The following is a 57493-nucleotide window of genomic DNA, read 5'->3' as shown; positions in this document are numbered from 1 at the left end:
CGTATCTTCCTTCACGAGCCACCAGCTGGGCATAAGATCCGGCGCTTCTTGCCAGAACTGCACCTTGGCCTGGAGCCAGTTCAATGTTGTGAACGATGGTACCCAACGGAATGTCTGAAAGAGGTAACGCGTTACCCACTTCAGGCGCCACGCCTGGTCCTGATACTACGGTTGCATCCACAGCCAAGCCTGCTGGTGCAATGATGTAAGCTTTCTCGCCGTCGGCATAGTACAGAAGCGCGATACGCGCAGTTCTGTTTGGATCGTACTCAATTGCTTTTACTGTTGCAGGAACTCCGAACTTGGTTCTCTTGAAGTCAATGATACGGAATCTCTTTTTGTGACCGCCACCAATGTAGCGCATGGTCATTCTACCTGCGTTGTTGCGTCCACCAGTGTTTTTCTTGGATGCCAACAAAGATTTCTCTGGCTCAGACTTCGTGATTTCAGTGAAGCCTGGCGCTACTCTAAATCTTTGACCTGGTGTTGTTGGTCTTAGTTTTTTTAATGCCATTCTTTTAGGTGCTTATATACCGCTATAGAAATCGATTACTTCTCCTGCTTTCAAAGTAACAATCGCCTTCTTAGAGGATGCTGTACGTCCGGAAACAACGCCAGACTTGGTGTTGCGGGACTTAACTTTTCCTTGGGTTCTCATGGTAGAGATTTTCTCTACCGTTACCCCGTAACGTGACTGGATCGCTTTTTTGATCTCAATCTTATTTGCTTTTCTATCAACTTCAAAAGCGTATTTACCAACCTCGTTCAAAGCGGTAAGCTTCTCAGTCAATAATGGTCTTTTCAGGATACTCATTATTTCTTCGCGTAAATTTCTTCAAAAACAGCAAGAGACTCTTCTAAACAAACTACCTTATCTGCGTTCAACAGATCGTACGTTGTCAACGCCGCTGGGGTAGCAACTTTCACCTTTGGCAGGTTTCTGCTTGACAGCACTACGTTCTTGTTTGCTTCTTTAGTAACGATCAGAGTTTTTCTCGTTCCAACATTCAAGCTTTGCAGGATAGCAGCGAAGCTCTTTGTTTTTGGAGTATCAATGGTGATGTTATCCACCAGCACCAGACGCTCATCTTTGGCAAGAGTTGAAAGGGCAGACAGTCTGGCCACTGCTTTCAATTTCTTATTCAGTTTGAAGCTATAGTTTCTTGGTCTTGGACCGAATACACGACCACCACCCACGAATACAGGCGCTTTCAAAGAACCTGCTCTGGCGCCACCGGTACCCTTCTGACGTTTGATCTTTTTGGTAGATCCGGCAACCTCATTGCGTTCTTTTGATTTGTGCGTTCCCTGACGTTGATTAGCTAAGTATTGCTTTACATCAAGGTACATTGCGTGCTCATTTGGCTCAACACCGAACACAGATTCCGGAAGGGCTACTTTCCTTCCAGTATCTTCTCCTTTACTATTGAAAACTGATAGCTCCATCTTATTTCTCAACTACGATAAATGAATTTTTAGCGCCTGGGATAGAACCGCTTACTACTAATACGTTTTGCTCAGGCAGGATGCGCAGCACGCGCAGGTTTTGAACTTTCACACGGGCACCACCCATTCTACCCGCCATGCGCATTCCTTTGAACACGCGTGAAGGCCAAGAGCAGGCACCAATAGAACCGGGGTGACGTGCTCTGTTGTGCTGACCGTGGGTCTGACCACCAACACCACCAAAGTTGTAACGCTTTACTACCCCTTGGAAACCTTTACCTTTTGAAGTGCCAACCACGTCAACGAATTCGCCTTCTTCAAACAGGCCTACATTCACTTCATCACCCAGTGAGAAAGATGCAGCATCTTCCAGCTTGAACTCTACTAATTTTTTCTTAGCAGTGGTGTTCGCTTTAGCAAAGTGACCCGCAAGCGCTTTGCTTACTCTTTTCACTTTCTTCTCTCCGTACCCAAGCTGGACAGCTGAATAGCCATCTGTTTCTTGCGTCTTAACCTGAGTTACTACGCATGGTCCTGCTTGAATCAAAGTACAGGCCACGCTCTTCCCTTCAGGAGTGAAGAGGCTTGTCATTCCGATCTTTTTACCGATAATTCCAGGCATTCTACTTTTTTATTTAAACAATTAATACTATAACCCACTAGGGTTCATTTCGGGAGTGCAAAGTTCTATATTTAATTTTTAATTTACAAGCCCTGCTAAATTATTTGTTTTCAGCTACTAAGGATTTGTTCTTTGCTACCTCCCCTTCCGTGAACCTGTGGCTACTACAATCTTCTCTCCCTTATGATTCCTTTGCTCCACTGTTTCTTGGCCGTTTTCTGAAGTATTTACCTAAAACAGAAAGCGCCATTTCTGTCCTTTGAATTGCAGTAGGTTTTGAGCGTTGCGTTTTAGAGCAACTTTCCTGAAAACAGCGCTGAAACGGGTTAGAGTGGAGACATAAAAAAAGGAGAGGTTTCCCTCTCCTTCTTTATGCTGGCAAGTTTATCAAACTTTGATTTCAACGTCAACGCCGCTAGGTAACTCTAGCTTCATCAAAGCGTCCACTGTTTTAGAGGAAGTAGAATAGATATCTACCAGTCTCTTATAGGTACAAAGCTGGAATTGCTCTCTTGCTTTCTTGTTCACGTGTGGTGAACGAAGTACAGTGAAGATATCTTTCTCAGTTGGCAAAGGAATGGGCCCACTCACGATCGCACCAGTTGCCTTTACCGCTTTCACGATTTTCTCTGATGATTTATCAACCAGATTGTGATCGTAAGATTTCAGTTTGATTCTGATCTTTTGATTCATTCTATTTCAACTATTTCGCTGTTCCTTTGATTTTTGCGATGATACCATCCGCCAAGTTTTGTGGTACTTGCTCGTAGTGCGAGAAAGTAAGAGAGGCAGTTGCTCTACCTGAGGTAATGGTACGTAAGTCTGTTACGTAACCAAACAGTTCAGAAAGTGGAACGTCAGCCTTCACAACCGTGGAAGTACCTTTTGTGTCCATTCCTTTCATGATCCCTCTTCTTCTGTTCAAGTCACCTGTTACCGGACCGGTGTACTCGTCTGGAGTTACCACGTCTACCGCCATGATTGGCTCAAGAAGTTTAGGAGCACACTGCTTACCTGCTTCTTTGAAACCTTGACGGGCAGCTAACTCAAATGACAGGGAGTCAGAGTCAACGTCGTGGAAGGAACCGTGGAACAGACGCACTTTCATGGAGTCTACCGGGAAGCCTGCCAGGATACCGTTCTTCATGGCTTCTTCAAAACCTTTCTGAACCGCCGGGATGAATTCTCTTGGAATCACACCACCCACAATCGCGTTCTCGAACTCTAGGCCTTGCTTGCCATCTTCGCGTGGTCCCATGGTGAACACGATGTCGGCGAACTTACCACGACCACCAGACTGCTTCTTGTACACTTCTCTGTGTTCAACAGTTTTGGTGATGGTTTCTTTGTAAGCCACCTGTGGAGCACCTTGGTTCAGCTCAACCTTGAACTCACGTTTCATCCGGTCGATGATGATCTCCAGGTGAAGCTCACCCATACCTCTCAAGATGGTCTGACCAGTTTCCTCGTCAGTGTTTACTTGCAGGGTTGGATCTTCTTCCACCAGTTTCGCGATCGCCATACCCATCTTATCTGAGTCAGCCTGAGTTTTAGGCTCAATGGCGTATCCGATTACTGGCTCTGGGAACTCCATTGATTCCAGCACGATTTTCGCGTTTTGGTCGCAAAGGGTGTCACCAGTTTTGATGTCTTTGAAACCTACTACCGCCGCAATGTCACCAGCTTCCAGTCTCTCGATCTGGTTCTGCTTGTTGGCATGCATCTGGAAGATACGGGAGATACGCTCTTTGTTGTTGGAACGTGTGTTGAACACATATGAACCAGACTCCAGAATACCTGAGTACGCACGTACGAAGCAAAGGCGACCTACATACGGGTCAGTTGCAATTTTGAAAGCCAGACCAGCGAACGGATCGTTAGCAGATGGCTTTCTGGCAACTTCTTCACCAGTGTCTGGGTTGGTACCTAAGATGCTTTCTTTGTCAACTGGAGACGGAAGCAATGCCATCACATAGTCAAGCATTGTCTGAACTCCTTTGTTCTTGAAGGAAGATCCGCACAGCATTGGCACGATCGCCATGTCAATGGTAGCGGCTCTCAGGGCAGCCAGGATTTCATCTTCAGTGATTGAGTTTGGATCTTCGAAGTATTTCTCCATCAAAGACTCATCGTACTCAGCTACTGCTTCCAGAAGTTTCTCTCTGTACTCCTCAGCTTCCTCCATCATATCATCCGGAATCGGAACTTCAGTAAAGGTCATCCCTTTGTCTGACTCATTCCAGATAATACCTCTGAAGTTCACCAGGTCAACTACTCCCTTGAAGTTATCTTCGGAACCAATTGGCAGCTGCAACGCTACGGCATTGCTGCCCAGCATTTCTTTTACCTGCTTACAAACGGCCAGGAAGTCAGCACCGGAACGGTCCATTTTATTCACGAAACCGATACGGGCTACTTTGTAGTTGTCTGCAAGTCTCCAGTTCGTCTCAGACTGAGGCTCAACCCCGTCTACCGCACTAAACAAGAACACCAGTCCATCTAATACACGCAGGGAGCGGTTCACCTCTACGGTGAAGTCTACGTGACCTGGGGTATCAATAATGTTGATGTGGTATGGCTGGTTTCTATAGTTCCAGTTTACAGTCACTGCAGCAGAGGTGATGGTGATACCACGCTCCTGCTCCTGCTCCATCCAGTCAGTGGTTGCACCCCCTTCGTGAACTTCGCCTAGTTTATGCGACTTACCTGTATAATAAAGAATACGCTCAGTAGTAGTGGTCTTACCAGCATCAATGTGTGCTGCAATACCAATATTTCTGGTATATTTTAAGTCTCTAGCCATTATTAAAATCTAAAGTGTGAGAATGCCTTGTTGGCTTCCGCCATTCTGTGAGTATCATCTTTCTTCTTCACAGCTGCGCCTTCTCCTTTGGCGGCGGCAATGATCTCGCCGGCCAATTTGTCCATCATTGTTTTCTCACCTCTCTTACGAGCGTAGGTGATCATCCATTTAATTCCAAGAGAAATCTTTCTATCCGGACGCACTTCAGTTGGCACCTGGAAAGTAGCCCCCCCTACGCGACGGCTTTTTACCTCTACACCTGGCATGATGTTGTTCAATGCTTTTTTCCAGGTCTCAAGACCGTTCTCTTTAGTTCTTTTCTCAACTAAATCGCATGCATCGTAAAAAATCTTGTATGCCAGACTCTTTTTACCGTCTACCATCAGGTAGTTTACGAAACGGGTAACCAGAGTTTCTTTGTATTTTGGATCAGGAAGAAGAATTCTCTTCTTTGGTTTCGCTTTTCTCATTGTCTTAACTCAATTATTTTTTCTTACCGCCTTTACCTGCAGCTGCTGCTGGTTGACCTGGCTTCGGACGCTTGGCACCGTATTTAGAACGGGACTGTAGACGGCCATTTACACCAGCCGTATCCAAAGCACCACGGATAATGTGGTATCTTACACCTGGCAAGTCTTTCACACGGCCACCTCTGATCAGCACGATAGAGTGCTCTTGCAGGTTGTGGCCTTCCCCAGGGATATAGGCATTGACTTCTTTACCGTTTGTCAAACGCACACGGGCCACTTTTCTCATTGCTGAGTTTGGCTTCTTAGGTGTGGTTGTGTAAACGCGGGTGCACACGCCACGTCTCTGCGGGCATGAGTCAAGAGCTGGAGATTTAGACTTTGATGTTAGCGCTTCTCTTCCCTTTCTTACTAATTGTTGTATAGTAGGCATTTACTAACTTTTTAAACTGATTTCTCTCTTCAAAAAATGGTTTGCAAAGGTATAAAATAACCATTGCAAATTCAAAGTTTTAATTCATTAATTATTAGAGGATTATGCTTCCCCGATTGTTCCGCCAAAATTCATGGGGAAACTTGGAGCTTCTGGTGTCTGCTTGATCACCCCAAAACTTTGCTCATACTTTAGGATGTTTTCCTCCAAAGCAGCCAAGAAACGCTTGGCATGCTCTGGAGTAATCACCACTCTTGATTTCACTTTGGCTTTGGGAATGCCCGGCATCAGGCGGATAAAATCAATCACGAACTCACTGTGGGAATGGGCAATCATGGCCAGGTTTGCGTACTCGCCCTCTGCTATTTCCTCCGTCAACTCAATGTTGATCTGTCCTTGTTGCTCTGGTGCCGCCATCTTATTTCTCTTGCAGTTCGCCTTGTCTTGTTTTTACTCCGGCTTGCTTGCTGGCAGTAAGAGCTTCGTACTCTTCCTTGGAGCCAACAATCAGTTTGGAGTACTCACGCAGACCGGTACCGGCCGGGATCAGGTGACCCACAATCACGTTCTCTTTCAAGCCCAGCAATTCATCAGCCTTTCCCTTGATGGCCGCCTCGCTCAGCACCTTGGTAGTTTCCTGGAAGGAAGCCGCCGAGATAAAGCTTTGCGTACCCAAAGAGGCTTGGGTGATCCCTTGCAGGGTTGGTCTGGATACCGCTGGCTGTGCATCACGCACGGTCACCAGGCGTAGGTCACGACGCTTCAAGCTAGAGTTCTCATCGCGCAGACGACGAGCCGTCACAATCATTCCTGGTTTCATGGTAGTTGAGTCACCTGCATCTTCCACTACTTTCATGTCAATGATCATGTCGTTCTCTTCCATGAACGTCACCTTATCCACAGTCTGGTTTTCCAGGAAGCTGGTATCACCCGGATCAATCACGTTCACTTTCTGCATCATCTGACGAACCACTACTTCAATGTGCTTGTCATTGATCTTCACACCCTGCAGACGGTATACTTCCTGAATCTCGTTCACAAGGTATTCCTGCACGGCACCCGGACCTTGGATGTTCAGGATGTCATTTGGTGTGATAGCACCGTCTGACAACGGAACACCGGCCCGCACGAAGTCATTGTCCTGCACCAGGATGTGCTTGGAAAGAGGTACCATGTACTTCTTCTTGATGCCATCCTTCGACTCGATGTAGATCTCACGGTTACCTCGTTTCACGCCACCATAGGTTACCACACCGTCAATCTCGCTCACCACAGCTGGGTTAGACGGGTTTCGTGCCTCAAAAAGCTCCGTAACGCGTGGCAGACCACCGGTGATGTCGCGGGTTTTACCAATCGCACGCGGGATCTTGGCAATGATCTGACCAGCCTTGATGCGCTGGTTGTCTTCTACTGTCAAGTGAGCGCCCACTGGAATGTTGTATCCTTTCGGCTCGCCATTGGCAGGGTTCACCACAATAGCAGGGTTCTTGGTCTTGTCCTTGGTCTCGATGATCACTTTTTCACGGTGACCAGTCTGCTCATCAGACTCCTCGCGGAAGGTAATGCCATCAATGATGGAGTCGTACGCGATGGTACCATCAAACTCAGACAAGATAACCGCGTTGTATGGATCCCAGTTACACAACTCATCGCCTTTGGCAACGGTTTGTCCTTCATCAATCAGCAGGAAGGAGCCGTAAGGCACGTGGTTGCTGATCAAGAGTTTTCCGGTGTTTGGCTCCACAATCTTCACCTCACCTGAACGACCCATTACTACTTTCACGGGTTCGCCTTCGGCGTTAGTGGTTTCAATGGTTCTCACATCTTCAAACTCGATCACGCCTGGGAACTTAGCCCGGATAGAGGCATCTACCGCAATGTTAGACGCCGTACCACCCACGTGGAAAGTACGAAGAGTCAGCTGTGTACCTGGCTCACCAATGGACTGCGCCGCGATAACTCCAACCGCCTCACCTTTCTGCACCATGCGGCCAGTAGACAAGTTACGGCCGTAGCACTTGGCACAGATTCCGCGCTTAGTTTCACAAGTTAATACCGAGCGGATCTCCACACTCTCAATGGCAGTGTTCTCAATGATTCTGGCTACCTCTTCGGTGATCTCACTTCCAGACTCCAGAATCAACTCGCCCGTGATCGGATCAATGATGTCATGCACGTTCACACGACCCAGGATACGCTCAGACAGAGACTCCACGATGTCCTCGTTGTCTTTCAAGGCGCTTACCTCAAGACCACGCAATGTACCACAGTCTTCTTCGTTCACGATCACGTCCTGAGAAACGTCTACCAGACGACGGGTCAGGTAACCCGCATCCGCCGTTTTCAAGGCCGTATCGGCAAGACCTTTACGGGCCCCGTGGGTAGAGATGAAGTACTCAATTACATCCAGACCTTCTTTGAAGTTGGAAAGAATTGGGTTCTCAATGATTTCCCCTACCGAACCTTGCAAGGACTTCTGCGGCTTGGCCATCAGACCCCGCATACCACCTAACTGACGGATCTGCTCACGGGAACCACGGGCTCCGGAGTGCATCATCATGAAGATGGAGTTAAAGCCTTGGTCGTCTTTCTCAAGACGGTTCATCAGGGTCTCTGTGATCTGGTTGTTGATACGCGTCCAGATATCAATTACCTGGTTGTAACGCTCGTTATCGGTGATCAGACCCATAGAGTAGTTCGCCCATACAGCGTCTACATCTTTCTTGGCCTGCTCTACCAGAATATCTTTCTCTTTCGGGATCACAATGTCACCCAAGCCCATAGACAGACCGCCTTTGTAAGCAGACTGGAAGCCCAGGGTCTTGATATCATCCAGGAACTGCGCAGTTCTCGCCATGCCGGTTACTTTGAACACGCGGGAGATAATCTGCTGCAATTTCTTTTTAGACAGAAGTTCGTCTACGTAGCCTACTTCTTCTGGAACGAACTGGTTGAACAGTACGCGACCGGCAACGGTTTCAATCAGCTTGGTTTCCAGCTCGCCTTTTTCGTTCAGCACCTTCACACGCACCTTGATAAAGGCGTGCTTAGACAAGCGGCCTTCGTTGATGGCGATGATTACTTCTTCGGCAGAGTAGAAAGACATGCCTTCACCGGCGATTTTCTCGGTCTCAGTAGAGCGCTTGCCTTTGGTTACATAATACAGACCCAACACCATGTCCTGAGAAGGTACCGCGATTGGGGCACCGTTGGCAGGGTTCAGGATGTTGTGTGAAGCCAACATGAGCATAGAGGCTTCCAGGATTGCGGCCGGTCCCAGGGGAACGTGTACCGCCATCTGGTCACCGTCAAAGTCGGCGTTGAATGCAGTGGTTACCAATGGGTGCAGCTGGATCGCTTTTCCTTCGATCAGTTTAGGCTGGAACGCCTGGATACCTAATCTATGGAGCGTAGGGGCACGGTTCAACAGAACCGGGTGTCCTTTCAGCACGTTTTCCAGAATATCCCATACAACCGGGTCTTTTCTATCCACGATTTTCTTCGCAGATTTTACCGTCTTCACAATACCGCGCTCAATAAGCTTACGGATGATGAACGGCTTGAAAAGCTCAGCCGCCATGTTCTTCGGCAGACCGCACTCGTGCAATTTCAATTCTGGTCCTACCACAATTACGGAACGACCAGAATAGTCTACACGCTTACCAAGCAAGTTCTGACGGAAACGTCCTTGCTTACCTTTCAGCATGTCAGAAAGTGACTTCAGCGCACGGTTACCTTCTGCACGAACAGCGTTCACTTTACGTGAGTTGTCAAACAGGGAGTCAACGGCTTCTTGAAGCATACGCTTCTCGTTCCGCAGGATTACCTCTGGCGCCTTGATCTCGATCAGACGCTTCAGACGGTTATTACGGATGATAACGCGACGGTATAAGTCGTTCAAGTCAGACGTAGCGAAACGGCCACCATCCAACGGAACCAACGGACGCAATTCTGGTGGAATCACCGGCACCATGCGGATGATCATCCACTCTGGCTTGTTCTCAATACGGGTAGCCGCATCACGGAACGCTTCCACCACACGCAGACGCTTCAACGCTTCTGCTTTCCGCTGCTGAGAAGTCTCATGGGCAGCAGAGTAACGCAGGTCATAAGAAAGATCGTCCAGGTTGATGCGCTCCAGCAGCATTTGCAGCGCTTCAGCACCCATTTTCGCGATGAACTTGTTTGGATCATGGTTGTCCAACATTTGGTTCTCGCGTGGTAGCTTGTCAATCATGTCCAGGTACTCGTCCTCGGTCAGGAAGTCCAGCATGTTTACGCCGTCTTCTCCCAAGATACCTGGCTGAATTACTACGTACCGCTCATAGTAGATGATCTGGTCAAGCTTCTTGGTTGGTAAGCCTAACAGATATCCGATTTTGTTTGGCAATGATTTGAAATACCAGATATGCGCTACCGGTACCACCAATTCAATGTGGCCCATGCGCTCACGGCGCACTTTTTTCTCAGTTACTTCAACCCCGCAACGGTCACAGATAATCCCTTTGTAACGGATTCTCTTGTATTTACCGCAGTGGCATTCCCAGTCCTTCACTGGCCCGAAGATCCGCTCGCAGAACAAACCGCCCATCTCTGGCTTGTAGGTTCTGTAGTTGATCGTTTCAGGTTTTGTTACCTCTCCGTTTGATCTCTCCAGGATTGATTCTGGAGAAGCCAAACTGATGGTAACTTTAGAGAAGTCTTGGATTAATTTTTTATTTCTTGCTAACGCCATTTTATGTGTTGCTAGATATGTAAAACTCCTTTTTACTATGCGGCGCTCCTAACGCGTAAAAGGGAGAATCTGGGCAGGCGCTTTTTGGCCCCTTTTCCCAAATTCTCCGCAAAAACAGCTTGTTAGTCCAGCGTAATCTCCAAGGCCAAGCCTCTGAGTTCGTGAATTAACACGTTGAATGACTCAGGGATGTTTGGTTTTGGCAACACGTCCCCTTTCACAATGGCTTCGTATGCTTTGGCACGGCCAATCACATCATCTGACTTCACGGTCAAGATTTCTTGCAGCACGTTAGCGGCACCGAAGGCCTCCAGCGCCCACACCTCCATCTCACCGAAACGCTGACCACCGAACTGGGCTTTACCACCCAATGGCTGCTGTGTGATGAGTGAGTATGGTCCGATAGAACGGGCGTGCATTTTGTCGTCAACCAAGTGACCCAGTTTCAGCATGTAGATTACCCCTACAGTTACCGGCTGATCGAAACGATCTCCGCTCAGACCGTCGTACAGGTAAGAACGACCGAAACGTGGCAAGCCAGCCTCTGACAGTTCTGCCGATACTTGCTCCTCGGTGGCACCGTCAAAGATTGGAGTCGCATACGTGCGTCCCAACTTCAGACCTGCCCAACCCAGAACTGTCTCGTAGATCTGCCCGATGTTCATCCTGGATGGTACCCCAAGTGGGTTCAACACGATGTCCATTGGAGTTCCGTCTTCCAGGAACGGCATGTCTTCCTCACGCACGATACGGGCAACCACCCCTTTGTTACCGTGACGACCCGCCATCTTATCACCCACTTTCAGCTTGCGCTTCTTCGCGATGTATACTTTGGCCAGCTGCACGATACCGGCTGGTAACTCGTCCCCTACCTCCAACGTGAAACGGTCACGCTTGAAGCGGGCAGAGATCATGTTGCGGCGCTTGGTGTAGTTTTTCACCAGCTCCAGCAACATTTTATTGGTCTGCTCATCAGCGGTCCAGCCTTCCAGGATAAGGTCCTTGAACAGGTTCACTTCTTCTGGAACAGCGTAGTTGCTCTCGTCTTTGTAAGGGTTCTTGTCTGGGAAGAGCGCATCAGTAATGTTCTTCTTGCCAAACTTGGCGCCTTTGGTCAGGATTTCATCCCCGAAACGGTGACGAACGCCCTGGCTGGTTTTGCCATCCAGCAAAGCCACCAGCTTCTCAATCATCACGTTCTTCACGGCTTTGAGTTCGCTGTTGTATTTTGCTTTCAGGTCTTCCACCTCTTTCTTCGCTTTGGCACGAAGGTTCTTGTCCTTCTTAGGACGAGAGAACAGTTTGGTGTCAATGACCACCCCGTTCAAGGATGGCGGCGCCTTAAGGGAGGCATCCTTCACATCACCGGCTTTGTCCCCGAAGATGGCGCGGAGAAGTTTCTCCTCTGGGGTTGGATCGGTCTCTCCTTTCGGAGTGATTTTACCAATCAGAATATCCCCTTCGCGAACTTCGGCACCAATCCGGATGATACCATTCTCATCCAGGTTACGAACGGCTTCTTCGCTCACGTTCGGGATCTCAGAGGTTAATTCCTCTTCACCCCGCTTGGTTTCGCGAACTTCCAGCTCAAACTCTTCAATGTGAATAGAAGTGAACACGTCATCTCTTACCACACGCTCAGAGATTACAATGGCATCCTCAAAGTTGTATCCTTGCCAAGGCATGAACGCTACCTGTAGGTTTCTTCCTAAGGCTAATTCTCCCTGATTGGTGGCATACCCTTCGCAAAGCGCTTGTCCTTTGGTCACCCGCTCGTTCTTCTTCACAATCGGAGTCAGGTTGATGCATGTATCCTGGTTGGTGCGGCGGAATTTAATCAGGTCGTAGGTTACGTACTCGGCATCAAAGCTCACCAGTTTCTCTTCCTCAGAGAGGTCATAACGGATGATGATCTTATCAGCGTCTACAAAATGCACGTAGCCTTCACCTTCGGCTCTTACCAGGGCTCTTGAGTCAAGGGCCGCACGGAGTTCCAGACCTGTTCCTACAATTGGAGCTTGTGGCTTCAACAACGGAACGGCCTGGCGTTGCATGTTAGATCCCATCAAGGCCCGGTTCGCATCATCGTGCTCCAGGAACGGAATCAACGAGGCAGCCACAGACACAATCTGGTTTGGAGCAACGTCCATGTAGGTATAGCGTTCTGGCTCTACTACCGGGAAATCGCCCTCAAAACGGCCTTTTACTTTATCGTTGATGAAGTTACCATTCTCATCAATCACGGCGTTCGCCTGTGCGATGTGGTGGGTATCTTCTTCTTCAGCGGTCAGGTATTTCACGCCGGAGGCTAAATCTACTTTCCCTTCTACCACATTGCGGTAAGGGGTTTCAATGAAGCCCATGCTGTTCACGCGAGCGTGCACGCACAAAGAGGAAATAAGACCGATGTTTGGTCCTTCTGGTGTTTCAATGGTACACAGACGGCCGTAGTGCGTATAGTGAACGTCACGAACCTCGAAACCTGCTCTTTCACGGGAAAGACCTCCTGGCCCCAGGGCAGATACACGACGCTTGTGCGTGATCTCGGCCAGTGGGTTGGTCTGGTCCATGAACTGAGAAAGCTGGTTTGTTCCGAAGAAGGAGTTGATCACGGAAGAAAGCGTACGCGCGTTGATCAGATCAACTGGTTTGAATTCTTCGTTGTCCCGCACGTTCATACGCTCCTTAATAGTTCTGGCCATACGTGCCAGACCTACACCAAATTGCGCATACAACTGCTCCCCTACGGTTCTTACCCGACGGTTACTCAAGTGGTCAATATCATCCACCACGGCTCTTGAGTTGATCAGGCCGATCAGGTATTTCACAATAAGAACGATGTCTTCATTGGTCAATACCTTCGCATCCCAGTTCTTGTCAAGACCCAGTTTCTTGTTGATTCTGTAGCGTCCTACATCCCCTAAGTCGTAACGCTTGTCGCTGAAGAACAACTTCTGGATGATGTCACGGGCGGTCTCTTCATCCGGCGCCTCCGTGTTTCTCAGTTGACGGTAGATTTGCTCTACTGCCTCTTTCTCTGAGTTAGAGTTATCCTTCTGAAGGGTGTTGTATATAATGTTGTAGTCTGCGATGTTTACATTCTCGCGGTGCAGAATGATTGATTTCACACCTGAGTCAATGATCACATCCAGATCATCTTCGGTCACCTCTGAGTCACGCTCCAACAGCACCTCGTTCCGGTCAATAGACACCACTTCACCGGTATCCTCGTCCACGAAGTCTTCTGTCCAGGTGCGCAGAACCCTTGCAGCAAGTTTTCTACCCACTACATTCTTGAGGGTTTTCTTATCGGCAGGTACTTCTTCAGACAACCCGAACAAGTCCAGGATGTCTTTATCTGTTCCGTAACCAATAGCCCGCAACAAAGTAGTTACCGGGAATTTTTTCTTACGATCAATGTATGCGTACATCACGTTGTTCACGTCTGTCGCAAACTCAATCCAAGAACCTTTAAATGGAATAATTCTGGCAGAATATAATTTGGTACCATTGGTGTGCTTGCTTTGGGCAAAGAACACCCCTGGCGAACGGTGCAACTGCGATACAATCACGCGCTCGGCGCCATTGATCACAAAAGAACCTTTCTCGGTCATGTAAGGAATGTTTCCAAGGAAAACTTCCTGCTCAATTGTCTCAAAATCCTCGTTGTCTGTGTCATTACAGATCAGACGAAGTTTCGCTTTCAATGGAACCGAATAAGTCAACCCACGGTCAATACACTCATCTACAGAGTATTTTGGCGGATCAACGTGGTAGTCTACGAATTCCAGAACGAAATTCTCTCTTGAGTCAGAGATCGGAAAGTTTTCAGCGAACACCTTGAAGAGGCCTTCTTCCGTACGGTTCTCCGCCGCTGTTTCCAACTGGAAGAAATCCTGGAATGACTGTAGCTGAACATCCAAAAAGTCTGGGTAATCTATCACAGACCTAATGGACCCAAAATTGATCCGCTCTGTCGTTTTATTAGTAGCCAAAGTTGTCTGAATTTTACGTTTAAACTTTGTCGGGCCAGGAAACAGTTCAATCTCCTGGTATTATTTTCTAGAAAATCATTTCTAGGTACAAACAGGAAAAGACCTGACGAAATTGCCAGGTCTAACCCTTAGTGGTAATGGAAGGTGTGTGAGATTACTTAACCTCCACTTCAGCACCAGCTTCTTCCAATTGCTTTTTCAATGAATCCGCTTCATCTTTAGCAACACCTTCTTTCAATGGTTTTGGAGCACCATCAACCAGTTCTTTTGCTTCTTTCAAGCCAAGACCAGTCAATTCTTTCACCAGCTTCACAACTGCTAGTTTAGAGGCACCAGCTGACTTAAGGATTACATCAAAAGATGTTTTTTCCTCAGCAGCAGCTCCGGCGTCTCCACCGGCAGCACCACCTGCTACCATTACAGGAGCAGCAGCTGCTGGCTCAATACCATACTCATCCTTAAGAATAGTAGCAAGTTCATTAACTTCTTTTACAGTTAAGTTAACCAACTGCTCAGCGAATGCTTTCAAATCTGCCATTTTTATTAGTAATTAAAAGTTGTTTTAAAATTGAAGTGTTATTGTTCTTTCTCTGATAGAGTTTTAACCAAGCCGGCCAAGATATTGCCACCGCTCTGAAGGGCAGAAATAACGTTTTTGGCAGGTGATTGAAGAAGTCCGATGATTTCGCCGATAAGCTCCTCTTTAGACTTGATTTTGCTCAGGGTATCCAGCTGCTCTTCCCCGATGTAAATGCTGGCGTCAATGTATGCACCTTTTAACAAAGGCTTTTTTGCGCCAGTTTTACGGAAATCAAGCAAAAGCTTGGCAGGTGCGTTACCTGTGGTTGCCTCAAACATGATTCCTGAAGAACCTTTCAGCGCTACGTCCAGTGCAGAAGTATCTACATCAAGGGTATCTAACGCTTTGCGGATAAGGGTGTTCTTGTATACTTTGTACTCAATGCCTCTATCAAAGCACAGTCTTCTGAATTTGTTGATAGTTGCAACGGTTAAATCTGAAGCGTCTGTGATGTAGACGAAGGAATTTTGAGCCAGTTTCTCGCTCAGGTCACGTACAATGATTTCTTTCTCTTCCCGTGTCATCTCTTCTCGTTAAATGGAGGTTTTATCAACTATCACACCAGGACTCATTGTGCTTGACAATGTGATGCTTTTAATATAAGTTCCTTTCGCGGAAGAAGGCTTCAGACGGTTCAGGGTAGCGATTACCTCAGAAGCGTTAGCGGCGATTTGCTCCGGGCCGAAGGAAACTTTACCAATGCTGGTGTGGATGATACCGGTTTTATCAACTTTGAAGTCAATTTTACCAGCTTTCACTTCCTTCACCGCTTTGGCTACGTCAGTGGTTACTGTACCGGCTTTAGGGTTTGGCATCAGGTTACGGGGGCCTAAGATACGGCCCAGTCTACCTACTTTCGCCATAACGGCCGGCATAGTGATAATCACGTCTACGTCAGTCCATCCTTTTTCAATCTTCTGGATGTACTCGTCTAGACCTACGAAATCAGCACCTGCGTCTTTTGCTTCCTGCTCTTTGTCAGGAGTGCAAAGCACCAACACACGCACATCTTTACCAGTTCCATGAGGAAGTGTCACAACACCTCTCACCATTTGATCAGCCTTACGCGGGTCAACTCCCAGGCGCACGTCAATGTCAACAGAGGCATCAAACTTAGTGAAAGTGATTTCTTTCACCACGCCTGCTGCATCTAACAAAGCGTACTCTTTTTTAGGATCGTACTTCGCTAAGACTGCTTTTCTGTTTTTAGAAATTCTAGCCATCTACTTTTTAATTACTCACTCCAAGGAGCAGTTCCTTTTACTGTGATACCCATGCTACGCGCGGTACCAGCTACCAATTTCATTGCCGATTCTAATTTGAACGCGTTCAAATCAGGCATTTTGATTTCAGCGATTTCTCTGATCTGATCCCAAGTTACTGAACCCACTTTGTTACGGTTAGGCTCCTTAGATCCAGACTTGATTTTCGCCGCATCCATCAACAATACTGGAGCGGGAGGAGTTTTAATTACAAAGTCAAATGACTTGTCTGTGTAGATTGTAATCAAAACTGGGCATACTTGGCCGGCCTTGTCCTGGGTTCTGGCATTGAACTGCTTGCAGAACTCCATGATGTTAAGACCTTTAGATCCAAGTGCAGGTCCAATCGGCGGTGCTGGATTCGCGGCGCCTCCCTTTACCTGAAGTTTCAGATAACCTTTTATTTCTTTTGCCATTATTATTTATTACTACTGTTCTTTTTCTACCTGCATGTAGTTCAGTTCTACCGGGGTGTTGCGCCCGAAGATCTTCACCATCACGTTCAACTTGCGGCGCTCCTCAAATACTTCTTCCACAGTTCCGGAGAACCCATTGAAAGGCCCGTCCATGACTTTCACTGTTTCGCCAACAATGAATGGTGTTTCCAAAGTTTCTACCTGCTCGTCTGTTTCGTCAACTTTTCCTAAGATGCGGTTCACTTCAGACATGCGCAGCGGAACCGGTTTAGTAGTGGCGTCTCCGCCATTGGCCCCTAAGAAACCAATCACGCCCGGCGTGCTGGTAATCAAGTGCTCTACTTCCCCGTTTGAAATATCAGCATACACTAACACGTAGCCCGGAAAAAAGCTGCGCTCTCTTACGCGTTTCTTTCCGTTTCGCATTTCGTACACTTTTTCTGACGGAATAAGCACCTGCGGCACCATCTCCGTTAGATTATGGCGGGCAACCTCGTTCTCAAGATAAGACTTTGCTTTCTTCTCCTGACCAGACACTGCCCGAACTACATACCATTTTAAATCTGCCATCTTCTCCAGCTTTTATTAGAATTGGTTGTAAAACCATTCCAGGGTGGAGTCGTATACAAAGTCCATAGCACCCACTACCAGTGCAAACACAACTGATCCTACCAAAACCAGAATAGAGCTCTTTTGAAGCTCCGGATAGCTTGGCCAAGAAACCTTGTGCTGCATCTCTTCTACAGAGTCATTGAAAAATTTTGTCAGCTTTCCCATTCTGATGCTATTTACTCTTGTTGCACGGGAGGTAGGACTCGAACCTACAACCAATGGTTTTGGAGACCACTACTCTGCCAATTGAGCTACTCCCGTAAAAAAATGCACGCCATCTGTTAAATGGAGTGCAAATGTATTATTCTTTTCTTAAAAAAACAAGTCCGCCCCACATTTTCAGCAAGGCGGACTTATTATTTTATAGATTAGTCAAGGATCTCAGTTACCTGACCGGCACCTACAGTTCTACCACCCTCACGGATAGCGAAACGCAGACCTTTTTCCATCGCTACTTTGTTGATCAAGTCAACAGTGATGGTGATGTTATCACCAGGCATCACCATTTCAACACCTTCTGGCAGAGTGATCACACCAGTTACGTCTGTAGTTCTCAGGTAGAACTGTGGACGGTAGTTGTTGAAGAATGGAGTGTGACGTCCACCTTCTTCTTTAGAAAGAACGTAAACCTCAGCTTTGAACTTTTGGTGAGGAGTTACTGAACCTGGCTTGCAGATAACCATACCACGACGGATGTCGGTTTTCTCAATACCACGCAGCAACAGACCTACGTTGTCACCAGCTTCACCTCTGTCAAGGATTTTGCGGAACATCTCCACACCAGTTACTGTAGACTTCAGGCCTTCAGCACCCATACCCAAGATTTCAACTGGCTCACCAGAGTTGATCACACCACGCTCGATACGGCCAGTAGCTACTGTACCACGACCAGTGATAGAGAACACGTCCTCAACTGGCATCAAGAATGGAAGGTCAGTCAAACGAGCAGGGATTGGAATGTAGCTGTCAACAGCTGCCATCAAATCCTCGATAGTTTTAACCCATTTTGGATCGCCGTTCAAGCCACCAAGAGCTGAACCTTGAATCACTGGAATGTTGTCACCGTCGAAATCATAGAAAGAAAGAAGCTCTCTGATTTCCATTTCAACCAGTTCTAACAACTCTGGGTCGTCTACCATGTCCACTTTGTTCATGAATACAACCAGAGCAGGTACACCTACCTGACGAGCCAACAGGATGTGCTCACGAGTTTGTGGCATTGGACCATCTGTAGCAGCTACTACCAGGATAGCACCGTCCATCTGAGCAGCACCAGTAACCATGTTTTTCACGTAGTCAGCGTGACCTGGGCAGTCAACGTGGGCATAGTGACGGTTTTCAGTGGCGTACTCTACGTGAGAGGTATTAATAGTGATACCACGCTCTTTTTCTTCAGGAGCGTTATCAATAGAAGAGAAGTCTCTTTTTGCGGCCAGACCTTTTTCCGCTAAAACCTGAGTAATAGCAGCAGTCAAGGTAGTCTTTCCGTGGTCAACGTGCCCAATAGTACCGATGTTTACGTGCGGTTTGGAACGGTCAAATGTTTCTTTAGCCATTTTAGAAAGTATTTAGTTCTTGGGTTGAAACGGTGTATTGCTTGTTAAAATACTCCTTGAGCCAACGATGGGAATTGAACCCACGACCCCTTCCTTACCAAGGAAGTACTCTACCCCTGAGCTACGTCGGCATAATGAAATGATGCAGCTACCGCTGCATCATTGTAATTCTGAGCGGGAGACGAGGTTCGAACCCGCGACCTACAGCTTGGAAGGCTGTCGCTCTACCAACTGAGCTACTCCCGCTTGTTTTAATAAACCAAGAATCTTTCGCGAGACAACCTGTAACCTTGTCTCAATTCCTGGCTTGTGTTGGTGTGGGGAGAGAAGGATTCGAACCTTCGAAAGCTTACGCTAACGGAGTTACAGTCCGTCCCATTTGGCCACTCTGGAATCTCCCCAATCATGTTTCAAAGAACCCTGAGAACCTTTTTCGTTTCCGTTTTTCGTTCTTAGGAGCTGCAAAATTAGAGGCTTTTTCTTTCGTGTCAAATATTTCTGAAAATATTTTTCCAATTATTTCAGCTGTACCTGCAGTAGGGGGGCTAGTTTGGGGTCTTTCTGGGCCAGATTCTGCACTATTTCTTTACGTTCCTCTGTCTCGGCCATGACCATAAGCATTTGAAAGGCAGATTGTTTTACCAGGTCCATGGTCTCTCTTTCTACTATACGCCTCAAGGCCTGCCAGCCCCTCTCCTGCCCATCAATATTTTTTTTCAACAGGAAGGCTCCAAAGCTCTGCACAAAGAAATACAGGTCTCCTCCCCTTAGCCTTTGGGCATTTTGGAGGTACCAACTGTAGAGTTCCTCCTGCTCAGAGGCGGTAAAGGCGGCGGCCAGGGCGTTCACCACGTCGGCGTTTTTGTAGGCTAAGAAAGGCTTGAGTCTTTCCAGATCATGTTTCCCCCGGCTCCAGGCGAAAATGGCGGCGCTGACCACCTGGTAGGAGCTATCCTGCAGGCGGCTCTGGATTACCTCTTGCGGCAAGCCCTCTAAGGTACTTAGGGCATAGGTGGCAATGGCGCGCACAGAACTATGGGGGTCTTGCTGGGCCAGGTGTAGGACCTGCTCCTGCGTTTGGGGGTTCTGCATGGCCTCGGTGGAGACCAGCATTTCCAGGCCGGTAGTCCTGATCTTCCAGAAAGGGTCTTGGATCGCTCTCTGAATCACCTGGTCCACTAAGCTGTGGGCCGTATCTCTGAGCTGCTCCAGCGCGTTTGCCTTGGCCGCATACCCGAGGCTTTGGTTAAACTGGGCAGCCCATTCGGGGATAGACTTGGTGTGCTTGATGTTCGCGAGGAGAGTTTGGGCCGGATCAATCACCACGGTCTGCGGCGCGGAAGACAGGGGAAATGAAAAGGTCTGGTTTGCCTTGGTGAGCTGCACCTTGTTTTGGAGCCATTTTCCGTTTTCCAGGATGAAAACAGGCAGGGGCATTTGGTAGACGGTGGTACGGGCGGTATCCTGCGTCTGCACCACCTGCACCTTCAGTTCTCCGTTCTGGTAGGAATGCGTAACGGCAAGCTCTGGGTGGCCGGGCGTGAGGAACCACTGCCGGAAAAAAGGAATCAGGTCGCGGCCGGTTACTTCCTCAAAGGCCAGGCGCAGCTCATCTATTTCCACCGAGGTGTACTTATGCTGGGTAAGGTACAGGTTGAGCGCCGCAAAGAACGCCTCATCCCCTACCTCGTGCCTAAGCATGTGCAGCACCCTTCCGCCTTTGGCGTACGAGTGGCTGTCAAACATGTCTTCCCGATCCAGGTAATGGTACCTGATGAGCGGCTCCTGCTTGGTCCTGGCCTCACCCAGGTATTCTAGTAGGGCAGTCTGGTGGGTTAGCGCCGCTTCGTCAGGCCCGTACCGGTGCTCGGCCCACAGGTATTCTGAGTAGTCGGCGAAGGACTCGTTCAGTGGCAGATTGGCCCAGGACTCGGTGGTGACCAGGTCCCCGAACCAATGGTGGAAAAGCTCATGCGCGATGATGTGGTCCCAGTTCTTGTCCAGCAACTCGCGGCGGTCTTGCTGCAGGGCCTGCATGAAGGTAGAGGCGGTGGTGTTCTCCATGGCTCCCGAGACAAAATCGCGGACCACTACCTGCGCGTACTTGTCCCAGGGGTAGTCAACGCCCAATTTTTTGGAGAAGAACTCCAGCATGGCCGGCGTACGGCCGAAGGTGGCTCTGGCGGTAGCGGCATAGTCGGGCTCTACCCAGTAGCTCACTTCCTTGTTGCGCCACTTGTCTTTCACCACAGCGTACTCCCCAATGGCCATCATGGCCAGGTACGGCGCGTGGGGCTTGCTCATACGCCAGTGGTCTGTTCTGAGGCCGTTTCCGGCTTTTCTGGACGAAACCAGCACCCCGTTGGAAAGCGTCTTGAACCGGTCTTCCACCGTGATGAAGATCTCCTGCGTCATGCGCTCGTTGGGCTTGTCAATGGTGGGGAACCAGGCCGAGTTGGCCTCGGTCTCGCCCTGCGTCCAGATCTGCTGGGGCACGCCTCCGTCGGTTCCCAGGGGGTTGATGAAGTAGAGCCCTTTGTCTGCCTGAATGGCGGCGCTGCCTTTTACCTTTAACTCGTTGGGCTTGGCCGTGTAGGCGATGAACACCTGGAAGGAGTCTTGCCGGGTGTACTCCCTGTCCAGTGGCAGGGTAAGTTGGTACTGGTCATAGCTGTATGCTACGGGCAACTCCTGCTTCCCCTTCCGGATGGCCACCCGGTGAATGTCAAACCCTTTGGCGTCCAGCACCAGAGTATCCTGCGGGTAGAAATAAGGCTTGAGCGTGAGGGTAGCCTCGCCCAGCAGGTGCTGCTTTGCCCAATCAAACCGCACGTTCAGGCGGGTGTGGCGCAGGTCCATCAGCCGCTCGGCGGCCGGCTGGTAGGGTCCCCGGCTGGTCACCGGCGCCTCTGCCACGCCGGCGGAGTCTGGGGTAGCCACCGTTTCTTCGGCGGGTGCTGCTGGGGCAGAGGGCTGCTTCACGGCACAGCCGGCCAGGGTGCCGCAAATGATAAAGCGCAACAAGCCACGGGAAAGGATGTGATTCATGTAATGATTTATTAACTTTGGGGACTCAAGTTGTGAATTTATTTCACAGGTACAGTTTTACTGTCTTTAACGCTGCCCATATGCTACAGGTAAAATCGGCCACCCACACGTGGCAAGTAGTCCTAGAGAAAAACCAGATCCTTCTCAATGACACACCTTTTACCTGGGATTTGCTTCCTCTTGGGCCCTCCTCGTTCCATATCCTCAAAGACGGCCGCTCCTACACCGCTGAGCTGCTGGAGGCAGACCCTGATACCAAAACCTTCCGGATCAAAGTAAACGGTTCTGTACATACGTTGCAGGTACAAGACCGGATGGATTTGCTCCTGGAGAGCCTGGGCATGGGCCAAGCCCTCAGCCACAAGATCAACGACATTAAAGCGCCCATGCCCGGCCTCATCCTGGACATTAAGGTACAGCCCGGCCAGGAGGTGAAGAAAGGAGACCCTATCCTTATCCTGGAGGCCATGAAAATGGAGAACATCATCAAATCTCCCGGCGATGGCGTAGTGCGCGAGGTAAAGGTAACCGTAAGACAGAACGTGGAGAAGAACCAGGTGCTCATTGTTTTCTAAGCAATACCGTTTTGGGCCTGTTTTGTGAAAAGCAGGCCCAAAACATGTACAGACATCGTCACTAACTATTACTATTCTACATAAGCATGCGATTCAAAAGAATTCTATTGAAGCTCAGCGGAGAGTCCTTGATGGGCGAGCAGCAGTACGGCATTGATACCAAGATGCTGGTGCAATACGCCCAAGAAATCAAATCTGCCATTGACCTTGGCGCCCAGGTGGCCGTGGTGATTGGCGGGGGGAACATTTTCAGAGGCGTGCAGGCCGAAGCTGTAGGGTTGGACCGCGTGCAAGGAGATTACATGGGCATGCTGGCCACCGTGATCAACAGCATGGCCCTGCAAAGCGCCCTGGAGAAGGCCGGCCTTTACACCCGCCTGCTGTCGGGCATCAACATCCAGCAGGTGTGTGAGCCGTACATCCGCCGCCGGGCCATGCGCCACCTGGAGAAAGGCCGCGTGGTGATCTTCGGGGCCGGTACGGGTAACCCCTACTTCACCACCGACTCCGCCGCCAGCTTGCGCGCCATTGAGATTGAGGCCGATGTGGTCCTGAAGGGCACCCGCGTAGACGGCATCTACACCGCCGACCCGGAGAAAGACGCCTCGGCCACCCGCTACTCAGACATTACGTTTGAGGAGGTGTTTGAAAAAGGCCTGAACGTTATGGACATGACTGCGTTTACCCTGTGCAAGGAAAACAACCTGCCCATTGTGGTGTTTGACATCAACAAGCCGGGCAACCTGGCCAGGTTGATCCAGGGCGAAAAGGTAGGAACCCTGGTTTCTATGTAACAGGGCAGGTCCGCCGCCGGAGCCGTGGATTTTACAGAATAAAATCAGAAATTAGCGCCGCTTTTGGCCTTTTGCCACGAGGGCACCATTTAGTCATCTTTCTAACAAGAGAACCCAATGACCGAAGAGATTAATTTTTATTTGAGCGAAGCCGAAGAATCAATGCAGAAAGCGGTGCAGCATACCAGTGTTGAGTTGACCAAGATCAGAGCCGGGAAAGCCTCTCCCGCCATGGTGGAAACCCTTCGGGTAGACTACTACGGCACTCCCACGCCTATCTCGCAGGTGGCCAACATCACGGCGCCAGATGCCCGCACCCTCTTGATCAAGCCATGGGAGAAAAACATGGTAGCCGAGATTGGGAAAGCCATTAAGAACAGCGACCTGGGCCTGAACCCGCTGCAGGAAGCCGACGGGGTTCGCCTCAACATTCCGGCCCTGACCGAGGAGCGCCGCCGCGAACTGGTAAAGCAAGCCAAAAACGAAACCGAGAGCGGCAAGATCAGAGTGCGTAACATCCGCAAAGATGTAAACGATTCGCTGCGCAAGCTCTTGAAAGAAGGCACCTCTGAAGATGCCGTGAAAGACGCCGAAGGCAAAGTGCAGAAACTCACCGACAGCTACATTGTGAAGTTAGACGAACTGCTCTCCAAGAAAGAGGCCGAGATCATGACCATCTAGATCAGTCCCGTTTTACAGGCTGTTTTCTAAAAATACCCATAAAACAGAAAGCCCCCGCAACTCAGGTGCGGGGGCTTTCTGTTTTATGGGATTACATAGTTGCAGCTTTTTAGGCAGGTCGCTCAGCCAGCCATTGAACAGCGTCGTCTACCTTCTCAAACAGTTCTATGCCGGTGGTGTCATACGTGAAGCGCAGGGATTTGTCTGTAGACAGGCGGCTGAACATGCTAGGCGAGTACACCCACGCAAACGAGGTCATGCCGGCTTGCCGCAGCCTGGGAAACCAATCAGCGCCCACCCACTCGGCGGCGCTGGACCAGATTCCCTCCACGTTGGTGTTGTCATTCAATACCTTGTGGCTCCCGTATTGCAGCATCACTTCCAGGATGCGCTCACAACCGTCCTGCACCGACTGCTTTGTCTGAAAACCCGTCCAGTCTGCCAGGACAAACTGCAGCTCCTGGTTATAGCTTATGGTGATGTACTTATCTTTAAAAACGACTGAATTACGCATTATCTCAGCAAAGCCTCCTGTTGTGTCTGTCTGGCAAGGATGAGCAAATTACACTGCTTTTAGGTGAGTTTCAAGCTTTAATCCAATAAAAGGCGGGTTATTTGCAGAGTCTGGCAAAAGAAAACCTCTTTTTAACGAATCTAAGAGAGGAAAGTTGCCAAGAATTTGCCGACCTACAAGAGGTACAGAGGACACGTAAGCGGCCAGAGGCTTGCTGCAGCTTTGCAACAAGCAATTCCCCGCAGGTAAACCGAGGCCCACTCCTTCTACACAGATATTAGCCCCACAGGCTTTGGATAAAGATGCCACAGAAAAAAGCAGATCGCCATTTTGGGCCTGTTTCACTAAAACGGGCCCAAAATGGCGATCTGCTGAATGGTTGTTGCGCGTATTGGGTGACGCCGGCCCATGGCCCCAGTCACCGTAAACCTACCGGTAATTTACCTGTACAGTTTCTTGGCGGTGATGTACTCCTCCACCGGTTCGGCCAGTAAGTAACGGGTAGATTTGCCTGCTTTCAGGCACTTCCTGATAAACGTGGCAGAAATGTCTAAGAGCGGGGCTGGCACCAGCTGCACCCTTGGATGATTGCTGATGGCGTCAGGAGCCTTGGCACTGCCCGGCCTAGGATACACCAGCACCTCATAGTGGTCTAGAATCTCTTCGTAGTTCTTCCACTTATGAAAGGTGGCCAGGTTGTCTTCGCCCATGATAAGGGCAAACTGGTAGGTGGGGTATCTTTCCTGCAGGTACGTGAGGGTGTCTATGGTATAGCTGGGCTTGGGCATCCTGAACTCAATGTCCGTCACGCCCAACTCGGCGTTATCGGCAATGGCCAGGCGCACCATCTGCAACCGGTCAAACTCATGCAGCAGGCTGCTGCTGGGTTTGAAGGGGTTCTGGGGACTTACCACCAGCCAGACCGTGTCCAGGGTGGTGTTGGTGGCCATGTAGTTGGCCAGGATCAGGTGCCCAATGTGAATGGGATTAAAAGACCCGAACAGCAGCCCCACCCGCATACGCTACAGAACGGTATCTTCTTGGGAGATGAAGTCCCGCACCAGCTGCTCTGCCCTGGCAAAGGCCTCTTCCAGGTTCTCGTTCACGATGACCTCATCAAACTGGTCCTCAAAACTCAGCTCAAACTTGGCCTTGAAGATACGGCTGGAGATGCTGGAAGCCGAGTCTGTGTTGCGGGCCACCAGGCGCTTGGAAAGCTCCTCAATGGAAGGCGGCTTTACAAAAATGGCCAGGGCGCGGTCTTTGTAGAAATTCTTTACGCTTAATCCTCCTTTTACATCCACATCCAGAATGGCGTGCTTGCCTTCAGACCAGATGCGCTCAATCTCAGACTTTAGGGTGCCGTAGAAGGCGCCTTCGTACACTTCTTCCCACTCTACAAAGGCATCCTGGGCAATTTTCTGGCGGAACTCCTCTGGCGTGATGAAGTAATAGTCTTTGCCGTTTACCTCACTCCTACCGCGGCGGTCACGGGTGCAGGCTGATATAGAGAAACTTAGCTCCGGTATGACATTTACTAAATGACGGACAATTGTTGTTTTACCGGCCCCGGAGGGAGCCGAAAAAATGATGATTTTACCTTGCATCCGGGTGTTAGGAGGCTTATGACTAAGCGGTTTGGTGGATCTTTGATTTGATGGTTTCTACCAGGGTGGCGGGCATGCCCGGCGGCCGGAGAGACGCATTCAGGAATTTCACAAATAAACGCTGTTTGTCAACGCTTTCAAAGCAAGGCGAGCATTCATCGGCCAATTCGGCCAAAAAAGCCTCGTCATCCTTGGTAGCTACACCCTCCAGCCACTTCTCAAATACGCCCTGCACCTTCTCACAGTCTGGTTCATGGCTCTCGTCTGAGGCGCTCGCGCCCATCAAATCTTCTGACATTGTAGTAGTCCCCATCATATTAATCTCCTATTTAGCTGTTGTAGCCCATTGACTTCGCATATTTCTCCAACTTCTCCTTCAGAAAGTGCCGCGCGCGGTGCAGGCGGCTCCTTACTGTCCCAATGGGAATGTCCAGGATCTTGGCCATCTCCTCATAGGTAAACCCTTCCAGATCGCAGAGGATGATCACCGTCCGGAAATCTACCGGCAGTGAGTTCAAGGCACTGGCCACTTCGTCCCCAATCAGGTCCTGCACACTCTCCATGCGAAGGTCGGTGGTACCGCCAGAGCTGTCTCCTTCTGCATCAACGTCCTCTGAATTGTAGTAACCTTCCACCTCTGAGTAGTCTACTTTGGCGGGCTGTTTACTCTTCTTCCGGAAGTCGTTAATGAACGAGTTCTTCAGGATGCGGAACAGCCAGGCTTTGGCATTAGTTCCGGGCTCAAAATAATCGAAGAAGCGGTATGCCTTGAGGTAGGTCTCCTGTACCAGGTCATTGGCATCATCTTCATCAAGGGTCAGACGGTACGCGAAGTTGTAGAGAGGCGAAATAACCGGCATCAGCTCGGCCTCAAAACGGGCGTCTTTCTCCTCTTTAGTCATTGAATTCGCTCTCTGTTCGCTCATTGGTCTTGATTTTGTACTTTTACACTTTGTGAAAAATACCTATACGCAAATATAGAAATTAAATATACATAGGTACATACGAATATTTGGGCAGATGTTTACATTACCCGGCAGAAACCTTGGCGCCGGGAATCTATCTGCTGCCCTGTTTTGTTTCTGCGCTGCATGCATTCAATCTCTGTCACCATACTCGCCAAAAACAGCCAGGAACTGCTCCCGCTCTGCCTGAAGGCTTTGGCCCAGTTTTCCGAAGTTATCTTACTAGACAACGGTTCAACCGATGCTACTGTTGCCATAGCCCGCCAATTCCCTAACGTAAAAGTGTTTCATTCGCCTTTCATTGGCTTTGGACCGCTTAAGAACCTGGCTGCTTCTTACGCCTCTAACGATTGGATCTTGTCTGTGGACAGCGACGAGGTGCTTACCCCAGAGTTGGTGCAGACCATCTTAACCCATCCGCTGGACAGCCAAAAGGCGTACCGGTTCCTGCGCCACAACTTTTACGGAAAACGGTTAATAAACGCCTGTGGTTGGGAAAATGATTACGTGCTGCGGCTTTTCAACCGAAAAACCACCCGCTTCACGGATCGCGAAGTACACGAAGGCATCATCACTGAGGGCCTTACTGTGGAAACCCTGCCCGGCATCCTGAACCATTATTCGTTCAAGAACACAGATGAGTTACTAAAGAAACTGAACCAGTACACCACGCTCTTTGCGCAGGAGAACCGGTTCAGGAAATCTTCCTCGGCGTTCAAGGCCTCATACAAAGCTTTCTGGACGTTCCTTCGCAACTACTTTCTCAAAAGAGGTTTTCTGTACGGCTTCGAAGGCTTTTTGATCTCGGCCTGCAACGCCAACGGCGCTTTCTACAAATACATGAAACTGCGCGAGGCCAACCGTTCCATGACCACCAGCCTGGTCATTTCTACCTACAACTGGCCCGATGCCCTGGAAGTGGTTCTCAAAAGCGTGGCCCGGCAGAATGAATTACCAGACGAAGTGATCATAGCCGATGACGGCTCCCGGGAAGAAACCAGAGCCGTGATAGAGCGCTACCAGCAGAGCTTTCCGGTGCCGCTGCTCCATTGCTGGCACGAGGATACGGGCTTTAGGCTGGCGGCCATCCGCAACAAAGCCATGGCCATGGCCCAAGGCGAGTACATCATCTCCATTGACGGCGACATGGTGCTACACCCAGACTTCGTGAAGAGCCACAAGCGCATGGCCCGCGCCAATACCTTTATGCAAGGCAAACGCGTGCTGTTGCAGCCAGAGATCACCAAAGAGATTCTGCAGGCCAAGCAATGGCACATTACGCCGTTCACTTCTGGCATCATAAACCGGTTCAATGCCGTTTCTTCGCCGTTTTTGGCAAAACTAGGCTCAAAGAAGCGCCCCGATATTAAAGCCATCAGAGGCTGTAACATGGCATTCTGGCGTGCCGATGTGTTGCGAATAAACGGCTTCAACGAGGATATTGAGGGATGGGGCCGCGAAGACAGCGAGTTCGCCATTCGGATGCTGAATGCAGGCGTGATCAGGCGCAATTTGCCTTTTGGCGGGGTAGGCTACCATTTGTACCACCCAGAAAACGCCCGTACTTCTCTACCTGAGAATGATAAAATCCTATCAGATGCTATCGCGCAAAAATCTAAGTGGTGCGAGAACGGTATCAGTAAATATCTTCAAGCCTAATACTTACCGGAACAGCTATCGCTAACTTTGCAAGAAAAGCATGAATGTAGCCGCTTTCATGCTTTTCCGGAATTTCCCTTCTGGGTCTACCCCTCATTTGTCATCCTGAAAGGATCTTGTGGGCGAACTAGAAAAGCCTTGCAGAAGCGCTACTACCGTTCGCTACCAAGATCTTTCCAAGATGACAGTAGAGGGATTATTCACATTCTTAGAGGGTGTTCATCGTCCCTCAAGCGGTAAAACAAAACGCCCGGCCTCTCCAGGAGATGCCGGGCGTTTTTGCTTTTATTTCCGGGAAACAGGCCGGAAACAGATCTGCTTAGTAACGGTAGTATTCTGGTTTGAACGGTCCTTGCACTTCTACGCCAATGTAGGCGGCTTGCTCAGGAGTCAGTTCTTCCAGTTCCACGCCAATCTTGGCCAGGTGCAGACGAGCTACTTTCTCATCTAGGTGCTTAGGCAGGGTGTACACTTTGTTCTCGTAGGCCTCTGCGTTGGTCCACAACTCAATCTGCGCCAGGGTTTGGTTAGAGAAAGAGTTAGACATCACGAACGATGGGTGACCAGTAGCGCAACCCAGGTTCACCAGACGACCTTCGGCCAGAACGATGATGTCTTTGCCGTTGATGGTGTACAGGTCTACCTGTGGTTTTACGGTGTCTTTGGTGTGGCCGTAGTTCTCGTTCAGCCAAGCCATGTCAATCTCGTTGTCAAAGTGACCGATGTTGCAGACAATGGTTTTGTCTTTCATGGCCTGGAAGTGCTCAGCGCGGATGATGTTGAAGTTACCGGTAGCGGTTACCACAATGTCAGCCTCAGGGATGGCATTCTCCATTCTGCGTACGGCATAACCGTCCATGGCAGCCTGCAGCGCACAGATTGGGTCAATTTCAGTCACGATCACGCGGGCCCCGGCTCCACGCAAAGAAGCGGCAGAACCTTTTCCTACGTCGCCGTAACCAGCTACTACGGCTACTTTACCGGCCATCATCACGTCTGTAGCTCTTCTGATAGAGTCTACCAATGATTCTTTACAGCCGTATTTGTTATCGAATTTAGATTTGGTCACCGAGTCGTTCACGTTGATAGCCGGAATCAACAGGGTGCCATTCTTCATGCGCTCGTACAGACGGTGAACCCCGGTGGTTGTCTCTTCAGACAAACCTTTGATACCGGCAGCCAGCTCTGGGTATTTGTCAAACACCATGTTGGTAAGGTCACCACCATCGTCCAGGATCATGTTCAAGGGCTTGCGCTCCTCCCCGAAGAACAAGGTCTGCTCAATGCACCAGTCAAACTCCTCGGCATTCATTCCTTTCCAGGCGTACACAGAGATACCGGCAGCGGCAATAGCGGCCGCAGCGTGGTCCTGGGTAGAGAAAATGTTGCAGGAAGACCAGGTTACCTCGGCACCCAGCTCCACCAGTGTCTCAATCAACACGGCAGTCTGGATGGTCATGTGCAAGCAACCTGCAATGCGCGCGCCAGCCAACGGCTTGCTTGGGCCGTACTCCTCCCGGATGGCCATCAAGCCTGGCATTTCTGCCTCGGCCAGTTTTATTTCTTTTCTTCCCCACTCAGCCAGGGAAATATCTTTTACTTTGTACTGCAGATAGGTTTCTACCATTGTAGTTCAGATTTATACAGAAGAAGTGCAAAGGTACAGAAAATGTTTATCAACCTCAATTTTCTGGATTACCGCTGTAAAGCACCAGCCCTAAAACACCATGCCACCCGCCTTGGCAAGACAGGTGGCACGGTTAAGCTCAGATCTCCGTTTAATTGTTCATAATCACACCCGCTCCCAATGTATTGGTATTGCCAGAGGGAGGATTCAGGAAGCCCCGGGCATACACCGTGTAAATTTTGCCTGCCTGTAGGTTCAAGGTGGTAGTCACTGCCGCTACATCGGTGCCTACGGGTTGCACCTCCAGGGTATAGCTGCCGGCGTTCACAGGGGTGAAAGCAGTACCTTCCTTAAACTCGATGTCAGAGAAGAGGTTATTCCCGCCCTGTACCACCACATCTACGCTGGGCGCATCTGGAGCCAGGTGCACAAACCGAACGTGCGCCCGCCCGCTGGCCGGAGCGGTCAAGTCATCTACCAACACCACCGGCGTGAGACCAGAGAGCGGACCGGCGGCGAAGACCGAGTAATTTCTGTCTTTCTCCAGCGTCACGTTAGCATCTATGACCGGACTGCCCAGTCCAGCCCCGGCGGCGGTCACCTTGATGTTCCTGGAACCGGCGGGAAGCGTCAGGTAGCCGGTATTGTCTGGGTAATTCAGGGCCGAGGTATTGGCTTTGGTTCCGTCTACATACAAGTCTACGCCCGGAGCATTGGGTGACGCATGCACCACCAGCACCCGAGCCTCATCGGTCAGCGTATCTGCCGCGTCATCATCGTCGTCACAACCCGTCAGGGACAAAACCGGCAACACGGCTAATAGGGCGAGTTTTTTCCAATTCTTCATCACTTTGAGACTTAAGGTAAAACATCAAACTCAGGTACCATCAGAACCAACTGAAACTCAGTTTGTTTAACTTCAACAGAATAAATCTTAAACAAACGTATACTACCTCTCCCCTGCCCAATTTGCGTATCTTTGCCCAACCACGCCTAAGCTGTTTTATGCGCATTTTCACCCCTGAAGAGCAAAAGTTTATTCTGGACCACCTGCAGCAAGACACCGCCCAACTGATGTTGCAGGCGAAGCGCTTCGCTCCTTTACCGGTTTCTGAGTTGGTGCAGCAGATCAAGGCCCGCCAAAAGGCGCAGCAAAAGCTCCCTACCTGGGCAAAGCACCCCCAAACTATTTTCCCGGCCATGCTCTCGGTGGAACAGAGCTCTTCAGAGGAAACTGCTGCTTTTAAGGCAGGGCTGGTGCAAGGACCGACGCTGGTGGACTTAACCGGAGGCTTTGGCGTAGACAGTTTCTTCTTTGCGAAGCATTTTGCCCAGGTAGTGCACCTGGAGCAGAACCAGGAACTGCAGGAGATTGCCAGTTACAATTTCAAGCTGTTGGGGGCCGAAAACATCCAGAGCATTCCTACCACCGCTGAAGAATACCTTCAGCACCTGGACAACCCCGTAGATGTTATTTACCTGGACCCCGCCCGCCGCGGACAAAGCCAGGAACGGGTGCATCTGCTACAGGACTGCACGCCAGACGTGTTGGGCCTCTTGCCTTTGCTGTTGCAGAAAAGCAAAGCCGTACTTCTGAAAACGGCCCCTATGCTGGACATTGACCTTGCCCTGCAGGAACTGAAAAATGTGGCTCAGATATGGGTAGTAGCCGTGCAGAATGAGTGCAAAGAGGTGCTGTACCTTCTGAAGTCGGATGCCACGGACTCGCCGTTGCTCACAGCCGTCAACCTCACGCCGCACAAAGAAGCCCAGCTCCTCAGCTTTACCAAACCCCAGGAAGAAACCGCCCAGGTGACGTATGCCGAGCCGCAGCAATATCTGTATGAACCCAACACGGCCTTGCTCAAGGCGGGTGCTTACAAGTGGCTTTCAGAGAAATACGGCGTCAACAAACTGCACCGCAACAGCCATCTCTACACCTCCCAGGAACTGCAACCAGCGTTTCCGGGCCGTATTTTCGAAATCACGGCCCAACCAAAGGCCAATGCCAAAGAGCTGCAGAAGCTTCTTCCCGATAAGAAAGCGAACATCACGGCGCGCAACTACCCGCTCACGGTGGTGCAACTCCGCGAGAAAGTAAAACTGAAAGAAGGCGGCGACCAGTACCTCTTCGCCACTACAGACCTGCACAACAAACCCATCCTGCTGCTCTGCCGGAAAGCCGGCGTTTAGTCTCTGGTTGTTGGTTGTTGGTTGTTAGAAGTTAAATCTCAGCTAAATTTTCCTGGCGCGAGACTCTGGTCTCGTGACTAAGGATGACGCGAGTCTCCAGACTCGCCGGAAACCTCAACCTGGAATAAAAGATTTGCAAACCTGTTTTCGCTGCGGGGCAGCGAGGATAGTCAGAGACTATCCATCATCTGTGAGGCACGAGTCTGGAGACTCGCGCCAGAGCGGTATATTGCGGAAAAGGACTGTTATGCTTTCAGGCTCTTTTCTGGAAAACAGGCCCAAAACAGTTTTCTCCCCTTCGAGGCAAATTCTTCTTAACTCCTGTTCCTCAGGCGCGTACCATAGAAAGGTAGATGCTGGAAGGCATCTGGTTGTGTTACTTAATTATGAAAGACCATGGCAGAGGAAAAGAAGAATGCGCATCACGGGTTCGGCAGCAATCCTGAGAAATCATTTGAGGACGGGAAGAAAGGAGGAACGCCTGCAACGGAAGTCAGTAACCAATCCTCGGGCGGAACCGGCGGTGGCAGTCATGAGCAAAACAGCGGGACGGCCATGGGCGAGTCTATGGCTAGAAAAGTACCCCAGAAACCCGACCAAAGCGGCAGCGAACTGGACCGCCCCATCACCGACAAAGAGCGGGGTAGCCGTTCTGCTTAGATTCTTTTAAAACAAACCAAAAACAAAAGCCCTCGCCGGACCAGGAGTTCAGTGAGGGCTTTTGTTTTCAGACAGAATACTTAGGATTGGCTTTGCTTACCCAGCGGCTGCCTTTCAGACTGAAGCGCCAGGGCAACAGCGCATCGGCGCCGGCGTAGGCTACGCCCACCCGAGGGCCGGCTACAATCTGGTCATCGGGCACCTGCACGCCGCGGTCTTCCAGCCAAATTTCGGTTCCGGTTAAATCAGTGCCGTTGTGCAGGGTGGAAATGCCCAGGGCTTGCGTCACTAGGCCTGGTCCGGCGGTAAGGCGGGGCTCCACTTTGGGTAATCCTCGGCGCAGCTGCATTTCCTCTATGCCTTCCGTCGGTTCAATGGCCCGGATCAGGACGGCATCGGCGGTGCCTTCTACGTTGGTCACAATGTTGAACAGCGCGTGCATGCCGTAGATGAGGTATACATACGCCACGCCGCCTTGCGCGTACATGATCTGGGTGCGTTTGGTGCGCCGGCCCAGGTGCGCGTGGCAGGCGGCGTCTGCAGTGCCCGAGTAGGCCTCAGTTTCCACAATCATGCCGCCCGTAAGCACCCCGTCAAAACAGGAAAAGAAATATTTGCCAACCAGGTCGCGGGCAAGGGAGACTACATCTGGCTGGGTGTAGAACTCGCGGGGGAGCTTTTGCTGCAGGGGCATGGGCTACTTTGCTTTCACAAATACCTCGGTGGCGCCATCGGCGGCCACATTGCTGATGACCAGGGTGTTCTCGCCGCAGAACCAGAACTGGTAGCCCACGGGCGTAAGGCTCTGCCCTATTACCTGGAAGGCTTTTCTCTCGCCCTGCAGCCTGCCGTTCACCAACTCCTCGTACTCGCCGTTCTGGTAGAACTGCAGGGTCTTGGCGTCGCCAACCTGCTCACCGGTCAGGAACTCGTCTTCGCGGGCGCCCATGTAGTTGGTTTGGATGCCCCTTAATTCCCATTTGCCCGGTAACCACGCCATGGCTGAGGCGGAGTCTGTGGAAGTGAACTCGCACAGGGCCACGGCCGGCGCTTGCTCTTTCTTAGCAGAGGCGGTTTCTTCCGTAGCACTAGAATCTGCCTGGCAAGCGGCTAGCAGCAACAGAAGCGGTACAGCAAACGGGGCTAATTTCTTCATAGGGCATGCAATAGAAAATACAGCGGGCAAGAAAACGAAAAAGAACCAATTTACCGCCAGCTGCTAGAGTGGCGGCAGGGTCAGCGCTTCTTCTCTACCGCTTTCTGAATGTTGAAGTACACCTGGGTAAGGTTGAGTTTATTGGGCGTCTCCAGGGTGACCAGGTCATATTTGTTGTCCAGCAGCTGCGGGCGGCCTTTCTGCCTGAGTCCTACCACCGTCAGGAACATGTACTCATCGCGGGGGGCGTTCAGCACCACGGCGGTTTCTTTGGAACGGCCGTTGCCGCTGGCCTTGATGGCCGCCATGAGTCCGTCAAATTTCACCAACCACTTGCGGCTCTCGGCCTGGTTGTTCATCTCGCCGTAAGCCATGTGCAGGAGATAGATCACGTCCAGGTTAAACGGGTCGGTGGCCAGGAGTTTCTTGCCGGTGGTGGCTATCTCCTGGAACCGCTCATAGAGCAGCATTTCGTTGAGGGCATCGGCTTTGTCATTGGGGCGGTAAGGCATATACCCCGGCTGGGTGGTCCAGCCATAGTAGAGGTGCTTGTACTCTTCGGGCGTGAGGTTGGTGTCATTGGCGTGATAGCGCTTGAGCAAGGCAGGGTAGTACATGCGCGACTTGGGCGAAGTCACCGCCGCCTTGATGGCGTCATAGTTAATCTTGGAGACCGTCTGCGCCTGGGTGTTGAGCAGAAAACCAAGGCAAAGCGCTCCCAACAGCAAAAATCGTTTCATGAAAAAGGTACGTGAGATTAGGGACCTCAGGCCAGATACAAATACAGTGCTAAAAACTGCGGCTTGGCTAAAAAGTTACACCGGGTTTTGGCTCCCCGTGCCGTTTGGGGCCTGTTTCCAGAAAAACAACGTAAAAACCCCTGGCAACCGCACGCGCCGCCCTACTTTTAATTACCTGAGGCTTAGCCCTTGCTCTGGCCCAAAAAAGAACCGGGCACCCCACGCCAACCTGTGGAGCACCCGGCTAATTCTTTTATCTGATAAGTTCTTGCCGCTGATTTACGGCCGTTTTTAGAAAAACCCCTCCTAAACGGCTATTGGTTTACCCCCAGAGTCTTGGTCTTGTTCACCTTTTTGGGCTTGGCCGGCGTGTCTGACTCGGCTAGTTCGCGCTGGTAGGCCTTGGACATGTGCTCTACCGGCATCTCTATGTTGAAGTACAGCTTCTCGGTCTCCAGGTCGTTGGGGGTTTTGAGGGTTTGCACATCGTACTTGCTCTTCAGGAGGCCCTGCCCCGCAGACTCCAGCCCCAGGATGCCCATGATGGGGTACTCGTCCTGCGTGGTGATGATCACCCAGGCGGTTTCCTCGGTTCGGCCGTCGCCACTGCTCAGGATGGTGCGCAGCAAACCGCTGAACTTCATGAGCCACATGCGGGCCTCGGTGGGGTTCTGCTGCAGGTCGGCCAGGCTGCCCAGCCGGAAGAGCAGGTTCAGGTTGAAGGGCGATTTGCGGTACTCAGACAGCAGCAGCTCGCGGGCTTCGTTCAGGCGGCCTTCCTCCATCATCCGCACGGCGGCCATCTCGCCTACCCCACGGCCATAGGGCAGGTAGTCGGGGTGCTTGGTGTAGCCGTAGTACAGGTGGTGGTAGTCCAGGAAGGTGAGCATGGAGTCGTTGGCCAGGTAGCGTTCCAGCAGGGGCGGGTAGTAGAACGGCGAGGCGTCGTCTTCAATGGCGCTATAGACTTTGGTGAGGTCTACGTTGGAGATGGTCTGGGCAGCACCCTTCACCCAGAACAGGCACGCTGCGAGGAAAACAAGTAAAGAACGTTTCATAGTAGAGGCTAATTTTCAAGACAACACCTCCAGCGGCCTCGTCTTCAATAAATTATATTCATACCCTCTCTTACGCAAACCCTTTCAGGTTGATGCTGTTTTTAAGTTAATTTTTTAAAAACCGCCCCAAAACAATATTTTCCAACTTGTAGATACCCCGGCCAATGGGCCCCGAAAACAATTGGCGGGGATTCTGCAAAATCCCGTACCTTTGCCCCGATTTTGGTGACCGCCCTGGTTTTTCTGCCGGGGCTGTCTTAAAAGGGAATCAGGTGTAAAACCTGAGCTGTACCCGCAACTGTTATCTTCCAAGCGTTCTGCCCACCGCACGCCACTGTCTGCTCTGCCAGATGGGAAGGCCGGGCCGAAGAAGAGAGCCAGGAGACCTGCCAACATCCAACTTTCACCTGGAGGCTTTCGGGAAAAAAAGCAGCAAGGATGGTGGCCCGCTATGGGCCGGCGTTTACGTGTACTTCTTCCTTTATAGTCTCCTCTGCTTTGTAAGCTGAGGATATGTTACAGCGCGTACTCTTTTTTGCCGGGTTGCTGTGCGGGATGGGCTTGTTGGCCTCCCCGGCGCTCCACGCCCAAACGCACCTGCCAGACACCGTGCACCTGCACGAGGTGCGGGTAGCCGTGCCCAGATACACCCGCTACGCCGCCGGGGCCCGCGTGCAAACGGTAGACACGCTGCTGCTCAAGCGCCAACCCGGCATTACCCTAGCCGAAGTGCTCCAGCAGCGCAGCCCCCTGTACCTCAAAAGCTACGGGAACGGCATGCTGGCCACCGTCACGTTCAGGGGCACCAGCGCCAGCCACACCGCCGTGCTCTGGAATGGGTTCAACATTGCCCTGCCCACCCTGGGCGAGTCTGACTTTGCCCTGCTCCCGCCCAGCCCCAACACCACCGTGGCGCTGCAGCACGGGGCCAGCGGGGCCCTGCACGGCACCGGGGCCATTGGCGGCGCGGTGGTGCTGGAGAACCCCGTAACGTTCACGCCGCGGCAGACCGTGCGCGTGCAGCAGGAATGGGGCAGCTTTGGCCATAGCCGCACCGCCGCCTCGGGCTCTTTCTCTAATGGGCGCCTGGCACTCACCACCGCCTTCACCCGCACCGCCGCTGACAACGACTTCAGGTTCAGGAACACCACGGCCTTCGGGGCACCCTTGGAAACGCAGCAGAACGCGGCCTTTGACCAGAATAGTTTCGCGCAGGAACTCCATTATAAGCTAAATCAAGAGCAGCGCCTCTCGGTGAGGGGTTGGTATGTGAAAACGCACCGGCAGGTACAACCCTCCATGGGCAGCGCCAACAACCACGCCGAGCAGGACGATGAGAACCTGCGCCTCATGGGCGAATGGCAGGGCCAGCTTGCCGGCGGCACTACCACCGTGCGGGCCGCCTGGTTCCGGGACCAGCTGGATTACCGCGAGGCCGGCACTCCTTCCCTCTCGCTTGTGCACACCTACCAAAGCCAGGTAGAACATGAGCGACAACTGTTGCCGCATCTGCTGGTGCAGGCCGGCGCAGAAGGTCAGTTGTTCAGGGCCCAGGTAGGCGGCTACGGGACTGACAAAGAGGAAAAGCGCTTCTCGGCCTACAGCTGGCTCAGGTATGACCCCGTGCCCCGGCTGCAGCTGAGCCTGAATGTGCGGCAAGCCTGGGTAGAGGGCTTCAATCCGCCGCTCACGCCTACCCTGGGGGCTAACTTCCAGCTTGTAGAAAATCCGCAGCACACCCTCTCTTTGAAAGGCAATGTGTCGCGCAGTTACCGGGTGCCCACCCTTAACAACCGGTTCTGGGTGCCCGGCGGCAACCCAGACCTGAAACCCGAAGCCGGCTGGGGCTATGAGGGCGGCCTGGCCCACCACGTCAAAACCGGAGGCCTGAGCGGTACTACCGAGGTAACGGTCTACGCCCAGCAGGTGAAAGACTGGATTCAGTGGCGGCCCGCTGACCGAGGTGGCTACCCCGAGGCCGTGAACCTCAGCAAGGTACGCGGCCACGGCCTGGAGCTGGACACCCGGTGGCAGTACCAGCCCCTCCCCCACTGGACCTTGACCGCCGGGCTGGCCTACGCCTACACCGTTTCCCGGCAGCAACTCCCCGATGCGGGGGCGCGGCTACAGGACCGGCAGCTGTTCTACGTGCCCAAACACAAGGTAGCCAGCTGGGCCGAAGTGCGGCACCAGGGCTGGTGGCTCACCGCCGATGCCACCTTCACCGGCCAGCGCTTCACTGACAATGACAACAACAACTGGCTGGAGCCTTACGCGCTGGTAAATGCCAGCTTGGGGAAATCCTTCGCCTGGCGTTCCTTGGAGGCGCAACTCATGGCGCAGGTGCACAACCTCACCAACACCGTGTACCAGACCATGGCGTACCGGGCCATGCCGCCGCGCAGTTTCCGGCTGGCGCTTTCGCTGCAGTGGGCCAAAGCAAATCCTTCCCTTTAAACCTATATTTTTCAATACACCCAATCCCTATGAAACTCACTTACTTTAAAAAGTCCTTTCTGTGCGTGCTGGCCGGCGGCACTCTGCTCACCACCTCCTGCGACAGCAACGAAGACAACGCCCCCAAAGGCGCCTATGAGCACGGCGTGTTCATCACCAACGAAGGCCAGTTCACCCATACCAACGCTGAGGTAAGTTACCTGTCCCGCGACACCACCACCTTTATTCCGGAGCTGTTCAAGCAGGTAAATAACCGCCCCCTGGGCGATGCCGCCCAATCCATGACCTTTATTGGCGACAAGGCGTACATTGCCGTGAACAACAGCGAGAAGATTGAGGTGGTAGACGCCTATACCTTCGCCTCTACCGGCGTGATCAACGGCCTGAAGATTCCCAGGTACATGGCGGCCCTGAACACGACCAAGGCCTACGTGACCGAGCACGTGGGCTACCCGTATCTGGGCTATACCGGCACGGGCCGGGTAGCGGTGCTGGACCTCACCACCAACACCGTCACCAAAACCATCAACGTGGGGCTGCAGCCCGAAGGCTTGCTGCTCCACAACGGCTTGCTGTACGTAGCCAACAGCGATGACAACACCATCTCGGTGATCAACACCACCACAGATGCGGTGGTGGCTAGCCTGCCAGTGGGCGAAGCTCCCAAACACCTGGTCCTGGACGCCAGCAACAAGATCTGGGTGCTGAGAGGCGGCTACTCGGCTCCGGGGGCTCTGGTCAAGATTGATCCGGCCAACAACCACGCCCTTACCACGTACGGCTTCGCGCCGGGAGAACTGGGGGCGGGCCAGCTCACCATCAACGGAGCCAAAAACACGCTCTACTACTCGTACGGCGGCAAGGTGTACGCCATGTCTACCTCGGCCACCGCGGCGCCCGGCACCGCCCTCATCAACCGCAACGCCTACGGTCTGGGCCTGGACCCCGAAACCAACCTTCTGTACCTGGGGGTAGGCGGCTACAACTCCAACGGCTGGGCGGTGCGGTACCAAACCTCCGGCGCGGTGATTGACTCGTTCCAGGTGAGAATCCTGCCCAACGGGTTCAGCTTCAGATAACCCGTTTTGGGGCCTTTTTGGCAGAAACCCGCCAAAAGCAGAAAGCCGTTGGCCTCAGAAGAAGCCGGCGGCTTTCTGCTTTTACGCGTGGTGGCTTGAGACCGAAAGGGCGGGATGGAGCGGGGTTCAGGCTATTTTTCTACCTTCGCAAGATGAAACGTCTACTTTTCTCCCCCCTAAGGCTGGGAGTATTCTCCCTGGCCGCGCTGTTTCTGGCCTCTTCCTGCCAGGAAGAGAAGAAAGAAGTGCTGCCCACGTACCAGGCCGGGGTCTTGATTGCCAATGCCGGATCCCAGAGCGGAACCATCAGCTTTTACGACCGGGCCACCGGCACGGTAGAGCCCGACCTTTTTGCCAAGGTGAACGGCAGAGCCCTGGCGGGAAACGTGCTGACCATGGCCTCTGCGTTTGAGCGGATGTACCTGGTCACCAGCAACGGCACGGTAGAGGCGCTGCTGGCCAACACCTTCACGGCCACCGGGACAATGGACCAACTGGAGAGCCCGCAGGCGTTTGCGGCCCTCAACAACCGCCGGGCGTTCATCAGTGACTGGCTGAACCCCGCCGACTCTGGCCGGGTGGTGGAACTGGACCTGGGCACGTTTCAGGTTACTGACACGGTAAAGACCGGCAAAACGCCCGGCGCTATGGCCGTGGCGGGAAATCGCCTGTTTGTGGCCAATGCCGCCAGTAACCAGGTCAACGTCATTAACACCGTTACCAACACCATGGAGGCTTCCCTCACTGTGGGCGATAATCCCAACAGCCTGGTGGTAGACGGCAGCGGCAACCTTTGGGTCTTGTGCGGCGGTAGCCCCAACGCCACCCGGGGCCAGTTGATCCGGTTTTCGGCCAGCAACCTGAGCACTGCTCCGGTAATGTTCCCGTTTCCCAATGCCGCGGTACAACCGCATGGCCTCACGTTAAGCGCCTCCAGAAACCGGCTGTACTTTCTGGCAGACGGCGTGTACGTGCTGGACCTGAACGCCGTGACCCTACCCGAGGCGCCTCTGATCAGGCGCCGGTTCCAGGCGATGGGGCAAGACCCGGCCGACGGGCTGCTGTACTTCTCCAAGGCGGTGCCGGGCGCCAACGGCTGGGTAGTGCGCTACCGCAGCACCGGGGCCGCCCTAGATTCGTTCCAGGTGCAGGGCACGCCTACCGGGTTTGGGTTCAGGTAAGGGGTTTTAGGCCTATTCTGGGCAAAACAGCCCCAAAGCAGCGAAGCCTGCCGCATCAACTGCGGCAGGCTTCGCTGTTTTGGGGTGGAGCGTTATTGGTTTTCTTTGTCGTTCTTGTTGCGCTCAGCGGCCCCGCCGTATCCCTGGTTGCTGGAACCGCCGGTTTGCTGCCTGCTTTTTTGCTGTTGCCGCTCATAGACCTCATCGTAGGCCGAGTCGCTGGTCATGGCCCCGGGAGCCGCTGGTCCGCCGTTGTCCTGGGTTTCATCGCTCAGGCCCTGCGGGTTGTGCTCGGTGGGGCTTTTGTCTTTAAAGTCGCTTTCCTCCACGTTTACCTCACCTTCACTGGTGCCGGTACTGCAGGCCGAGGTGCCTAGTATAAGAGCGCCCCCCAGCAACAGGGACCAAGAGAGGCGGTTAAGGGAAATCAATAGCTTTTTCATAGTACTGGTTAGGTAGATTAGGTGTTGCGGCCCAGGGCAGTACCGCCGGCCGTTCAGGCTTAGTACGCGGGCGGCGGGCATTGAGTTAAGCCCAGGCTTGGTTTCAGGCAGAATTAAGGGCAAGGCGGGTTTCTGCTAATCTTAACCGGCACTGCCCTCGTACAACGGTATACTTCGGGCCAAGCCCGGGGTAACCAAGTGTATAAGTTTTACTTTTAATAAGGAGACCAAGCCATGAAAGGAAGCGGCAATAGCCCTAAGCAAAATCGGCCGGACCAGGACAGAAGCTGGCGCGATATCAACAGCCAGGACGATAACCTCAACAACAGCAACCGGCACAACAACAACCCGCCGTATGACGGCTCGCCCGAGACCCGGTCAAACCCCAACACGCCCGGCAGCGGCAACCAGAAGTCTAATGACAACAACAGCAAAAGTACCGGCGCGGGGGTAAGCGGAAGACCCAACAGCGAGCTCAGCCACAGCGGCAACCAGGGCAACAACGCTCCTAAGTACCAGGAGGGACCGGTGCCCGGCGGGGCAGACAACACCCGCGGCGAGAACGTTCCGTCCCGGGAAGGGCACGGCGGCGGCGCCAAGAAGGGAAAGGTAGACCCAGAGCAGCATACTCCGCAGGGCTCGCACGCCAACCCCTCAGACACCCGCGGCGCCGACTCCTCAGACAAAGAGTTCCGCAACACCCAGCCCAACGCCAGCACCCTCAAGGGCCACAAGGACAAGGAAGGGCTGGGCAACGAGAAAGAGTAACGTGCCAGCACGTGGCAACAGGCATTTAGGGCCTGTTTTCCGCAAAAGACCCGGGAAACACCCGGGTCTTTTGTGTTATGGCGCGGCGCAGTTGGGCAGGAACCCGGCTTTGCCGTATCTTAGGGGCACCGTTTGAGTAAAGACCAAACCCAAATTGTATGGGAATCCAACAAGATGTAATCACTCCTGAGGTGGTGGCCCAGAGCCTCCCCTTCGCCGACTACCTGGCCTTGGTGCGGGAAGCGGTGGCCCAGGGGAAAACCACCGGACTGGAGCAGTCTGAGTTTCTGGCCCGCCTCACTAAAGACAACCTGGCCATTATGGAGCGCACCTACCAGACGCCGCTCAGGCCAGAACTGGTGGAACTGGTGCAGGCCCTGCCCAAACCGCAGCTGTGGCTGGTGCTCACCGAGGGCTGGTGCGGAGACGCAGCGGTGCACTTGCCGGTGCTGGCCGCGCTGGCCGCCCAATCGCCCCATCTGGAGCTGCGCACCCTTCTGCGGTCTGAGCAGCCCGCCGTGATGGACGCCTATCTCACCGCCGGGGGCCGCAGCATTCCCAAGCTCATCGCCCTGCAGGCGGACACCCTGAAAGCCATCGGCTCATGGGGGCCCAGGCCGCAAATCCTGCAGGAGTATGTGGCGCAGCTGAAGCAGCAGGAGTTGCCCCTGCTGGAGTTCATCAAGAAATCACTGCAGTACTCCGAGGAAAACAACGGGCAGGCCCTGCAGGAGGAACTGCTGCACCTGGTTCCGCACTGGACCAGAACCACCCTGGCGTAACATGGCGAAAGTTGTAAAAAGGCACCCCTTCCAGCGCGACTGGCGCCGTGACCTGCTCATCGCGGCCTTGATCAGCATGCTGCTGGCCATGGCCCTGCTGCTGTATACCTTCGGGCTCACCTCAGATTTTATCTTCCGGCTCTTTAACGCTTTCCTGGGCATCTTTATCCTGCTGGCCGGTACCGCGTTTGTCATCGTCCCTTCGGTGAACTGGCTTTTCCTGCGGTTTTCGGGAAAAAAGGCCAAAAAGGCCCCGCCGGCCACCGCGCCGCGCCGCAACCTGCCCAAGAAGGCCGACTAAACTTATTTGGGTGGGCGCCTGTTCCTGAAAAGGAGCCCTCCCCTGTTTATGGCCTGTTTTTAGTACTTTCGCGCCAAAGCAGAACTAGAACCCGGCCCGCCTAACCACCAACGCGTGGTTCTTCGTTATACGCTAATGGCCATCTGCCTTCTTACCCATGGAACAGCACCTGCACATAAAGAATATGGTTTGCCCCCGTTGCATTGCCACCGTGACCGATGTTTTACAACAGCAGGGGCTTGACGTGAAAGAAGTAAAGCTGGGCGAAGCCTTTGTGTCTGGTGCGCCCGTAGACACCCCGGCCCTGAACGCTGCCCTGCAGGTGCATGGCTTTGAGCTGCTGCAGGAGAAGGACCAACAGCTCACCGACCAGATCAAGACCACCCTGCTGGAGTACCTGCGCGCCTCAGAGGAAGAATACCAGCCCATCACCACCTCGGTGTACCTGGCAGAGAAGCTGGGCATGTCTTACCAGCACCTGAGCAAAGTGTTCTCGCAGCACACCCACACCACCATTGAGAAATACCTCATCCGCCTCAAGATTGAGCGGGTGAAAGAACTCATCTCGTACGGCGAACTTACCCTGAGCGAGATTGCCTACCGGCTGCGCTACAGCAGCGTACAGCACCTTTCCAACCAGTTCAAGAAAGTGACCGGCATCTCCGTTACCGACTACAAGAAGGATCCGCTCATAGAACGGCTTCCCCTGGATGACCTCACCTAAGCCGAATCTTGTAACCTCTTTACACAATTATGTAAGACCGTCGGGTCTCTGAGGGCGTATACCTGAAATATCCCAACTGCGCGACAGCAACTGTCTGTCCGCTTGATCTGGGAACCAGAGTGTGCGTGTGAAACCATTATTTCTAACATAACCTCAGCACCATGATTGATTCACGAATCAGAACCGTATTAGACGCCTTACAGGATTGTATTGCCGCATGTGAGCACTGCGCCTCTTCCTGCCTGCAGGAAGAGGACGTAAAGATGATGGCCAACTGCATCCGGACCGACCGCGACTGCGCTGATATCTGCCGCCTGACCGCCGCCTTTTTAGCTAGAGGATCGGTGCACGGCAAACACCTGCTCAGAGAATGCATTGAAATCTGCCGCGCCTGCGGCGAGGAGTGCGCCAAGCACCACCATGACCACTGCCAGCAATGCGCCGAGGCTTGCTTCCGCTGCGCCGAAGCCTGCGAGTCTATCGCGTCTTAAACCAATTTTCCCGAGGCCAAGGGGAGCAGCCACTTGCGGGCTGCTCCCCTTGGCTTTTCTATTTAAAGCCATTTTTCATAAAATTGCTCCAAAACGGAGGGACATGCCCCCTTTTGACAAAAACTTGAGGGCACCTGGCAAGGAGCCTGCCTTCGGTGCTTCAGATTACACACTAACCCCTCGCTCGCCTCTGGCGAGTGTGAGTTATCTGGCGGCGTCCCGCCGCTAGGCACTTAATACGAGCAAAGTTCTTCCCCAACGCGGCCAGAGGCCGCCCGATTCCTCACACTCGCCGGAGGCGAGCGAGGGAAATGGTAGAATCTTACCCTCTCACTATAAACCTCCGCCAGAAATTATGTAAGTCCCAGCCAAAATGCTGTAACGGTCTGTCCTTCTCTCCTGCTTTTCTTTGCGTTAGGATTGATTTCAGCATCCAGCTTGTTCGTAATATGAAAAGACACCTGGCTTTATAACCGCTATGGCACACGTACATACCCACTCCCACGGCTCACATGGGCATAGTCATTCGCACGCCCACGGCTTGCCTTCCTCGGGGAACAAATCCAAGGCGTTTGGTTGGGGAATTGCTCTGAACATTCTTTTTGTGGCCGTGGAGGCGAGCGCCGGTTGGTGGTACAACTCCCTTGCCCTGCTCACCGATGCCGGCCATAACCTCACCGATGTTGTGAGTCTGCTCCTGGCTTATTTCGCCCTTAAGATCTCGCAGCGCAAACCCACAGATCGGTTTACCTACGGGTATGGCAAAACCACCACGCTGGTCTCCTTGCTGAATGCCGTTCTGCTCTTGCTGGCGGTGGGGGCCATTGGTTGGGAAGCCATAGAGCGCCTGGGCTCCGCTCCCTCGGTGAACGGTACTGCCATTTCGCTCATTTCAGGGGTGGGTATTTTCATTAATGCCGGTACTGCCATGCTTTTCTTCCGGGGCAAGGAACATGATATCAACGTGAAAGGCGCGTACCTGCACATGGTAGCCGATGCGCTGGTGAGTCTGGGCGTAGTGGTGGCTGGTCTGGTCATGTACTACACGGGTTGGTTCTGGGTAGATGCCGTGGTGAGTCTGGTCATTGTGGCGGTGATTGTCTGGAGCACCTGGGGCTTGCTGGTAGAATCGTTGCGGCTCACCTTAGACGCTGTGCCACATGGCATTGATTTGCGGGCCATTCGGGAGTACCTGCAAACCGTGCCGGGCGTAAGCCAGGTACATGACCTGCACGTGTGGGCCATGAGCAGCACCGAGAATTCCCTCACCGCCCACCTGGTGGTGGAAGAAGGCTACCAGGACACCCAACTCATGGAAATCCGAGATGAGATTGGCCACCACTTTGGCATTCAGCACGTGACCTTGCAGGTAGAGCGCGGCGAGGCCGGTCACTCCTGCGCGCATGCAGGCGTCTACCATTGACTCGGGGTTTCTGCCCTCTTTTCCGGAAAACATCCCTAAAACGCCAGACAAATTACACTTGTCTAATAAAACCCTAATTGTTGATCAATTAGGGTTTTATTTTTAGATCCAAGGCGCGTCGGCACCGGTAACACAAAGACTTTCATTTGCTTGTAATTTTCTGTCACTCTACTCTACTAATCCTACAAAACCTTCCTCATTCCAACCTAACCCTTTACCACCATGGAACTCATCATTCAAAACCTTTCCAAAACCTACCCCAACGGCGTGCAGGCGCTTAAAAACGTGAACCTCACCATTCCCACCGGCATGTTCGGGTTGCTGGGGCCCAACGGGGCAGGGAAATCATCGCTCATGCGCACCATCGCCACGCTGCAGGAAGCAGACAGCGGCAGCATCAGGCTAGGGGATTTGGATGTGTTCCGGGAGAAGGACGAGATGCGTAAAGTGCTTGGCTACCTGCCGCAGGAGTTCGGGGTGTACCCCAAGGTGAGTGCCGAGGAGTTGCTGGACCATTTCGCGGTGCTGAAGGGCATCCATAACAGCAAAGAGCGGAAAGAGACGGTGGCCTCGCTGCTGCAGCAGACGAACCTCTACGAAGTGCGTAAAAAGAACCTGGGCGGCTACTCCGGCGGCATGAAACAGCGCTTCGGGATTGCGCAGGCGCTGCTGGGCAACCCCAAGATCATCATCGTGGATGAGCCTACCGCGGGTTTGGACCCCGCCGAGCGGAACCGTTTCCACAATTTGCTGAGCGAGATCGGGGAAAACATCATCGTGATTCTGTCCACGCACATTGTGGACGATGTGAGCGATTTATGCCGAAACATGGCCATTATCAACAAAGGCGAGGTGCTGGCCACCGGCGAGCCGCTGCAGGCCATTGAGCAGATGCGGGGCATGATCTGGAGGAAATTCATCAAAAAAGAGGAGCTGCCCCAGCACCAGGCCGATCACGCCGTGATCTCTTCAAGGCTGTTCGCCGGGAAAACTATCATCCACGTCTACGCCGATGCCCAGCCGGGGCTGGAGTTTGAACCCGTGCAGCCTGATCTGGAGGATGTGTACTTTGCCACCATCAGCGGAGCGGTAAAGAAAACTTCCACCCCGCAGCAGGAGGTAATTGCCTAAGCCGTTTTGAGACTATTTCCTACTAATCAGACCTAAAACGACTTGGCTATGTTCCTGAATATTTTACTGTTTGAGCTGAAGTACCGCCTGAAACGGCCGGCTACCTATATCTACTTTCTCTTGTTCTTCCTGATGGCCCTGCTGTGCGTGTTTGGCGTGAGCGGGGTCTTTGGGGGCACGGTGATCATTGGCGGGGGCAGCAGTGTCTCGGTGAAGGCCAATTCGCCCTACCAGATCAACTGGGTCATCACCATCCTGAGCTGGTTTGGCGTGCTGGTGACCTCGGCCATGATGGGCAACCCTGTGTACCGTGATTTTGAGCACAAAACGCATTCGCTGTTCTTTACCACGCCCATCTCCAAGTGGAGTTACCTGGGCGGGCGTTTCTGGGGATCGTTCCTGGTGACCTTGCTGGTGTTCTCCGGTATTGCGTTCGGCTACATTTTCGCCTCGGCGGTGGCGCCGTTGTTTCCCTCGGTGGAGGCTTCCCGGTTCGGGCCGTTTAACGTTATGTCCTACGTGCAGCCTTTCCTGCTCATCGTGATCCCTAATTTGCTGCTCACGGGCGCGATCTTCTTCACGTTGGGCACGCTTACCCGCAACATGCTGGCGGTGTACATTGGCAGTGTGCTGGTGCTGGTGCTGTACGGTGTTTCCAGTGCCCTCACCAATGACCTGGACAATGACCTGCTCGCGAATTTAGTGGATCCTTTCGGGGCTACAGCGGTGTACCAGACTACCCGCTACTGGACGGCTGCTGAGCAGAATACCTTGGTTTTGCCCTTGAGCCAGCCTATCATCTGGAACCGATTGTTGTGGGACAGCCTCGCCGTTTTGCTGCTGATTATCTGTTTCTGGCGGTTTAGCTTCTCGTTCTTCGCCTCGGAGGGCAAGGCACGCAAGCTCCGTCGGGAGGAAGCTCCCGGTATTGCCGCTACTTCCCAAAGAATCTCCCTGCCCAAGGTAAGTCAAGAGTTCTCGTTCGGGCGCAGTTTCGGGCAGTTCTGGAAACTGACCAAGCTGGAGTTCAAGGGCATCGTGCGCAGCGTCTATTTCATTGCCATTGTGGTGGCGGGTATCGTGTTTCTGCTTTCTACCGCCACGCAGATCGGGAAACTCTATGACACCAACACGTACCCAGTTACTTCGGAGGTGGTCTCCATTTTGGGCGGCACGTTTGCGCTGTTCATGCTCATCATTATCACGTTCTACTCCGGCGAGCTGGTGTGGCGCGAGCGCGATGCCCGCATGAACCAGTTGTATGATGCCCTGCCCATTCCCAACTGGGTGCCGTTCACGTCCAAACTGGTGGCGCTCATGGGCATTCAGGTGGTTCTGATGGCGGTGGTGCTGGTGTGCGGCATCCTCATCCAGGCCGCGAAGGGCTATTTCAACTTTGAGCTGGGGCTGTACGTGAAAGCCTTGTTCGGCCTGCAACTGGTGGATTACCTTTTGATGTGTGCGCTGGCGATGCTGGTGCAGGTGCTGGTGAACAACAAGTACCTGGGGCACTTTATCATGGTGGTGTATTACCTGGCCAACATCTTCAAGGGGCAGTTGGGTTTTGAGCACCTGTTGTACTCGTATAGCTCGGATCCGGGGGCGCCGTACTCGGCCATGAACGGCTACGGACATTTTGTGGGACCGTTCCTGCTGTTTAAGGTGTACTGGGGCGCGTTTGCCATTATCCTGGCGCTGGTGTCTAACCTGCTGTGGGTGCGCGGCACCGAGGCCCGCCTCAAAGGGCGCTTCAAGCTGGCGGCACTGCAACTGAACAGATCCACCCTTACGGTTTTGGGCGCGGCGGCCACGGTATTCATTGTCTGCGGCGGCTTCATCTTCTACAACACCAACATCCTGAACGAGTACCGCGACTCAGACGACAATGAGCGTTTACAGGCCACTTTTGAGAAAACGTACAAGAAATACCAGCACCTCCCGCAGCCCCGCGTGGTGGACGTGTACCTGGAGACCGATCTGTACCCCAAAGAGCGCGAGTTCCACTTTAAAGGACATTACTGGCTCAAAAACAAAACGAACGTAGCCATTGACTCGGTGCATATCATGCTGGACGATAACGCCGTGATCAAACAACTGGAATTTGCCCGTCCGGCCAAAACCGTGCTGTTTGACAAGACCATGGGTTACCACATCTTCCAGTTGGCCCAGCCGCTGCAGCCTGGTGATTCGGTGAAGCTGAACATGGATTTGCTCTACCAGACCAAAGGCTTCAAGCAGCGCAGCTACAACACCGGTATCGTGTACAACGGCACGTTCATCAACAGCCAGCTACTGCCGCACATCGGGTACCAGGAGGCGCTGGAGCTAGCCGATGACGATACCCGTAAGGAAAACGGCCTGAAGCCGAAGGAACGCATGGCCAAAGTCAATGACCTGAAAGCCCGCCAGAACACCTACATCAGCAACGATGCCGATTGGGTCAATTTTGAGACCGTGGTGAGCACCGTGCCCGATCAGATTGCCCTGGCGCCCGGTTACCTGCAGAAGGAGTGGACCAAAAACGGCCGCCGCTACTTCCACTACAAGATGGATTCGCCCATCCTCAACTTCTACTCCTTCCTGTCCGCCGATTACGAGGTGAAAAAAGACAAGTGGAAAGACGTAGCCATTGAGGTCTACTACCAGAAAGGCCATGAGTACAACCTGGACCGCATGATCAAGGGCGTGAAGAAATCGCTGGATTACTACACGGCCAACTTCAGTCCGTACCAGCACCGGCAGGTTCGCATTCTGGAGTTCCCGGGCTACAGCGCCTTCGCGCAGGCGTTCCCCAATACCATTCCGTTCTCGGAGTCCATCGGGTTCATCGCCGATGTGGATGACAAAGACCCCGAGGACATTGATTATCCGTTCTACGTGACCGCCCACGAGGTAGCGCACCAGTGGTGGGCGCACCAGGTCATCGGCGGCGATGTGCAGGGTTCCACGCTTATGTCCGAGACCATGAGCCAATACTCGGCTTTGATGGTGATGAAAAAGGAATACGGCGCCGAGCGGATGAAGAAGTTCCTGAAGTACGAGATGAACAACTACCTGCTGGGCCGGGCCGGAGAGCGCAAGAAAGAGTTGCCGCTGGCGTTGGTGGAAAACCAGCAGTACATTCATTACCGCAAAGGATCAGTGGTGATGTACGCCCTGGCCGATTACATCGGGGAAGACAAGCTGAACGCGGCTTTAAAGGAGTACGTGCAGAAAGTAGCGTTCCAGCAGGCGCCGTACACCAACTCGGTGGAGTTCTTGAGCTACATTCGTAAAGCCACCCCCGATTCGCTGCAGTACCTGGTAGACGATATGTTTGAGAACATCACCCTCTACGAGAACAAAGCCACCGAGGCCTCGGCGGTGAAGCAGAAAGACGGCTCTTACAAAGTGACCTTCACCATTGATGCCAAGAAATTCCGCGCCGATAGTCTGGGCAATGAAAGCCAAGCCAAGCTTAACGATTACATAGACGTGGCCGTGATGACCCGTAAAAAGATTAACGGCAACTGGCAGGATGCCCCGCTATACCTGCAGAAACAACGCATCAAAGCTGGTCAGAATAAACTGGAGATCATTGTGAAGGAGAAACCGCAGAAAGCAGGCATAGATCCTTTCAACAAACTTATTGACCGCAACCCAGAGGACAACCTGAAAGAGGTTACGGTAAAATCTTAATCTTCACTTACCATAACAGGAAGCCCGGCACCTTACAAAGCCGGGCTTTTTTATACCCAAAGCCGGGCACTTATCATGGGGTATGCAAAAGTCACACTGTGTTGATGGAAGGTCAAGAGAGAAAGAAAACCGTTGAGAAGATCGCCTCGAAGCCTTATTAATAGCCATCCTTTTGCGAATGGTTTCGGGTCTGTTTTCCTAAAATCAGGTCAGAAACGGCTCATCCCTATTACTGGCAGAAGCGTATATAAAAGTTCACCAAACTTCAAGCCTATGCGTACCGAGTATAAACCGGCCATTGATGCGTTGCTGGCCTGCATTGCGGCCTGCGATCATTGCGCCACCGCCTGTTTGCAGGAAGAAGAAGTGAAGAAAATGGCGCGCTGCATTCACCTGGACCTGGACTGCGCCGACTATTGCCGGCTTTCGGCCTCGTTCCTGTCCAAGGGTTCTGAGCATGCCCGCCTGGTCCTCCGGCAGTGTGTGGAAATCTGTGAGGCCTGCGCCGTGGAGTGCGAGCGCCACGCCCAGGACCATTGCCAAGCCTGCGCCGCCGCCTGCCGACGATGCATAGAGGCCTGCCAGGAATTGATCCCCAAAACCGATCCTTTGCATGAACTCCTATCGGTAGCCAACGCCTCAGATTCTGAATAACGTTTCAGAGCCGTTTCGGCCAAAGAAGCCTAAAAACATACCAAGCTCCTTCAACGCACCTGACTCGTTGAAGGAGCTTTCTTTTTTTTAATGGTGGCACTCTCTCCTCCGCTGGCGCGAGCCTCCGGCTCGTGTCCGCACACATTCCTGACTCTCATTACCCAGCATGCACCTTCCCCACTGATGCCAAAATCTTGCACGTCTTCCATAAAATTGTGTAAAGCCCCCGTTCTGACCAGTTTCTAGCTTTGCCTCTCCGAACAAAAAAAGAGATGCAGAAGATGCAGGAATCTTGGCAAAAACAGGAAACTTACGAGGTACTGGTGATCGGGGCGGGTCAGGCAGGCTTGGCTTTGGGCTATTATCTGCAACAGCAGAAAAAGAACTTTCTGCTACTAGACGCCTCCCCTAGAGTGGGCGATTCCTGGCGAAACCGCTATGATTCCCTCCGGCTGTTCACCCCTGCCCCGTACTGTAACTTGCCCGGTTGGCCGCTGCCGCTCCCCAAAGACTATTACCCCACCAAAGACGAGATCGCCGATTACCTGGAACAATACGCCCAGTGCTTTCAATTGCCTTTGGCCTTGGAGCAAAAGGTGAATTCGGTAACCAAAACCAGCGGCATTTTCCAGGTACAAACCCAAAAGCAGTTATTTCTAGCCAGGCAAGTAGTCATTGCTACTGGGCCGTTCCAGAGGCCATTCGTACCCAACTACGCCACAAACCCAACTGATAGTATTCTGCAACTGCATAGTTACCAGTACCACAACCCAGCGCAAATTCCCGCCGGGAAAGTAATGGTGGTGGGGGCCGGCAATTCCGGGGCGCAGCTTGCCGTGGAACTGGCCCAAACGCACGAGGTGCACCTGTCCGTGAAAAGGCCGCCCCGGTTTTACCCGCTCCAACTGCTGGGCCGAAGCGTCTTCTGGTGGGCCTCGAAGACTGGAGCCATCTACGCGCCGCCCAGTTCCTTCCTCGGGAAAAAGATGCTCAAACAAGCCGATGTGGTCTATGGCCGTGAGTTGGAAGTGCTGCTACAAAAAGGAGAGGTTCAACTTCGCCCGGAGATCAGAGCGTTTGACCAGGAACAAGTCATTTTTCAGGATTGTACCCAAACTTCCTTCAGCAGTATTCTTTGGGCAACGGGGTTCAGGCCAGATTACAATTGGCTGCAAATTCTCGGATCAGTGGCAGAAAACGGCACTCCTGTGCACCAGAACGGTATCAGTCCGATAGCGGGATTATTTTACCTGGGGCTTTCCTGGCAGCGGAGCCGAGGCTCTGCCCTGCTGTTGGGTGCGGGAAGAGACGCCCGGTACATCGCGGAGCAGTTAAGCTGAAGCCATTATTTCCAGCACTTTTTGCCAACGTAACCATGGATGAACGTCAACCCACCCCTACCCTCCCGGGAGGGGAGTTTTCATCTTCAGCCGCCTTTTCATGTAGCGGCGGTTCTACAGGGTTTTACTAAATGTAAGTTTCGCCAGAACTCTATTTTACTCTGTACCCAACTTTATCCGGTACTCCCCTCCCGGGAGGGGCAGGGGTAGGTTTCACACGCGCTATGATTTCTGTTTTCAGCCTATTTTCCAGACAACCCGCCAAAAACAGCCATTCCTTAAAATTATATAACACCCGAATACAAAGCTGTAACGTCTTCCCTGCTTGCCCGCTATACCTTTGTATCAGAACTTAAAACAGTACCTAATTACCTATCCCTATGGCAACCCTGACGAAAGAAAAGACGAAACCCGCCATAAAAAACAGTTTCCCGGTGGAAGGCATGAGTTGTGCCGCCTGCGCCGTAAGCGTAGAGTCTATGCTGCAGGCCCAACCGGGCGTGCAGAACGCCGCTGTGAACTTCGCCAACAAGACGGTTCTGATGGAATACGTCCCGGGCACCGATCTCCAAAAACTGCAAAAATCACTGCAGGACATCGGCTATGACCTGCTCATCCAGAAAGAGGAAGCCACGCAGGAGGCACAGGAAGCCCGGGAGCAGAAAGCTTACGCCCGCATCAAGACAAAAACCATCTGGGCCGCAGCCTTGTCGCTGCCGGTGGCCGTCATTGGCATGTTCTTCCACCATATGTCCTACGGCAACTGGATCATGCTGGCCCTCACCCTGCCGGTGGTGTTCTGGTTCGGGCGCAACTTCTATGTGAACGCGTTCAAACAGGCCCGCCACGGCAAAGCCAACATGGACACGCTGGTGGCCCTGAGTACCGGCATCGCGTTTCTGTTCAGTGCCTTTAACACCATTTACCCGCAGTTCTTTTTGTCCCGCGGGCTGGAGCCGCACGTGTACTATGAGGCTGCTACGGTGATCATCGCGTTTATTTTGCTGGGCAAACTGCTTGAGGAACGGGCCAAGTCCCGCACCTCAGGGGCTATCAAAAAACTGATGGGCTTGCAGCCGAAATCTGTCAAAGCCTTACGAAACGGACAAGAGATTGAACTACCTATTGAGCAAGTGCTGGTGGGCGATGTGTTGCTCATCCGGCCCGGCGAGAAGATTCCGGTGGATGGTCGCGTAGTGAGCGGTTCTTCGTTCTTGGACGAGAGCATGATCAGCGGAGAGCCGATTCCGGTGGAGAAAACCGCCGGCGACCAGGTGTTCACGGGTACCATCAACCAGAAAGGCAGCCTACAGATCTCAGCGGAGAAAGTAGGCGCCGAGACGCTTTTGGCCCAGATCATTAAAATGGTGCAGGAAGCGCAGGGCTCCAAAGCGCCCGTGCAGCAACTCACCGATAAGGTGGCCGGCATCTTCGTGCCCATCGTAATCGGGATTGCGTTGCTCAGCTTCGCGGCCTGGTACTTTCTGGGCGGCGACAACAACGTGACGCACGCGCTGCTGGCTTTGATCACGGTGCTCATCATTGCCTGTCCGTGTGCCTTGGGGCTGGCGACACCGACGGCCATTATGGTGGGCGTGGGCCGCGGGGCCGAAAACGGTATTTTGATCAAAGACGCCGAGAGCCTGGAAACCGCCCACAAACTCACCGCCGTGGTGCTGGACAAAACCGGTACCATCACCAAAGGCAAACCCGAGGTTACCGAGCTTTCCTGGGCGGTTCCACAGGAAACGCAGGCAGAACTGGCTTCTGTGTTGCTGGCTTTGGAAAATCAATCGGAGCACCCGCTGGCCGAGGCCGTTTCCAAGTACCTCACGGAACAAGGCGTTAAAGCCGCGACCTTGGAGCAGTTCAGCAGTGTGACCGGACGCGGGGTGCAGGCGCAGTACCAGGGACAAACCTTCTGGCTGGGCAACGAGAAACTGATGCAGGAAAACGACCTCCGTTTTACGCCTGATTTGGAGAAAACCGCCCAAAAACTGAAATCCGAAGCCAAGACGGTAGTCTTCGCCGGAACGCAGGGCCAGGTGGTCGCGCTCATCGCCATTGCCGATGCCATCAAGGAAACCTCGGCGCAGGCCATCCGGGAGATGCAGCACTTGGGCCTGAACGTCTACATGCTCACCGGCGACAACGCCCAAACCGCCGCCGCCGTGGCCCAGCAGGTAGGCCTGCAACACTTCAAAGCCGAGGTGATGCCCCAGGACAAAGCCGATTTCGTACAAGAACTGCAGCGTCAGGGCCACGTGGTAGGCATGGTGGGTGACGGCATCAACGACTCCCAGGCGCTGGCCCTTGCCGATGTGGGCATTGCCATGGGCCGCGGCACCGATATCGCCATGGATGTGGCCAAAATTACGCTCATGCACTCAGACCTGCGGGCTATTGCCAAGGCCATTAAACTTAGCAAAGTCACCGTGCGCACCATCCACCAAAACTTGTTCTGGGCGTTCATTTACAACGTGATCGGGATACCGGTGGCGGCGGGCTTGCTGTATCCGGTGTGGGGCTTCCTGCTGGAGCCCATGCTGGCGGGAGCGGCCATGGCCCTGAGCTCGGTTTCCGTGGTCACCAACAGTTTGCGCCTCCGGACGTTAACGTTGAAATGATTGCTGATTGTAGATTGTTTTTAAACTGATTCATAATTCTTAATTACCGCTATGTCGACACTGAAATTCAAAACCAATATCAAATGCGGTGGCTGCGTGAGCGCCGTCACTGAGTCTCTGGACAACACGCCGGGCATTTACAACTGGCAGGTAGACACCAACAACCCAGACAAGATCCTGACGGTAGAAGGCGATGCCACCTCTGAGGCCGTCATCAAAGCCGTGCAAACCGCCGGCTACACTGCCACTGAAGTAGAAGCCTAAGTCCTTTCCGCTGAATAAAACCAAAAGGCCACCTAAATAGCAGGTAGCCTTTTGGTTTTAAGGAAGCTTTGATTGATCAGGTTTACGCTTGTTCTGTCTACTCTTTAAAGATTCTCTCTTGTTCTATTTCCCTCCTCTAACCTCACTCCTAGCTTTTTACCTCTATTTACTTTCAATTACAGGCCTCTTCTAACCATCTACTCCCTTCTTGTCATCCTGAAAGAATCTTGGCAGCTGACGGTAGTGGCGTTTGATGAATGCTCCTCCAGTTTGCTCACCCGTTGCTGCCAGGATTGCTGTGAAGTTGGTAGACTCAAAGCGATAGCATCCAGCGGCCCGGCATAGTAGCACAAACCACCTAAGTCATCTGCCCTCGCTCGCCTCTGGCGAGTGTGAGGTATTTTGCGGCATCTCGCCGCTGTGAACCTGTAGTGATTCTTTCAAACTACAGCTACTTCCCACAGCGGCCAGAGGCCGCCTGATGGTTCACACTCGCCAGAGGCGAGCGAGGGGAAAACGCAATCAATCAATCAATCAATCAATCAATCAATCAATCAATCAATTAATCAATTAATCAATCAATCCCAAAGGAAGGTAGTTGGTTGTCCTTGTCCTTTCAAAGTGAGACGCGAAGTGGGCAGACTTTAGGGCGAAAAGGGGTGGATTCGGGGAAACCGCTCTGACTTGATTTAGGCGGTTACGTTGGAGTTGGTTGGGCCAATTACCTTACCTTTACGCTGTTTTCAGGCAAACCACTCCGCGGCATGACCAGATACCTACTGTTCGGGACTTTCTTCGTTTTCAGCTTTATTTTCTCCGGCCCCAGCCAGGCCCAGAACAGAGATACGCTCCTCACCGCTCCGGCCGCCAAGCCAGCCACCTACCGCTACCTGCTGCTGGCTAAGGCCGGTTCTACCGCCCGCTACCGCATTCACATTGGGGAGACCATTACCTTTAAGCGTTTTCAGGACGAAAGCCTCAGGACGGCGGAAATTATGAACATCCGGGGCAGTTCCTTCTTTGTGGCGGGCCTGGAAGTTCCGCTGAAGGAGGTGGAGAAGATCAGGCTCCGGAACCATACCGGCGGCCGGAGGGTGGCCGGCTTCGGTGCTGCCCTACTGAAAGGGGCCGGCGTGGTCTTCACGCTGGTGGGCGGCATTAACGTGCTCACCAACCTGGGGAGCCAGGAAAAAGCCGACCGGCAAAATGGCCTGCACACCGTGGCTGGCGCAGCGCTCATGTACGGAACCGGGGTGGCCCTGCAAGGCCTCCGGAAAGGCACCTACACCATCAATGAAAAATGGACGCTGAAAGTCATGGAGATGTACTAACCTCCCGTGACTTTCCGCGCCCATTCTATTTATGGGCCGATTTTCTGAAAACAGCCCTAAAACACGTCTGCATTAAGAGCTGCAGGACAGCATGGAGCATCCGGCTTTCTGGCTGGCCCAGTCGGGTCTTCTGGCGAAGAACTCCTCAAAATGGCGGGAATATGGGTCTTTCATGGCTTCCTGCAGTTTCAGGAACAGCGTGTTGTCTCCTTTCTCCAACCCTTCAATGGCCTGGTGCAGCAGGTAATTCCGGAGGATGAACCGGGGGTTAGCCGTTTGCATGCGCTGCAGAGCCTCTTCCCGGGTGATGGTATTGGCTTGCAGACGGGCGGCGTAGTCCTTCATGAGCGTGAACAGCATGGCGCGCTCACCGGTCTCCAGTTCGCGGTAGAAACTGGGCTCAAAATGCGCCACAAGGTCCTTCTCCTCCCCTAATTCCTGCGGAAGCTCCATCAGCAGCTGGAAGAAGATGGTCATGTCCAGGTTGAGGGTGGCCATGGTCTCGGAGAAGCGCATGATCAGTTCCTTGTCCTCCTCTTTGGGTGCGTCAATTCCCAGTTTGTTCGCCATCATGGCGTAGTATTTCTGGTAGAAGACTTCCTCGTAGGTTTCCAG

Annotated in this window: 54 protein-coding genes, 4 tRNA genes and 1 riboswitch (2 of these 59 running past the window's edge); of the genes, 22 read left to right on the top strand and 36 right to left on the bottom strand. The window is 52.6% G+C overall.

From position 1 onward, the window contains the following. The 23 genes from rplB to JT718_RS07890 all read right to left on the bottom strand — a co-directional run. Positions 1-514: the 5' portion of a 50S ribosomal protein L2 gene (rplB, locus tag JT718_RS08000; protein WP_205501702.1), read on the bottom strand. The gene continues 311 nt to the left of window position 1, outside the view; the window shows 514 of its 825 coding nt (coding positions 1-514); the start codon lies at positions 512-514; its stop codon lies off the left edge, out of view. Positions 515-526: 12 nt separating this feature from the next. Continuing rightward, positions 527-814: a 50S ribosomal protein L23 gene (rplW, locus tag JT718_RS07995; RefSeq protein WP_205501701.1), complete on the bottom strand. Its 288-nt coding sequence runs from the start codon at positions 812-814 to the stop codon at positions 527-529. Then, positions 814-1446 carry a 50S ribosomal protein L4 gene (rplD, locus tag JT718_RS07990; protein WP_205501700.1) on the bottom strand — a complete coding sequence of 211 codons (633 nt, stop codon included), beginning with the start codon at positions 1444-1446 and terminating at the stop codon, positions 814-816. Before rplD ends, rplW begins: the two co-directional genes overlap by 1 nt. Position 1447: 1 nt before the next feature. Beyond that, entirely contained in the window at positions 1448-2068 is a 621-nt protein-coding gene (gene rplC, locus JT718_RS07985; protein WP_205501699.1) for a 50S ribosomal protein L3, read from the bottom strand. A gap of 387 nt (positions 2069-2455) precedes the next feature. Next, positions 2456-2761, bottom strand: coding sequence for a 30S ribosomal protein S10 (gene rpsJ, locus JT718_RS07980; protein ID WP_048919298.1), 306 nt, complete (start codon positions 2759-2761; stop codon positions 2456-2458). 10 nt (positions 2762-2771) lie between these two features. Beyond that, entirely contained in the window at positions 2772-4871 is a 2100-nt protein-coding gene (fusA, locus tag JT718_RS07975) for an elongation factor G (protein ID WP_205501698.1), read from the bottom strand. Positions 4872-4873: 2 nt separating this feature from the next. Next, the gene (gene rpsG, locus JT718_RS07970; protein WP_205501697.1) at positions 4874-5341 is read right to left on the bottom strand and encodes a 30S ribosomal protein S7; all 468 of its coding nucleotides are present in this window, start codon (positions 5339-5341) and stop codon (positions 4874-4876) included. 13 nt (positions 5342-5354) lie between these two features. Next, positions 5355-5771, bottom strand: coding sequence for a 30S ribosomal protein S12 (rpsL, locus tag JT718_RS07965; protein WP_048919295.1), 417 nt, complete (start codon positions 5769-5771; stop codon positions 5355-5357). A 102-nt stretch (positions 5772-5873) separates the two neighbouring features. Continuing rightward, on the bottom strand, positions 5874-6188 hold the full coding sequence (locus JT718_RS07960; protein WP_205501696.1) for a DUF3467 domain-containing protein: 315 nt from the start codon (positions 6186-6188) through the stop codon (positions 5874-5876). A 1-nt stretch (position 6189) separates the two neighbouring features. Continuing rightward, the gene (rpoC, locus tag JT718_RS07955) at positions 6190-10506 is read right to left on the bottom strand and encodes a DNA-directed RNA polymerase subunit beta' (RefSeq protein ID WP_205501695.1); all 4317 of its coding nucleotides are present in this window, start codon (positions 10504-10506) and stop codon (positions 6190-6192) included. Between the two features lie 122 nt (positions 10507-10628). Next, positions 10629-14501 (bottom strand): DNA-directed RNA polymerase subunit beta, encoded by a 3873-nt coding sequence (rpoB, locus tag JT718_RS07950; RefSeq protein WP_205501694.1) that lies wholly within the window; start codon positions 14499-14501, stop codon positions 10629-10631. A gap of 154 nt (positions 14502-14655) precedes the next feature. After that, on the bottom strand, positions 14656-15039 hold the full coding sequence (gene rplL, locus JT718_RS07945; protein ID WP_205501693.1) for a 50S ribosomal protein L7/L12: 384 nt from the start codon (positions 15037-15039) through the stop codon (positions 14656-14658). 38 nt (positions 15040-15077) lie between these two features. Continuing rightward, positions 15078-15605, bottom strand: coding sequence for a 50S ribosomal protein L10 (rplJ, locus tag JT718_RS07940; RefSeq protein WP_205501692.1), 528 nt, complete (start codon positions 15603-15605; stop codon positions 15078-15080). 9 nt (positions 15606-15614) lie between these two features. Continuing rightward, positions 15615-16304 carry a 50S ribosomal protein L1 gene (gene rplA, locus JT718_RS07935; protein WP_205501691.1) on the bottom strand — a complete coding sequence of 230 codons (690 nt, stop codon included), beginning with the start codon at positions 16302-16304 and terminating at the stop codon, positions 15615-15617. Between the two features lie 11 nt (positions 16305-16315). Continuing rightward, entirely contained in the window at positions 16316-16759 is a 444-nt protein-coding gene (gene rplK, locus JT718_RS07930) for a 50S ribosomal protein L11 (RefSeq protein ID WP_205501690.1), read from the bottom strand. Positions 16760-16771: 12 nt separating this feature from the next. Continuing rightward, a complete protein-coding gene (nusG, locus tag JT718_RS07925) occupies positions 16772-17329 on the bottom strand; it encodes a transcription termination/antitermination protein NusG (RefSeq protein ID WP_205501689.1) in 558 nt (185 codons plus the stop codon). Between the two features lie 15 nt (positions 17330-17344). Beyond that, positions 17345-17536, bottom strand: coding sequence for a preprotein translocase subunit SecE (gene secE / locus JT718_RS07920; RefSeq protein ID WP_205501688.1), 192 nt, complete (start codon positions 17534-17536; stop codon positions 17345-17347). 23 nt (positions 17537-17559) lie between these two features. Continuing rightward, a tRNA-Trp gene (locus JT718_RS07915) sits at positions 17560-17632 on the bottom strand. Positions 17633-17739: 107 nt separating this feature from the next. Further along, positions 17740-18927 carry an elongation factor Tu gene (gene tuf / locus JT718_RS07910; protein WP_205501687.1) on the bottom strand — a complete coding sequence of 396 codons (1188 nt, stop codon included), beginning with the start codon at positions 18925-18927 and terminating at the stop codon, positions 17740-17742. A gap of 59 nt (positions 18928-18986) precedes the next feature. After that, positions 18987-19058: transfer RNA gene (locus JT718_RS07905), tRNA-Thr, on the bottom strand. Positions 19059-19100: 42 nt separating this feature from the next. Then, a tRNA-Gly gene (locus JT718_RS07900) sits at positions 19101-19173 on the bottom strand. Positions 19174-19245: 72 nt separating this feature from the next. Continuing rightward, positions 19246-19328, bottom strand: a tRNA-Tyr gene (locus JT718_RS07895). A gap of 115 nt (positions 19329-19443) precedes the next feature. Continuing rightward, a complete protein-coding gene (locus JT718_RS07890) occupies positions 19444-21975 on the bottom strand; it encodes a M1 family metallopeptidase (protein WP_205501686.1) in 2532 nt (843 codons plus the stop codon). Positions 21976-22055: 80 nt separating this feature from the next. Here JT718_RS07890 and JT718_RS07885 point away from each other — a divergent pair, with 80 nt between their 5' ends. From JT718_RS07885 to frr, 3 genes are all read left to right on the top strand, one after another. Next, on the top strand, positions 22056-22550 hold the full coding sequence (locus JT718_RS07885; RefSeq protein WP_205501685.1) for an acyl-CoA carboxylase biotin carboxyl carrier protein subunit: 495 nt from the start codon (positions 22056-22058) through the stop codon (positions 22548-22550). Between the two features lie 86 nt (positions 22551-22636). Beyond that, positions 22637-23344 carry a UMP kinase gene (pyrH, locus tag JT718_RS07880; protein WP_205501684.1) on the top strand — a complete coding sequence of 236 codons (708 nt, stop codon included), beginning with the start codon at positions 22637-22639 and terminating at the stop codon, positions 23342-23344. A gap of 117 nt (positions 23345-23461) precedes the next feature. Then, a complete protein-coding gene (gene frr, locus JT718_RS07875; RefSeq protein WP_205501683.1) occupies positions 23462-24025 on the top strand; it encodes a ribosome recycling factor in 564 nt (187 codons plus the stop codon). Between the two features lie 109 nt (positions 24026-24134). Here the strand turns inward: frr and JT718_RS07870 are convergent, their stop codons facing one another. The 5 genes from JT718_RS07870 to JT718_RS07850 all read right to left on the bottom strand — a co-directional run bounded on the left by JT718_RS07870 (position 24135) and on the right by JT718_RS07850 (position 27072). Beyond that, positions 24135-24539, bottom strand: coding sequence for a hypothetical protein (locus JT718_RS07870; RefSeq protein WP_205501682.1), 405 nt, complete (start codon positions 24537-24539; stop codon positions 24135-24137). Between the two features lie 440 nt (positions 24540-24979). After that, positions 24980-25558, bottom strand: a complete 579-nt coding sequence (gene nadD, locus JT718_RS07865) for a nicotinate (nicotinamide) nucleotide adenylyltransferase (protein WP_205501681.1) — start codon at positions 25556-25558, stop codon at positions 24980-24982. 3 nt (positions 25559-25561) lie between these two features. Then, a complete protein-coding gene (gene gmk, locus JT718_RS07860) occupies positions 25562-26146 on the bottom strand; it encodes a guanylate kinase (protein WP_205501680.1) in 585 nt (194 codons plus the stop codon). A gap of 22 nt (positions 26147-26168) precedes the next feature. Then, the gene (locus JT718_RS07855) at positions 26169-26444 is read right to left on the bottom strand and encodes a hypothetical protein (protein WP_205501679.1); all 276 of its coding nucleotides are present in this window, start codon (positions 26442-26444) and stop codon (positions 26169-26171) included. A gap of 31 nt (positions 26445-26475) precedes the next feature. Next, positions 26476-27072, bottom strand: a complete 597-nt coding sequence (locus tag JT718_RS07850) for a sigma-70 family RNA polymerase sigma factor (RefSeq protein ID WP_205501678.1) — start codon at positions 27070-27072, stop codon at positions 26476-26478. A 165-nt stretch (positions 27073-27237) separates the two neighbouring features. Between JT718_RS07850 and JT718_RS07845 the strand changes: the two genes are divergently transcribed. Continuing rightward, positions 27238-28770 (top strand): glycosyltransferase family 2 protein, encoded by a 1533-nt coding sequence (locus JT718_RS07845; RefSeq protein ID WP_205501677.1) that lies wholly within the window; start codon positions 27238-27240, stop codon positions 28768-28770. A gap of 319 nt (positions 28771-29089) precedes the next feature. Here JT718_RS07845 and ahcY read toward each other — a convergent pair whose 3' ends face one another. Further along, positions 29090-30397: an adenosylhomocysteinase gene (gene ahcY, locus JT718_RS07840; protein WP_205501676.1), complete on the bottom strand. Its 1308-nt coding sequence runs from the start codon at positions 30395-30397 to the stop codon at positions 29090-29092. Between the two features lie 151 nt (positions 30398-30548). Then, a complete protein-coding gene (locus JT718_RS07835; RefSeq protein ID WP_205501675.1) occupies positions 30549-31244 on the bottom strand; it encodes a DUF4397 domain-containing protein in 696 nt (231 codons plus the stop codon). A 158-nt stretch (positions 31245-31402) separates the two neighbouring features. On the opposite strand from JT718_RS07835, the gene JT718_RS07830 reads away from it, so the two are divergent. Then, positions 31403-32590 (top strand): THUMP-like domain-containing protein, encoded by a 1188-nt coding sequence (locus JT718_RS07830; RefSeq protein ID WP_205501674.1) that lies wholly within the window; start codon positions 31403-31405, stop codon positions 32588-32590. Between the two features lie 396 nt (positions 32591-32986). After that, positions 32987-33250 carry a hypothetical protein gene (locus tag JT718_RS07825; protein ID WP_205501673.1) on the top strand — a complete coding sequence of 88 codons (264 nt, stop codon included), beginning with the start codon at positions 32987-32989 and terminating at the stop codon, positions 33248-33250. A 67-nt stretch (positions 33251-33317) separates the two neighbouring features. On the opposite strand, the gene JT718_RS07820 is transcribed toward JT718_RS07825, so the two are convergent. The 4 genes from JT718_RS07820 to JT718_RS07805 form a co-directional block, all read right to left on the bottom strand. After that, positions 33318-33944: a DNA-3-methyladenine glycosylase gene (locus JT718_RS07820; RefSeq protein WP_205501672.1), complete on the bottom strand. Its 627-nt coding sequence runs from the start codon at positions 33942-33944 to the stop codon at positions 33318-33320. A 3-nt stretch (positions 33945-33947) separates the two neighbouring features. Further along, a complete protein-coding gene (locus tag JT718_RS07815) occupies positions 33948-34406 on the bottom strand; it encodes a hypothetical protein (protein WP_205501671.1) in 459 nt (152 codons plus the stop codon). Positions 34407-34486: 80 nt separating this feature from the next. Next, positions 34487-35146: a DUF4919 domain-containing protein gene (locus JT718_RS07810; protein ID WP_205501670.1), complete on the bottom strand. Its 660-nt coding sequence runs from the start codon at positions 35144-35146 to the stop codon at positions 34487-34489. Positions 35147-35460: 314 nt separating this feature from the next. Further along, a complete protein-coding gene (locus tag JT718_RS07805) occupies positions 35461-36204 on the bottom strand; it encodes a DUF4919 domain-containing protein (RefSeq protein ID WP_205501669.1) in 744 nt (247 codons plus the stop codon). Positions 36205-36414: 210 nt separating this feature from the next. Beyond that, positions 36415-36612: riboswitch (cobalamin riboswitch) on the top strand. A gap of 105 nt (positions 36613-36717) precedes the next feature. Here JT718_RS07805 and JT718_RS07800 point away from each other — a divergent pair. The 3 genes from JT718_RS07800 to JT718_RS07790 all read left to right on the top strand — a co-directional run bounded on the left by JT718_RS07800 (position 36718) and on the right by JT718_RS07790 (position 40921). After that, on the top strand, positions 36718-38661 hold the full coding sequence (locus JT718_RS07800; protein ID WP_205501668.1) for a TonB-dependent receptor: 1944 nt from the start codon (positions 36718-36720) through the stop codon (positions 38659-38661). A 29-nt stretch (positions 38662-38690) separates the two neighbouring features. Continuing rightward, positions 38691-39740: a YncE family protein gene (locus JT718_RS07795; protein WP_205501667.1), complete on the top strand. Its 1050-nt coding sequence runs from the start codon at positions 38691-38693 to the stop codon at positions 39738-39740. A 152-nt stretch (positions 39741-39892) separates the two neighbouring features. Then, a complete protein-coding gene (locus JT718_RS07790) occupies positions 39893-40921 on the top strand; it encodes a YncE family protein (protein WP_205501666.1) in 1029 nt (342 codons plus the stop codon). A 92-nt stretch (positions 40922-41013) separates the two neighbouring features. On the opposite strand, the gene JT718_RS07785 is transcribed toward JT718_RS07790, so the two are convergent. Beyond that, entirely contained in the window at positions 41014-41364 is a 351-nt protein-coding gene (locus tag JT718_RS07785; RefSeq protein WP_205501665.1) for a hypothetical protein, read from the bottom strand. A 234-nt stretch (positions 41365-41598) separates the two neighbouring features. Between JT718_RS07785 and JT718_RS20480 the strand changes: the two genes are divergently transcribed. The 13 genes from JT718_RS20480 (at position 41599) to JT718_RS07720 (ending at position 56878) form a co-directional block, all read left to right on the top strand. Continuing rightward, complete coding sequence (locus JT718_RS20480) at positions 41599-42132, top strand: hypothetical protein (RefSeq protein ID WP_240336992.1); 534 nt, start codon at positions 41599-41601, stop codon at positions 42130-42132. Positions 42133-42290: 158 nt separating this feature from the next. Beyond that, positions 42291-42914, top strand: a complete 624-nt coding sequence (locus JT718_RS07775) for a thioredoxin family protein (RefSeq protein WP_205501664.1) — start codon at positions 42291-42293, stop codon at positions 42912-42914. 1 nt (position 42915) lies between these two features. Beyond that, entirely contained in the window at positions 42916-43215 is a 300-nt protein-coding gene (locus JT718_RS07770; protein WP_205501663.1) for a hypothetical protein, read from the top strand. A gap of 157 nt (positions 43216-43372) precedes the next feature. Continuing rightward, positions 43373-43939 (top strand): helix-turn-helix domain-containing protein, encoded by a 567-nt coding sequence (locus tag JT718_RS07765; RefSeq protein ID WP_205501662.1) that lies wholly within the window; start codon positions 43373-43375, stop codon positions 43937-43939. 161 nt (positions 43940-44100) lie between these two features. Beyond that, positions 44101-44430, top strand: coding sequence for a four-helix bundle copper-binding protein (locus tag JT718_RS07760; RefSeq protein WP_205501661.1), 330 nt, complete (start codon positions 44101-44103; stop codon positions 44428-44430). A 478-nt stretch (positions 44431-44908) separates the two neighbouring features. Then, positions 44909-45853, top strand: a complete 945-nt coding sequence (locus tag JT718_RS07755; protein ID WP_205501660.1) for a cation diffusion facilitator family transporter — start codon at positions 44909-44911, stop codon at positions 45851-45853. Between the two features lie 222 nt (positions 45854-46075). Continuing rightward, positions 46076-46984, top strand: coding sequence for an ABC transporter ATP-binding protein (locus JT718_RS07750; RefSeq protein WP_205501659.1), 909 nt, complete (start codon positions 46076-46078; stop codon positions 46982-46984). A 48-nt stretch (positions 46985-47032) separates the two neighbouring features. Next, positions 47033-50662, top strand: a complete 3630-nt coding sequence (locus JT718_RS07745) for a M1 family aminopeptidase (protein WP_205501658.1) — start codon at positions 47033-47035, stop codon at positions 50660-50662. Positions 50663-50935: 273 nt separating this feature from the next. Then, positions 50936-51316, top strand: a complete 381-nt coding sequence (locus JT718_RS07740; RefSeq protein ID WP_205501657.1) for a four-helix bundle copper-binding protein — start codon at positions 50936-50938, stop codon at positions 51314-51316. 281 nt (positions 51317-51597) lie between these two features. Next, on the top strand, positions 51598-52656 hold the full coding sequence (locus tag JT718_RS07735) for a flavin-containing monooxygenase (protein ID WP_205501656.1): 1059 nt from the start codon (positions 51598-51600) through the stop codon (positions 52654-52656). A 380-nt stretch (positions 52657-53036) separates the two neighbouring features. Continuing rightward, entirely contained in the window at positions 53037-55283 is a 2247-nt protein-coding gene (locus JT718_RS07730; protein ID WP_205501655.1) for a heavy metal translocating P-type ATPase, read from the top strand. 51 nt (positions 55284-55334) lie between these two features. After that, complete coding sequence (locus tag JT718_RS07725; protein WP_205501654.1) at positions 55335-55547, top strand: heavy-metal-associated domain-containing protein; 213 nt, start codon at positions 55335-55337, stop codon at positions 55545-55547. A 764-nt stretch (positions 55548-56311) separates the two neighbouring features. Further along, positions 56312-56878, top strand: coding sequence for a hypothetical protein (locus JT718_RS07720; RefSeq protein ID WP_205501653.1), 567 nt, complete (start codon positions 56312-56314; stop codon positions 56876-56878). A gap of 72 nt (positions 56879-56950) precedes the next feature. On the opposite strand, the gene JT718_RS07715 is transcribed toward JT718_RS07720, so the two are convergent. Next, on the bottom strand, positions 56951-57493 hold the 3' end of the coding sequence (locus JT718_RS07715; protein ID WP_205501652.1) for a protein adenylyltransferase SelO. The gene runs 1017 nt beyond the window's last position; the window shows 543 of its 1560 coding nt (coding positions 1018-1560); its start codon lies beyond the right edge, outside the window — the gene reads right to left on this strand; the stop codon is at positions 56951-56953.

Source organism: Rufibacter psychrotolerans (assembly GCF_016924645.1).
Lineage (GTDB): Bacteria > Bacteroidota > Bacteroidia > Cytophagales > Hymenobacteraceae > Nibribacter > Nibribacter psychrotolerans.
The sequence above is the reverse complement of the archived record's forward strand: the minus strand, read 5'-3'. Positions and strand labels throughout refer to the sequence as shown.

Bases quoted from the DNA above. Each gene is read 5' to 3' on its own strand.
- JT718_RS07885 (WP_205501685.1), top strand. From the start codon at position 22,056: ATGCTACAGGTAAAATCGGCCACCCACACGTGGCAAGTAGTCCTAGAG.
- JT718_RS07755 (WP_205501660.1), top strand. From the start codon at position 44,909: ATGGCACACGTACATACCCACTCCCACGGCTCACATGGGCATAGTCAT.
- JT718_RS07745 (WP_205501658.1), top strand. From the start codon at position 47,033: ATGTTCCTGAATATTTTACTGTTTGAGCTGAAGTACCGCCTGAAACGG.
- rplW (WP_205501701.1), bottom strand. From the start codon at position 814: ATGAGTATCCTGAAAAGACCATTATTGACTGAGAAGCTTACCGCTTTG.
- JT718_RS07740 (WP_205501657.1), top strand. From the start codon at position 50,936: ATGCGTACCGAGTATAAACCGGCCATTGATGCGTTGCTGGCCTGCATT.
- JT718_RS07790 (WP_205501666.1), top strand. From the start codon at position 39,893: ATGAAACGTCTACTTTTCTCCCCCCTAAGGCTGGGAGTATTCTCCCTG.
- rplA (WP_205501691.1), bottom strand. From the start codon at position 16,304: ATGGCTAGAATTTCTAAAAACAGAAAAGCAGTCTTAGCGAAGTACGAT.
- JT718_RS20480 (WP_240336992.1), top strand. From the start codon at position 41,599: ATGAAAGGAAGCGGCAATAGCCCTAAGCAAAATCGGCCGGACCAGGAC.
- rpoC (WP_205501695.1), bottom strand. From the start codon at position 10,506: ATGGCGTTAGCAAGAAATAAAAAATTAATCCAAGACTTCTCTAAAGTT.
- rplL (WP_205501693.1), bottom strand. From the start codon at position 15,039: ATGGCAGATTTGAAAGCATTCGCTGAGCAGTTGGTTAACTTAACTGTA.
- JT718_RS07725 (WP_205501654.1), top strand. From the start codon at position 55,335: ATGTCGACACTGAAATTCAAAACCAATATCAAATGCGGTGGCTGCGTG.
- ahcY (WP_205501676.1), bottom strand. From the start codon at position 30,397: ATGGTAGAAACCTATCTGCAGTACAAAGTAAAAGATATTTCCCTGGCT.
- tuf (WP_205501687.1), bottom strand. From the start codon at position 18,927: ATGGCTAAAGAAACATTTGACCGTTCCAAACCGCACGTAAACATCGGT.
- rpsL (WP_048919295.1), bottom strand. From the start codon at position 5,771: ATGCCTACTATACAACAATTAGTAAGAAAGGGAAGAGAAGCGCTAACA.
- JT718_RS07720 (WP_205501653.1), top strand. From the start codon at position 56,312: ATGACCAGATACCTACTGTTCGGGACTTTCTTCGTTTTCAGCTTTATT.
- JT718_RS07855 (WP_205501679.1), bottom strand. From the start codon at position 26,444: ATGTCAGAAGATTTGATGGGCGCGAGCGCCTCAGACGAGAGCCATGAA.
- JT718_RS07890 (WP_205501686.1), bottom strand. From the start codon at position 21,975: ATGAATCACATCCTTTCCCGTGGCTTGTTGCGCTTTATCATTTGCGGC.
- secE (WP_205501688.1), bottom strand. From the start codon at position 17,536: ATGGGAAAGCTGACAAAATTTTTCAATGACTCTGTAGAAGAGATGCAG.
- rplJ (WP_205501692.1), bottom strand. From the start codon at position 15,605: ATGACACGGGAAGAGAAAGAAATCATTGTACGTGACCTGAGCGAGAAA.
- JT718_RS07775 (WP_205501664.1), top strand. From the start codon at position 42,291: ATGGGAATCCAACAAGATGTAATCACTCCTGAGGTGGTGGCCCAGAGC.
- JT718_RS07730 (WP_205501655.1), top strand. From the start codon at position 53,037: ATGGCAACCCTGACGAAAGAAAAGACGAAACCCGCCATAAAAAACAGT.
- rplD (WP_205501700.1), bottom strand. From the start codon at position 1,446: ATGGAGCTATCAGTTTTCAATAGTAAAGGAGAAGATACTGGAAGGAAA.
- JT718_RS07765 (WP_205501662.1), top strand. From the start codon at position 43,373: ATGGAACAGCACCTGCACATAAAGAATATGGTTTGCCCCCGTTGCATT.
- JT718_RS07820 (WP_205501672.1), bottom strand. From the start codon at position 33,944: ATGCCCCTGCAGCAAAAGCTCCCCCGCGAGTTCTACACCCAGCCAGAT.
- JT718_RS07805 (WP_205501669.1), bottom strand. From the start codon at position 36,204: ATGAAACGTTCTTTACTTGTTTTCCTCGCAGCGTGCCTGTTCTGGGTG.
- JT718_RS07835 (WP_205501675.1), bottom strand. From the start codon at position 31,244: ATGAAGAATTGGAAAAAACTCGCCCTATTAGCCGTGTTGCCGGTTTTG.
- JT718_RS07810 (WP_205501670.1), bottom strand. From the start codon at position 35,146: ATGAAACGATTTTTGCTGTTGGGAGCGCTTTGCCTTGGTTTTCTGCTC.
- nadD (WP_205501681.1), bottom strand. From the start codon at position 25,558: ATGCGGGTGGGGCTGCTGTTCGGGTCTTTTAATCCCATTCACATTGGG.
- JT718_RS07800 (WP_205501668.1), top strand. From the start codon at position 36,718: ATGTTACAGCGCGTACTCTTTTTTGCCGGGTTGCTGTGCGGGATGGGC.
- JT718_RS07870 (WP_205501682.1), bottom strand. From the start codon at position 24,539: ATGCGTAATTCAGTCGTTTTTAAAGATAAGTACATCACCATAAGCTAT.
- fusA (WP_205501698.1), bottom strand. From the start codon at position 4,871: ATGGCTAGAGACTTAAAATATACCAGAAATATTGGTATTGCAGCACAC.
- JT718_RS07795 (WP_205501667.1), top strand. From the start codon at position 38,691: ATGAAACTCACTTACTTTAAAAAGTCCTTTCTGTGCGTGCTGGCCGGC.
- JT718_RS07825 (WP_205501673.1), top strand. From the start codon at position 32,987: ATGGCAGAGGAAAAGAAGAATGCGCATCACGGGTTCGGCAGCAATCCT.
- pyrH (WP_205501684.1), top strand. From the start codon at position 22,637: ATGCGATTCAAAAGAATTCTATTGAAGCTCAGCGGAGAGTCCTTGATG.
- JT718_RS07960 (WP_205501696.1), bottom strand. From the start codon at position 6,188: ATGGCGGCACCAGAGCAACAAGGACAGATCAACATTGAGTTGACGGAG.
- JT718_RS07815 (WP_205501671.1), bottom strand. From the start codon at position 34,406: ATGAAGAAATTAGCCCCGTTTGCTGTACCGCTTCTGTTGCTGCTAGCC.
- JT718_RS07750 (WP_205501659.1), top strand. From the start codon at position 46,076: ATGGAACTCATCATTCAAAACCTTTCCAAAACCTACCCCAACGGCGTG.
- gmk (WP_205501680.1), bottom strand. From the start codon at position 26,146: ATGCAAGGTAAAATCATCATTTTTTCGGCTCCCTCCGGGGCCGGTAAA.
- nusG (WP_205501689.1), bottom strand. From the start codon at position 17,329: ATGGCAGATTTAAAATGGTATGTAGTTCGGGCAGTGTCTGGTCAGGAG.
- rpsJ (WP_048919298.1), bottom strand. From the start codon at position 2,761: ATGAATCAAAAGATCAGAATCAAACTGAAATCTTACGATCACAATCTG.
- JT718_RS07850 (WP_205501678.1), bottom strand. From the start codon at position 27,072: ATGAGCGAACAGAGAGCGAATTCAATGACTAAAGAGGAGAAAGACGCC.
- JT718_RS07845 (WP_205501677.1), top strand. From the start codon at position 27,238: ATGCATTCAATCTCTGTCACCATACTCGCCAAAAACAGCCAGGAACTG.
- rplK (WP_205501690.1), bottom strand. From the start codon at position 16,759: ATGGCAAAAGAAATAAAAGGTTATCTGAAACTTCAGGTAAAGGGAGGC.
- rpsG (WP_205501697.1), bottom strand. From the start codon at position 5,341: ATGAGAAAAGCGAAACCAAAGAAGAGAATTCTTCTTCCTGATCCAAAA.
- JT718_RS07785 (WP_205501665.1), bottom strand. From the start codon at position 41,364: ATGAAAAAGCTATTGATTTCCCTTAACCGCCTCTCTTGGTCCCTGTTG.
- JT718_RS07830 (WP_205501674.1), top strand. From the start codon at position 31,403: ATGCGCATTTTCACCCCTGAAGAGCAAAAGTTTATTCTGGACCACCTG.
- JT718_RS07760 (WP_205501661.1), top strand. From the start codon at position 44,101: ATGATTGATTCACGAATCAGAACCGTATTAGACGCCTTACAGGATTGT.
- JT718_RS07735 (WP_205501656.1), top strand. From the start codon at position 51,598: ATGCAGGAATCTTGGCAAAAACAGGAAACTTACGAGGTACTGGTGATC.
- JT718_RS07770 (WP_205501663.1), top strand. From the start codon at position 42,916: ATGGCGAAAGTTGTAAAAAGGCACCCCTTCCAGCGCGACTGGCGCCGT.
- rplC (WP_205501699.1), bottom strand. From the start codon at position 2,068: ATGCCTGGAATTATCGGTAAAAAGATCGGAATGACAAGCCTCTTCACT.
- frr (WP_205501683.1), top strand. From the start codon at position 23,462: ATGACCGAAGAGATTAATTTTTATTTGAGCGAAGCCGAAGAATCAATG.